The sequence below is a fragment of the Paenibacillus sp. FSL H7-0331 genome (assembly GCF_001956045.1).
In genome coordinates this window covers 57,672-105,784 of record NZ_MRTH01000027.1, presented here as the reverse complement: position 1 = coordinate 105,784, position 48,113 = coordinate 57,672, and the positions used below count along the sequence as shown (strand labels likewise).

The 48,113-nt window shown below is 46.2% G+C and carries 36 protein-coding genes and 2 pseudogenes (1 of these 38 only partly in view); 3 read left to right on the top strand and 35 right to left on the bottom strand.

The features are described from left to right. Positions 1 to 211: 211 nt before the first annotated feature. The 9 genes and pseudogenes from BK127_RS29475 to BK127_RS29435 form a co-directional block, all read right to left on the bottom strand. A pseudogene (locus tag BK127_RS29475) lies at positions 212 to 744 on the bottom strand (NAD(P)H-dependent oxidoreductase). A 267-nt stretch (positions 745 to 1,011) separates the two neighbouring features. Beyond that, positions 1,012 to 1,455, bottom strand: coding sequence for an SRPBCC family protein (locus BK127_RS29470; RefSeq protein WP_076235690.1), 444 nt, complete (start codon positions 1,453 to 1,455; stop codon positions 1,012 to 1,014). Continuing rightward, the gene (locus BK127_RS29465) at positions 1,448 to 1,768 is read right to left on the bottom strand and encodes an ArsR/SmtB family transcription factor (protein ID WP_076235689.1); all 321 of its coding nucleotides are present in this window, start codon (positions 1,766 to 1,768) and stop codon (positions 1,448 to 1,450) included. Before BK127_RS29465 ends, BK127_RS29470 begins: the two co-directional genes overlap by 8 nt. 537 nt (positions 1,769 to 2,305) lie before the next feature. Continuing rightward, the gene (locus BK127_RS29460; RefSeq protein WP_076235688.1) at positions 2,306 to 3,070 is read right to left on the bottom strand and encodes an SDR family oxidoreductase; all 765 of its coding nucleotides are present in this window, start codon (positions 3,068 to 3,070) and stop codon (positions 2,306 to 2,308) included. 122 nt (positions 3,071 to 3,192) lie between these two features. Next, complete coding sequence (locus BK127_RS29455) at positions 3,193 to 3,681, bottom strand: DinB family protein (RefSeq protein WP_076235687.1); 489 nt, start codon at positions 3,679 to 3,681, stop codon at positions 3,193 to 3,195. Positions 3,682 to 3,996: 315 nt separating this feature from the next. Beyond that, positions 3,997 to 4,719: a glycerophosphodiester phosphodiesterase gene (locus tag BK127_RS29450; protein WP_083689694.1), complete on the bottom strand. Its 723-nt coding sequence runs from the start codon at positions 4,717 to 4,719 to the stop codon at positions 3,997 to 3,999. Between the two features lie 23 nt (positions 4,720 to 4,742). Beyond that, complete coding sequence (locus tag BK127_RS29445; protein ID WP_076235686.1) at positions 4,743 to 6,008, bottom strand: ABC transporter substrate-binding protein; 1,266 nt, start codon at positions 6,006 to 6,008, stop codon at positions 4,743 to 4,745. 79 nt (positions 6,009 to 6,087) lie between these two features. After that, positions 6,088 to 6,987 (bottom strand): carbohydrate ABC transporter permease, encoded by a 900-nt coding sequence (locus tag BK127_RS29440; RefSeq protein ID WP_083689692.1) that lies wholly within the window; start codon positions 6,985 to 6,987, stop codon positions 6,088 to 6,090. A 19-nt stretch (positions 6,988 to 7,006) separates the two neighbouring features. Continuing rightward, positions 7,007 to 7,891, bottom strand: coding sequence for a carbohydrate ABC transporter permease (locus BK127_RS29435; RefSeq protein WP_076235685.1), 885 nt, complete (start codon positions 7,889 to 7,891; stop codon positions 7,007 to 7,009). A 255-nt stretch (positions 7,892 to 8,146) separates the two neighbouring features. Here BK127_RS29435 and BK127_RS29430 point away from each other — a divergent pair, with 255 nt between their 5' ends. Continuing rightward, on the top strand, positions 8,147 to 9,064 hold the full coding sequence (locus BK127_RS29430; protein ID WP_076235684.1) for a LysR family transcriptional regulator: 918 nt from the start codon (positions 8,147 to 8,149) through the stop codon (positions 9,062 to 9,064). A gap of 29 nt (positions 9,065 to 9,093) precedes the next feature. Here the strand turns inward: BK127_RS29430 and BK127_RS29425 are convergent, their stop codons facing one another. The 13 genes and pseudogenes from BK127_RS29425 to BK127_RS29370 form a co-directional block, all read right to left on the bottom strand. Continuing rightward, positions 9,094 to 10,806, bottom strand: coding sequence for a prenyltransferase/squalene oxidase repeat-containing protein (locus BK127_RS29425; protein ID WP_076235683.1), 1,713 nt, complete (start codon positions 10,804 to 10,806; stop codon positions 9,094 to 9,096). Between the two features lie 156 nt (positions 10,807 to 10,962). Further along, complete coding sequence (locus BK127_RS29420; protein WP_076235682.1) at positions 10,963 to 12,597, bottom strand: extracellular solute-binding protein; 1,635 nt, start codon at positions 12,595 to 12,597, stop codon at positions 10,963 to 10,965. A gap of 79 nt (positions 12,598 to 12,676) precedes the next feature. Further along, positions 12,677 to 13,600 (bottom strand): carbohydrate ABC transporter permease, encoded by a 924-nt coding sequence (locus tag BK127_RS29415; protein WP_076235681.1) that lies wholly within the window; start codon positions 13,598 to 13,600, stop codon positions 12,677 to 12,679. 27 nt (positions 13,601 to 13,627) lie between these two features. Then, on the bottom strand, positions 13,628 to 14,581 hold the full coding sequence (locus BK127_RS29410) for an ABC transporter permease (protein ID WP_076235680.1): 954 nt from the start codon (positions 14,579 to 14,581) through the stop codon (positions 13,628 to 13,630). Positions 14,582 to 14,836: 255 nt separating this feature from the next. Then, entirely contained in the window at positions 14,837 to 15,976 is a 1,140-nt protein-coding gene (locus BK127_RS29405; RefSeq protein ID WP_076235679.1) for a trans-sulfuration enzyme family protein, read from the bottom strand. Positions 15,977 to 16,067: 91 nt separating this feature from the next. Beyond that, positions 16,068 to 17,684 carry a response regulator gene (locus BK127_RS29400; RefSeq protein WP_076235678.1) on the bottom strand — a complete coding sequence of 539 codons (1,617 nt, stop codon included), beginning with the start codon at positions 17,682 to 17,684 and terminating at the stop codon, positions 16,068 to 16,070. After that, entirely contained in the window at positions 17,659 to 19,572 is a 1,914-nt protein-coding gene (locus BK127_RS29395; RefSeq protein WP_144026592.1) for a sensor histidine kinase, read from the bottom strand. Before BK127_RS29395 ends, BK127_RS29400 begins: the two co-directional genes overlap by 26 nt. Before the next feature lie 148 nt (positions 19,573 to 19,720). Continuing rightward, positions 19,721 to 20,068 (bottom strand): hypothetical protein, encoded by a 348-nt coding sequence (locus tag BK127_RS29390; RefSeq protein WP_076235676.1) that lies wholly within the window; start codon positions 20,066 to 20,068, stop codon positions 19,721 to 19,723. Between the two features lie 94 nt (positions 20,069 to 20,162). Beyond that, positions 20,163 to 20,315, bottom strand: a complete 153-nt coding sequence (locus tag BK127_RS43975) for a hypothetical protein (RefSeq protein ID WP_179097648.1) — start codon at positions 20,313 to 20,315, stop codon at positions 20,163 to 20,165. Between the two features lie 188 nt (positions 20,316 to 20,503). After that, positions 20,504 to 20,794 (bottom strand): hypothetical protein, encoded by a 291-nt coding sequence (locus BK127_RS29385; protein ID WP_076235675.1) that lies wholly within the window; start codon positions 20,792 to 20,794, stop codon positions 20,504 to 20,506. Between the two features lie 195 nt (positions 20,795 to 20,989). Continuing rightward, positions 20,990 to 21,801, bottom strand: a pseudogene (locus BK127_RS29380) (DNA alkylation repair protein). Positions 21,802 to 21,929: 128 nt separating this feature from the next. Beyond that, entirely contained in the window at positions 21,930 to 22,613 is a 684-nt protein-coding gene (locus BK127_RS29375) for a Crp/Fnr family transcriptional regulator (protein ID WP_076235674.1), read from the bottom strand. Between the two features lie 320 nt (positions 22,614 to 22,933). Beyond that, a complete protein-coding gene (locus BK127_RS29370; protein WP_076235673.1) occupies positions 22,934 to 23,356 on the bottom strand; it encodes a hypothetical protein in 423 nt (140 codons plus the stop codon). A gap of 175 nt (positions 23,357 to 23,531) precedes the next feature. Here BK127_RS29370 and BK127_RS29365 point away from each other — a divergent pair, with 175 nt between their 5' ends. Then, positions 23,532 to 23,780 (top strand): helix-turn-helix domain-containing protein, encoded by a 249-nt coding sequence (locus BK127_RS29365; protein ID WP_076235672.1) that lies wholly within the window; start codon positions 23,532 to 23,534, stop codon positions 23,778 to 23,780. Between the two features lie 439 nt (positions 23,781 to 24,219). Here BK127_RS29365 and BK127_RS29360 read toward each other — a convergent pair whose 3' ends face one another. The 10 genes from BK127_RS29360 to BK127_RS29315 form a co-directional block, all read right to left on the bottom strand. Next, complete coding sequence (locus BK127_RS29360) at positions 24,220 to 25,887, bottom strand: response regulator receiver domain (RefSeq protein ID WP_076235671.1); 1,668 nt, start codon at positions 25,885 to 25,887, stop codon at positions 24,220 to 24,222. After that, positions 25,884 to 28,982, bottom strand: a complete 3,099-nt coding sequence (locus tag BK127_RS29355; protein WP_076235670.1) for an ATP-binding protein — start codon at positions 28,980 to 28,982, stop codon at positions 25,884 to 25,886. The genes BK127_RS29360 and BK127_RS29355 overlap by 4 nt, the downstream gene beginning before the upstream one ends. Positions 28,983 to 28,986: 4 nt before the next feature. Further along, positions 28,987 to 30,102 carry a DNA cytosine methyltransferase gene (locus BK127_RS29350; RefSeq protein ID WP_076235669.1) on the bottom strand — a complete coding sequence of 372 codons (1,116 nt, stop codon included), beginning with the start codon at positions 30,100 to 30,102 and terminating at the stop codon, positions 28,987 to 28,989. A gap of 674 nt (positions 30,103 to 30,776) precedes the next feature. Then, positions 30,777 to 33,155: a glycosyl hydrolase family 95 catalytic domain-containing protein gene (locus BK127_RS29345; RefSeq protein ID WP_076235692.1), complete on the bottom strand. Its 2,379-nt coding sequence runs from the start codon at positions 33,153 to 33,155 to the stop codon at positions 30,777 to 30,779. Between the two features lie 65 nt (positions 33,156 to 33,220). After that, positions 33,221 to 34,360: an oligogalacturonate lyase family protein gene (locus BK127_RS29340; RefSeq protein WP_076235668.1), complete on the bottom strand. Its 1,140-nt coding sequence runs from the start codon at positions 34,358 to 34,360 to the stop codon at positions 33,221 to 33,223. Between the two features lie 47 nt (positions 34,361 to 34,407). After that, positions 34,408 to 36,459 (bottom strand): glycoside hydrolase family 65, encoded by a 2,052-nt coding sequence (locus BK127_RS29335; RefSeq protein WP_076235667.1) that lies wholly within the window; start codon positions 36,457 to 36,459, stop codon positions 34,408 to 34,410. A gap of 42 nt (positions 36,460 to 36,501) precedes the next feature. Then, positions 36,502 to 38,781 carry a helix-turn-helix domain-containing protein gene (locus BK127_RS29330; protein WP_076235666.1) on the bottom strand — a complete coding sequence of 760 codons (2,280 nt, stop codon included), beginning with the start codon at positions 38,779 to 38,781 and terminating at the stop codon, positions 36,502 to 36,504. Between the two features lie 120 nt (positions 38,782 to 38,901). Further along, positions 38,902 to 40,446, bottom strand: a complete 1,545-nt coding sequence (locus BK127_RS29325; RefSeq protein WP_076235665.1) for an extracellular solute-binding protein — start codon at positions 40,444 to 40,446, stop codon at positions 38,902 to 38,904. Positions 40,447 to 40,520: 74 nt separating this feature from the next. Beyond that, positions 40,521 to 41,390: a carbohydrate ABC transporter permease gene (locus BK127_RS29320; protein WP_076235664.1), complete on the bottom strand. Its 870-nt coding sequence runs from the start codon at positions 41,388 to 41,390 to the stop codon at positions 40,521 to 40,523. Beyond that, positions 41,391 to 42,254, bottom strand: a complete 864-nt coding sequence (locus BK127_RS29315) for an ABC transporter permease (RefSeq protein WP_144026593.1) — start codon at positions 42,252 to 42,254, stop codon at positions 41,391 to 41,393. Between the two features lie 512 nt (positions 42,255 to 42,766). Here BK127_RS29315 and BK127_RS29310 point away from each other — a divergent pair. Next, complete coding sequence (locus BK127_RS29310; RefSeq protein WP_076235662.1) at positions 42,767 to 43,465, top strand: DUF4386 domain-containing protein; 699 nt, start codon at positions 42,767 to 42,769, stop codon at positions 43,463 to 43,465. Positions 43,466 to 43,526: 61 nt separating this feature from the next. Here the strand turns inward: BK127_RS29310 and BK127_RS29305 are convergent, their stop codons facing one another. The 3 genes from BK127_RS29305 to BK127_RS29295 all read right to left on the bottom strand — a co-directional run. Beyond that, a complete protein-coding gene (locus BK127_RS29305; protein ID WP_076235661.1) occupies positions 43,527 to 45,005 on the bottom strand; it encodes an oligosaccharide flippase family protein in 1,479 nt (492 codons plus the stop codon). A 208-nt stretch (positions 45,006 to 45,213) separates the two neighbouring features. After that, the gene (locus BK127_RS29300; RefSeq protein ID WP_076235660.1) at positions 45,214 to 46,494 is read right to left on the bottom strand and encodes a DEAD/DEAH box helicase; all 1,281 of its coding nucleotides are present in this window, start codon (positions 46,492 to 46,494) and stop codon (positions 45,214 to 45,216) included. 201 nt (positions 46,495 to 46,695) lie between these two features. Then, positions 46,696 to 48,113: the 3' portion of a L,D-transpeptidase gene (locus BK127_RS29295; RefSeq protein WP_076235659.1), read on the bottom strand. The gene runs 79 nt beyond the window's last position; only the last 1,418 of its 1,497 coding nucleotides appear in the window; its start codon lies beyond the right edge, outside the window; the stop codon is at positions 46,696 to 46,698.

Here is a 48,113-nt window from a genome sequence, read left to right as displayed (position 1 = left end):
TCGTTCAATACGTTGATTTTGTCTGTCTGATTGCTTAAACTTCATAATAAGAGCGCCTCCTTGATGGTGTGGGTATTTACCCGTCAACAAACCCATCATACCGAGGCGCTCCTTTTTTGACAAAGCCCATTTCTTAGGCTATACAGGAATGTTTAGCGTAAAAGTTGCCCTTTAATTCTAAGTTCCGGCACAGTAATTTAATGTGAACTCATCATGCTCGATTAAACAAAGCAGCCGCAGTCTCAGCTTCTTGAAATGCATTTGCCAATACCTCATCTCTTTTCAAGATATAATTCCCTTGTGCACGGATGATTCGATAGTCAACTCCCATAAAGTTGAACATTGCTTTTAAGAATTTGTGGGAGTACTCGACTTCCGTGTACCAATCCTGATTCGTATAAATCCCGTCGCTCGCTTGAATGACGAGAACGTCCCTGTCATCGTTCAGAAGACCAACCGAGCCCTTGTCCGTATATGCGAAGGTTCATTGGCAATCAAAATATTATCCATATAGTCTTTTAGCTTTGACGGCTCTTCTACAGTTAAAGGCTCATCTCCCTGTATTTTTTCCTGTACACTTAGAAAGGAACGATCAATGCAAGGAATGTGTTTCCGATATAAATCGATTTGTTCAATGGGCCCTTCCGGATTAATTTATTTATAAGTCTCCAGAAAATGCCTAAGTACTTGTAGGCTTACGGACGAATCAGAATCCACTTTGGGATGTGCATTATTAACGAGCAGCTTCTTTTTTTGTTACGTATCTCAGACAATTAGCAGATATATTTTGTGACATGAATGGCGTAGGATTCCAAAAAGAACCAACCTCAAACTTCGGAGGCTACTGAAAAGTCCAATTTTCAAAAAAAATAAAATAGCAGAAAAAAAACGAACCTCTAAAATCGCTTCTAAGGTTCGCTCCGTATTAAATTCGCACACCTCACCTTGCCGAGTGATAACTGTCCTTCGTAGCCGGGAACTTCCAGAGGTTTAGCCTAAACCAAAGTGAAACTAAAAGGCTTGAAGGGTTTTTCCTGTTTCGAGGAGGCTTTTTAAATTACTGAGGATGGCAGGCCATCCATTGTTAAACCCTTCCATTTTACCTTCATCTTTGCGAATATCCTTTTCTAATAAATCCTCGTGTCGAAGCGTCAGTTTTATCGTAGAGGTCATGGGTGTTAATTCATATGTAACCTTAGAAACTCGCTCTCCTTCAACGTCTTTGACACTCCAGGTAACAGTGAGTAATCGATACGGCTCACATACAAGAACTTCACCATAATGTTCAACCTTATCTTTATTCATCAATTTAAAGCTGGAACCAACTTGCCAATCCGAAACGATTTCACGACCGAAAAAATACTGCTTGGTAAATTCACTGTTAGTTAGGGCTGCCCATAGCTTCTCGGGTGTGGTTGCGATGTAAGTCGCATAAACGAATGAAGCTTTATTCATGATTAGAATCCTCCTCTAAGGCTTGCTTTAGTGTGTTCAATGCCTCAATCCGGTGACGCTCAAACTTACCGATCCAACGTTGATAAATTTCCCCGATAGGTACCGGGTTAAGATAATGAAGCTTTTCGCGGCCTTGCCAAACGACAGTAACTAGATTTGCCTCTTCCAGCAGCAGAAGGTGCTTAGTAACAGCTTGACGACTCATTGTCATTTGTTTACAGAGTTCGCCCAAGGATTGCCCGTTATTGACGAACAAGAGGTCAAGTAATTCTCTACGTGTTCCATCGGCAAGTGCTTTAAAGAGTTTGTCCATATCTCCATTATATGCAACTTTTTAGTTGCATGTCAAATCATAAAAAAACCTGTAGCATATGCAACAGGAACTAGACCTTGGTGAACCTTATAGAGTAACGTTTTCAGCTCGAATATTCATCATCTTTCCATACGGTTATTATCCTGCCTTTTCGTTTAATGAGGTTGCCGATTTTTTAGCGGCTGCCCTCTTGTCATTACTATTCAGCTCTCGTTCTTCGTTAGTTTAAAGACTTAATCGACTAATATTCGATCGCCCTTAGTTATAGGTTGAGAAATGACTAAAAATTCAATATTTTATTTTTTTGAATTATTATATATAAAAAATGTTCAATAATCTATCCTGCCCTTTACTTGAGAAGTAACAAATGAATTTCCGTTGTGTTAGCGTGTCCAGATAGTTCAATGGAAAAACAGACCGCATCGGCGGTCTGCCCCCATGTACTTACCTTCCCATTCAACATTAAAAATCCAGCACCAAGAAGAGGCCAGATAACACTTTGAACTTCAAAAAGATCAATCCTATTTCCAGATGACTTTACAAATGAGAGCCCCCACTGGCATCGATCAATTGCCCGGTTACCCAGCGACTGTCGGGAGAAGCTAGAAAAGCAGCTATATCCGCGACATCTTCTGGTTGGCCCCATCTTCCAAAGATAGAAAAATCAGCACCAAATTTTTGTGAGGCAGGATCTTGCAGCATTGCAGCATTCATATCCGTGGCAACGAATCCAGGTTGGATGGCATTGATCGTAATTCCACGTGGGCCGAGTTGGTTCGATAAGGCGAGCGTGAGTGTGTTGATTGCCCCCTTGGTCATACTGTATGCGGGAATGGCAGGCAGGGAAATCCTTGTTACAGAGGATGACAAGTTAATAATTCGACCTTCGTCTCGTAAACGTGGCAAAGCTTGTTGAGTCAGGAAAAACGGCATCTTTACATTGATTTCCATGATTTTATCGAATGCGTCTTCTGTAGTATCCTCAATTGGGGCTACTAGGGCGATCCCTGCGTTGTTCACTAGTATATCGAAGTGAATGTCACCTGTACTTTCTTTCAACAATTCATCCAATGTCTTATAAAGTGTCTGTATGCTTTCTGAAGAACCAAGTTTCGTACCAATCGTGAATGCAGCCCCTCCATTCTGCTCGATATCATGTACTACTTCTTCTGCAGCTTCACGGTTCGTGCCATAATGAACAGCTACTAATGCACCTTCTTGCGCTAAACGTGTCGCAATGGCACGTCCAATCCCGCGGCTTGCACCCGTAACCAAAGCAACTTTACCCTTCAATCTAGTCATAATTTTAATCTCCTCTTGTGTCTAATACGTACACGATAGTTATAACACAAGGTAAATTTTGTAATGTTGCTTTCTTATTCGTAGAACCCAGATTTAATTTAGAGTCATTCACTGCATCACCGTTATTGTTCGTCCGCGCTGGGGCCGTACATCCCTGGAACCGGTATTCCGAGCAGTCGGAGATAGACCGTCAACTGACCCCGATGATGATAAACGTGATTGAACATCAGCGTTCGCACCATGTCGATCCGGGGCGCTTCCAACACGGTCTCCCCCTTGCTGACGAGCTTCCAGGTATTCCTTAGCCCGTCTTCTCCCCATTCCCGAAGCTTGCTCTCGGCGAGAGACACGCTCCATTCCAGCGCTTCGAGCAGTTCTTGCCGGGTGGTCGGCTCCGGCAGCGGAACGACCGGAACTTCGCTGACCGCCTCGTCCAGCAATAGAGCCAGCCCTCCGGGCACTCCCGCAGCGTGTAGGGCGAGCTGTCCTAAAGACATCGATCTTGGGTGCGGTCTCCAAGAGAATTTGTCTTCCGGGAGCCTTTCGAGAAGCGACCGCGTCGATTCGGCTTCTCTTTTCAATTCGCCACCCCAATCCTCAATAACGTTCATAATCATATCCTCCTCTGGCCAAGGCCGTTCTTCACCTCAATCCTATCACGCCATGCGCGCGAACGTTTCTTACGGATTGCGGAAATCGAGAAAGTCGGTGTTCAAGGAGTAAAGACATTCCGTCATCCTTGGGGGCTGGCAAGTGATCTTTTATATGGTTACACCCGACGGATAAGTTAAGATGGTCCACAGTACCTTTAGCGGAGAAAAAGGACTACCACATGGCTGCCCTTGGATATTGAACTATGAATTGAATAATTGCTTACAACGTGGCACATCTCAACTACCGTGAACCCTCTTCGTTACAGCAAACGATCATGAAGGGTACACATTGGATTGAAGAGCCTCGTTTAATTGATTAGGAAAATTAACCGTCATACCATCCACGCCACATTCGAGACAATGCTTCATTAATGCATCATCAGCTACTTTCCAGGCCCGAACTTCGAAACCCTGCTGCTTCAACAAACGGACTCCTTCCAGAGTCACAGTATCTGCTTGGGGGCACAGCTGGATAACTCCATATTCCTTCAATAGCGCCAAGTGATTCTCATCCCAATGACGAACCAGATGACCTAACCGAATGGAGCCATGCGCTTGCCGAACAGCTTGCAAATTCTCAAAGTCAAAAGAGGTAATGGTTACCTTTTCAATGAGATCGTGTCTTTTTAATCCATGTATAAGCTCTTCCTCAAGCCCGGATTCTTTCAGCTCCAACGCCAGATGGATGGGCTTATTACCAAAAGCATAAAGAAATGCGTCCATACTCACTAATCGTTCCCCCACATACTGATCAGAAAACCAGGAACCTGCATCCAACTGCTGCAGTTGTTGCCATGTATAATCGGAAAGACGCCCCGTGCCGTTGGTCGTGCGATTCAGCAATTCATCGTGATGCAAAACAATAACACCGTCTTTGGACATTCTAAGATCGGTTTCCAAGCCATTGGCTCCCATTTCCAATCCTTTGTAAAAGGCTGCCAATGTGTTTTCCGGCGCGTTATGTGACGCTCCCCTGTGAGCAATATTCATAATCATTGATTTATTCACACCTTTGACTTTTATTTATATGATTTCATATAATTGATAACTTCGGATTGCAGAGCGTCCATGACCTTTTGCGGATCAGCCTTGGCATCGTTGTGTACAGTCTCAATCGCATTGACAATACCGGACCAAATGAGTGCGTCAGCAGGATGAATGCCTTCTGCGCGTAAAAATTGGGTTTGATCAATGGTCACTTTAAAGTTCGGATCCTTCGTCAAGTGCTGCTTGAAATCAGGCAATTCGTAAGCTGCTTTGTTGACAGGAATATATCCGGTGCTCATGGAGTTTTGAGCTGTAATCTCTGGACTCGTCAGAAAGGACACTAATTTCCAGGCCGCTTCTTCATGAGCCTTATCCGATTTAAAAATACCCAGTCCGTTGCCTCCGATCGGTACCCAGCGTTGATTGACCTTTGGCAAAAACGCTACTCCGATTTCAAACTTATTGCCAATTTGCTTTTTCAAAGCAGCAAGCGATGCGCCTGAGCGGAATAACATAGCCAGCTTACCCGCTGCAAAATCCTCACCTGATGTTTTAATTTGATTTTGCGGCATGATCTTGGACGTATGTACAGCATCTTGAATTGATTTTAGCGTTTCTACGACCTCTTTGCTGTTCACATTAGGCGTACCGTCCGCTTTGATCAATTGCCCTCCACGATTCCATACCATTGGCTGGAAATACCACGGGCTGTCGCTGTTTAAGTTAAGCCCCCATTCGCCATTGCCGCTCACCTTTTTCCCCGCTTCGATCAGTTCATCCCACGTATCGGGCACCTTTAAGCCCTGTTTCTCCAACATTGTTTTGTTGTAATACATGACCGGAGTGCTGCTCTGAAACGGAATGACCCATTTCTTGTCCTTATACGTGTACCGTTGCCAAAATCCAGGTAAAATTTGTGCGATCTCTTCCTTGGACATAAAGCTTTCGATTGGCAATAGCTTCCCGCTGTCCGCGATTTGCGGAATCGCATGTCTTTGACCTAGTTGAACGACATTAGGCAGACTGTTAGATACGATACCCGCCTGAACCTTTTTGGCCATTTCATCATAATCACCCATGAATTCAACTTCGATCTTAATATTGGAGTTGGCCGCTTGGAATGCATCCATGTAGCCTTTCAATAAATCCTTTTCCGTAGACCACAGCTTAAGCGTAATCGGTCCGCTTGCAGCTGCCCCTTTTGCAGTCTCCTGGGTGTTGGTGCTCCCCTGCTGCTCTCCACAACCAGATAGAATAGCTAATAAAGCTGTCATTGTCACTAATACTTTCTTCTTCATCTTGTCCATCTCCTCATTCATTGTATGATTAAATTAGCTTCAATTAGGATTCAATAGAAACGACAGGCCACATGATGGGTTACTTCAATCCGCTGGTGACGATACCACGAACAAAATATTTTTGCAGAAACAAGAACAACACCAGAATCGGCAGGATGACAAAAGTAGAGGCAGCGAGCAGCTGCGACCATTGCGTTCCGAGCTCCTTATCGATCATATATCTAAGACCAATTTGCACCGTACGCATCTGCGTCGTATTCGTCACGAGCAGTGGCCACAAATAGCTGTTCCACGAATTAATAAAAGCAAACAGACTGACGGTAGCTAAAATGGTTTGCGATAAGGGCAGCACAATCCGGAATAAAGTTGTGAAATGGGAGCATCCATCGATTTTGGCCGCATCAAGCAAATCTTTAGGAATTGTAAGGAAAAATTGCCTTAGCAAAAAGATACCAAACACACTCGTCAAGCTCGGTATAATAAGCGCCAAATGCGTATTGATAAGCCCCAAGGACTTGACCACCAAATAGGATGGAATCATTGTCGATTCGAAGGGAATCATCGTTGTAGCAATGAATAGGAGAAACCAGCCTTGCTTACCTTTGAAATCAACACATGCAAATGCATAGGCGGCCATGCTGCACGTAATTACCTGACCCGCAACCGTACAGACGGATACCAACACGCTATTCATAAAAAAGCGATCGAAAGGCGCACTTTGCCAAGCTTGCAAATAATTACTCCAGCGTAAGGAGCTCGGTATGCTTAACAGCCCTCCGCCAAATATTTCATCCGGCATCTTCAGTGAGCTGATCACCATCCAGATGAATGGAAATGCCATCACAAGTGACGCACTGATCAGCAATAGATGCTTCAGAATGGATGCGGCTTGTTTAATCATCGTGGATGAATTTTGCAGACTTTTAATCCGATGACCTTGAGGAGAGACACGGCTTACTAACTTGGTTGAATGATCCAATTGTTTACGCCTCCGTCATTTATTGATAATGCACTTTACGGCCGACTAATCTCATTTGCACCCAAGTCAGCAAGAGAATAATGCCTAGTAATACCATGGCAATGGCTGAGGCATAACCCATCTGGAAGCGCTCAAACGCATAATTCCACAGGTGCATGACCACAAGCTCTGTGCTTCCGGCTGGACCTCCCTTCGTCATAACATCGATTTGCGTGAAGGTCTGCAGCTGCTCAATCGTCAAATAAATAAGTAGGAAAAAGATTGTTGGCGTCAGTAATGGAAGCTTAATGCTTAGCATGATTCGCAGTGGACCTGCACCGTCCATTTTGGCCGCTTCCTCCACATCTGTTGGAATCCCTTGTAGGCCAGCCAAGTAAATAACGACACAAAACCCGATGTGCTTCCAGATTGCCATTATGGCCAAAGAAATTAACGCCGTCTTGGTGTCGTTCAACCAGCGCAGGGGCTCCAGTCCCAGCCATTTCATAGCCGCATTGGCCATGCCGTAGTCAGGGTGATAAATAAACATCCATACAACAGAAATCGCTACTGTAGACGTGACTATAGGGGCAAAGAACAACGACCGGTATACCGATAGTGCCAAACGAAGTCCCTTGTCGAGCAATAATGCGAATCCAAGCGAAAGGATCATGGAAATTGGAACTGTCATGATCGTGTAAAGCAGCGTTCGAAATAACGAGTTGTAGAAGCTTTTGCTTTGAAATAAGCTCACATAATTATTTAATCCTATAAACTCGGGCATCGGCCTCATCATGTCCCACGAGAGTAAGCTTAAGCCTGCACTATAAAAAATGGGAATGATCACAAACACTAACAAAATGAGCAGGGAAGGAAGTAACAGTACATATCCCGCCGTATTCTCGCTTCGCTTCCTGACTGTCATAGCATCACCTCATATCGATTTAATGACTTTCCTTATATATTTTTATTATAAGTGATAATGAATACAGATCAAGTTAACGTTTTGTAAAACGGAAATTCAGTCTTTTTTGATCTATAATAATACTATATATGATATTAAGAGCAAATATTACCATATATTTACTTGAAAAATGATGTAAATATCGATTCTTGATCTCTATTAAATAATTTTATATAATAAACCTATAATTAAAAATTATAAGGATGGTGAGCCTTTTTGCAATTACGTGACATTCAGTATGCACTCACTGTAGCCAAAGAGCTGAGCTTCTCCAAAGCTGCTCAACAACTTTCGATCAGCCAACCGGCCTTGAGCCAATGTATCAAAAAGCTGGAGCAGGAGTTGGGAACCCCTCTATTTTTTCGGGAGAACAATACGGTCAAGCTGACAAAAGCCGGAGAGGTGTTTATTAAAGAGGGAAGCGAAATTATGAACAAAAGCGAGCGATTAACCCAGGAGATCTCAGCAATAGCCAACACGCGAGAGGAAAACCTACGCATTGGCATTTCTCCCTTCTACAGCTACCATTACCTCCCGAGGATCATACCTGCTTTCAGCAGACAGTATCCTTCTGTCAAATTAGACATTATGGAGAAGCATTCTGCTACACTGGAGCAGCTGATCATCAATGAGGAGGTGGATTTTTGCATGATCCCTCTTCCCTTTTCTTATAAGGAGATCGAGTATCAGCATATTTATCAGGAACAGATTTTATTTGCCATTCCGAAGAACAATGAGCTTAACGATTATTTGACCCCTGCCATGTCCGTTGGTTTACCTTTTATTGATTTGCAGTTGGCCAAACATCAGCCGTTTATCTTTCTCAAAACCGAACAAAAATTTACACCCATGGGACATCGCCTCTGTAATGAGGCTGGCTTTACACCACATATCGTATTTGAAACGATGAATTGGGACACGATCAATTCCTTGGTGGCCACCGGGATGGGGGTAGGGTTTGTGCCTGAGATTTTGATTGGATCATTGACTGTTGATGAGCAACCCACATATTGTCGTATATTGGCTGAGAATACGACCCGCAGCTATGTGGTAGCACATAAAAAAGGACGGAGTCTCTCGACTACCGCCAACAATTTTATACGTGTCGCCAAAAATTCGTTCCTCAGAGACTAATCGTCCAGAATAAATCATGGAGAGCATTCTTATTGGGTTGAGTTCGGTTCGGACTCAGAAAAAAACCGGAACCGTAATATGCGATCCGCTGGCGTGACCCAGTTCATAGTCAAATTAAGTGCTTCCTTATTGATAACATCATTGCGCATGAAAACTTCAAAGTGCTCCAAAGCACCCTCTTCAATGCGAATGTGGTCTTCACCGCAGCTGTATACGGCGGTACCCTCAGTCAAGCGCTGCATGGAAGGCGCCGTATGCTCAAGGCCTTCACCCTGCAGCTGTCCATGAGCATCAAACATGCAGACGGCCTGCAGGTAGATGTCGGCTCTCTCCTCCGAGATGATGCGCACATCAACGCCATCGTCAAGCAGCTTGACCTCGACACCGATGCGGAGATGGAGAATATCGGTGCGCTCGCGTAGATGATTCGGCAACTTCACATACATCCCTTTGGCATCTCTCGTATGCTCTTCAGCAAGCGGCTGGAAATAACAGCCCTCCAGCTCAACGTCCATTCTGTACGTATCCTCCGCAAGCTTGCGGATACCGGGGAACGCAGCCGCTCCGATACCGAACCAGCCGACACCCAATTTCAATGCCGGCATTCTAGCTTGGCCGTATTGGATATACATCATTTCCTGTTGGCCTGCCATCACTGTTACGCTCAGCTTGCCCCTGCGGTGGCGCAGTACTGATGCTCCATGCGGATGCTTCACAACGGGACCGAGATAGGGCACACGGTCCGGTACCCGTACCACATTGTTTTCCCCGAACAATACCGTATAACTGTCGGACAAAGGCGTATCGTCACCCGGCAGCTCCATCAGCTCCGGCTCCAGCATCCAGTGAATCAAACCAAGTGAACCCTTCGACGACGTCCGGTCGGCAGTGCGGGCCAACGCTGCCAGTATCGGGTCCTTGCTGCGTGCTGCCATCAAGTGGCAGGCTGCATAGAAACGGTCATCCAGCTTCGCCACCTGACCGAGATCCTGGCGCCCCGAATATTCGGTCGCAATCGTGTCGCCCGGATGAAGCAGATAGCTCATCATGACCAAGGTACTTTGAGCGGCTTCAAAGGCAGGCTCGTAATCGAACGTCCGTCCGACTGTATGCAAATAATAAGCGCAGATGGCGTTGTATATCGCATTGCTGCGCTCCGTCCATTCCCCATACTCAGTAATATCGAGACCTTCATTCAGAAACTGAAAAGCGCGGTCCCGGAATGCCGTGCCGCCGAATAGCTCATGCATTTTGGCAAGCGCAGATGCATGCACCCAGCGATGGTTCGGCGTGTGGATGCCTCCGTACAGCATGCTGTCCTGCGCCCTTTCCATGAATAACACAAGCGTCTCCGTGATTGCCGCCGTTTCCGCCCCGCCGAAGCGCCGTCCCAGCTCTGCCAGCAAAGCGACCAGATGGGCAGTAAACGCGGTATCCGGCGGTGAATCAATATTGCAGTTGTACAACGACACAGATCCGCTCGGCAGCTGGATTGCAAGAAATGCAGCCGCCAGCTCATGAAGTATCGCAAGCAGCTCGCTGTTGTGGTAATACCGCGAATCCGGCTGGCAGTACAGCGGAAGCATCAGCGCCAGTCTGCCCAGCTCAAGTCCCTGGGAGCTGAGCTTCCTCCCATGCACCTGCTCATCGCGAAATCTGGCCAATTCCTCATCCAATCTATCATCCTGCAGATCAATCAATTCCCTGATCTCGGCAGCACTGTTATACGGGATACCGTTCATTCCTATTCGCTCCTTCATCTCGTTATCGCACAGCCTGTAGTTCCTATAAATAGACAGAGGAGGAAAGGAGAACAAGCTCCTTCTTCCTCCTCCTCTGCACTACTTGGCAGATCTCTTCTCACTTTTTGTTGTATGCCTGTTTCCTGCTGCCTTTTACTATTTATTGGTCGTTTTCCAGTTGATGCTCTTCAGGTTCTCGGTAACTTCCTTGTCATACTCACGACCGCCATTTTTCTCCCAGCCGGCTACGAGAGCATCCCACTCCTGGTCAAAGTTCGGAACGATAATAACCTTGGACAATTTCTCGTACAAATATTTGGTGATGTTCACGCCGTTTTTCTCGGCAACCTTACGCTGTGTATCGAAAACCGGATAGCTTTTTCCATATTTTTCGAACATGCGATAGTAAGGATCCATCAGTTTGGCGATCTCTTCCTTCTTCGGATCAGCCGCATTGATTTGCAAAATCTGCTCCTTCGTAGGAGGTCCCATATAACCTTGAGTCAGCAGATTCAGGTCATTGAAATACCAATCGATCTCCTTGACGTTTTTGGCCGGATCGATCACGGTACGTACGCCGTTATCGACTTTATAGTGCGTGCCTTCCAGGCCGCTCTGCACGACCGCGACGTTTTTGGCGAGGAAGTTCAGGAACTTGACGGCCGCTTCCGGATTTTTCGTTGACTTTGGAATCAGATTAAGCAGCCCGAACTGCGATTCAAGCGAGGTAAGCTGGGTACCATTCGGTCTCTTGAACGGCTCCACCGTTACCCAGGTAGCAGTCGGTACCGTCTTTCTCGTCTCAACAGTCATTTCCCAAACCGGATTATTGGAATCAATAAAGCCCGCTGTGCCTGACGTATAATGCTGTTGATACTGCTGGGAGTTGACGTCGGTTACGAATTCCTTGGACAACAGGCCCTCCCGGTACAGCTTATTCATAAAGGCGAAGAACGCTTTGCCCTCGGGAAGATCAACCGCGGAATGGAACACACCATCGGTATAGTTGCCTGTCGGCATATACACCTCGGTCTTCGGACCGTCCATCGCAACGCCCGCGCCCCACATCGGACCGTAGAAGAAAGCTTTCATCCCTTGATTAATCGCCGGAATCGCCCATGGCACCACGTTGTCTTTTCCTACGCCGCCGGGGTCCTTTTCCTTAAACGCTTTCAATACCGTATACAGCTCATCGAGCGTCGTAGGTGCTTTCATATTCAGCTTGTCAAGCCAGTCCTGACGGATTTTCATGGATGGACCGACCGCCGTGCTCATCCGCATAGCCGGTATGGCGTAACGCTTGCCTTTGTACGTACCCGCGGAATCCAGTGCAGGCTTGATCAGCTTCTTGATGTCGGGTCCGTATTTATCGAGCAGGGTGTCCAATTCCCATAAGCCACCCTGCTCGGCCCATTTGAACATCGCATTCAAATCGTACGTGATCAGGATATCCGGCGATTCACCGGAAGCCATCCAGGTGCTGTTCTTCTCACTTTCCTGAGACCGTGGCAGTGTGACATACTCAACGTCCAGACCTTCCTTTTTGGCATTCTCCTTGATCCATTTGACCAGCAATGAATCGGTCAGCTTTTCGCCGCTTGGCGAGTTGGAGCGATCCCAGAGCGATACCCGGACTTTCTCTAATTTAACCGGATCGGCCGCTTTTTTGGCATCGCCGGTAGCTGCCGTGGAGCCGCTTGGATTGGCACCTCCCGTACAGCCGATCAGCAGGCTTGGAATCAGCATAGCTGCCATAGAAAGCTTAAGTCCCCTGTTCAATGTTGCTTTCAAAGTCGTTTCCTCCTTGTTGTCTGTCACAGATTTATATGAAGTCAGGCGCTGCAGGCAGCCTCCCGCATCGTATACAACTTTAGCCTTTTACTGATCCTAATAATGAGCCTTTGACAAAATACTTTTGCAGGAACGGGTACACAATCAGAATCGGAACCGTAGCGAAAATAATGACCGATGCCTTCAGCGACTCCTGAATGATGCTCAACTTGCTCTGCTGCAGCTGCATCGTTTCCAGTGACGTGTCCATCTGCGATAACAGCAAAATATTGCGCAGCTTAACCTGTAGCGTATGAAGATCGGGATTATCGATGTACAGAACAGCGTTGAAATATGCATTCCAGTTGCCTACCGCATAAAATAATCCGATGGTTGCGAGCGAGGCGCCAGACAAGGGAAGCACAATCCGGATCAGGTAGCGGATATTGCCACAGCCATCCATAATGGCGGCTTCTCTCAGCTCGTCGGGCAAGCTTTGAAAAAAACTCTTCATTATAATGACATTAAATGCACTGATCAATCCAGGTATCATCAGCGCCCACAGCGAGTTGAGCATACCCATGTTTTTCACAAGCAGGAAGGTTGGAATCATTCCCCCGCTGAACAGCATCGTGATGATCATAAAATTCATGAACACCGCCCGCCCCTTCAAATCACGCCGTGACAGCGGGTAAGCGGTAACGACCGTAAACAATAAATTCAGCGCCGTGCCCAGTACGGTAATATAAATCGTAATGAACAGTGAGCGGATAATCGTAACGTCCGTCATAATCGATTTCATCGCATCCAGCTGCCAGCCAATCGGCCACAGCACGACCTGACCCGTCTGAATCGCCTGATTGCTGCTGAAGGCGTTAGCCAGCGTATTCAAAAACGGGAAGAGACAAAGGAAAGTAAAAAAAGTAAGTGCACTGTAAAGGATCACGTTAAAGCAAATATCACCGATTGGATAAAGACGCTTTCTGGACCTTTGTCCGGCCGCTGTGCTTTGAGTATCAGCCATGCAGCTCCCTCCTTTCTTGTCTGCAATTTACCACAGGCCTTCGCCTCCCGCTCTTCTCGCCCAGTAATTGGCTGTAAGAATCAGTGTCAGGTTGATGACCGACTGTACCAGACCGACGGCTGTCGTCAGACCGAATTCGCCCTGCTTGATCCCTACGGCAAACACATACGTACTGATCACCTCGGATATTTCATTGACTACCGGGTTGCCCAGTGCAAGCGGCTGCTCGATACCGATGCTTACCATATGTCCGATCGCCAGGATGAACAAAATAATAATTGTCGGCATAATGCTCGGAATGGTGACACTGACGATCTTGCGCAGGCGTCCCGCTCCGTCGATAGAAGCGGCCTCATAAAGCGAAGGATCAATGGCGGTCATCGCCGCCAGATAAATGATCGTACCCCATCCGGCGCTCTGCCAGACGGCAGCCAGGGTGTATACCACGACCCACCATGCTTTATCAGCCATAAAATAAATCTCTCCGAAGCCGAGCCAGCGGATAATCGCATTGACGATTCCATATTTCGGAGAGAGCACAGCGTATATGATCCCTCCCAGTACGATCCATGACATAAAGTGCGGCAGATAGAGCAGCGCCTGGGAAATATTTTTGAAATATTTGGAGCGGATTTCATTCAGCATCAACGCGAGCAGGATAGGAGCCGGAAATCCGACCACAAGACCGAGCACGTTGAGCAGCAGGGTGTTACGAATCATTTGCCAGAACTCGGGAATCGAGAACATTTCCCTGAAATTTTCCAAGCCGGACCATTCACTGCCAAACACACCTTGAAAAATATTGTAATCTTTAAAAGCAATAATCAGCCCTACCATCGGAATGTAGGCAAAAATGATAAAAAAAGCTACAGCCGGCAGAAGAAGCAAATACAAATCATAGTTTTTCTTCCACTCCCGAACTCCAGGACTCGACTTTTTACCGACCTCCCTTTCACGGATGGCCGCAGTGTGAACCTCCATATCGTCTCTCCTTTCTGCACAACCCCAGCTTTGACACCTTATTCTGCTGATAGTGGTTACTACTTTCTGGTAACGCTTTCAGTGGGGGTTGATTCGCTTCGTTGTTAGTAATTGAAGTATAAAATAATATGTAAGCGGTTTAAATACGGCAATTTCTACTTTTTATTAGTTTTTTTAACTTCCTGGATAGGAAGCTGGAGCCCGTTTTATATAAAAAGACGTCCCGTGGGACGTCTCTATCCGTTGCTCATCTGCTCATAACGATCGCAGCGCCTGATCCAGATCCTCCATCAGCGACTCGGCATTCTCCAAGCCAATCGAAATTCGCAGCAGCCCCCGGGGATTACCGTGGCGCACGGACGTTTCCTCATCCAGCCAAAGACCGGGCGAGTTGATCAGGCTCTCAAAGCCTCCCCAGCTCGGTCCTTCCTCGAACAGGCGCAGCCCTTTGATCAGCCCAAGCACCCGGTCGCTGCCGCACCTGGGTACAAAGCTCATCAGTCCCGAGTACCCGGACATCTGGGATTGACCGAGCTCGTACTGCGGATCACTGCGCAGGCCGGGATACAGCACGCGCTCGACGCACGGGTGCGCCTCCAGAAAGGCCGCTATCCGCAGCGCGCTTTCCTCGTGCTGCCGCATGCGCACAGGCAGCGTCCGCAGCCCGCGGATCAGCAGCCATGCCTGATGTGGGTCCATCACCGCTCCGAACAAGCCGCGCTCCTCACGGCTGATACGAGCAAGCCGCTCTCGGCCACCGACAACCACACCGCCAAGGATATCGCTGTGCCCACCCAAATATTTGGAAGCGGAGTGAACCACAATATCCACTCCCAGCAGCAGCGGATTCTGGAGCAGCGGAGTCGCCCACGTATTGTCGATAACGGTCGTGATCCCTCTGGATTGCGCCAGCCCAGCAACGGCGCGCAGGTCCTGCAGCTCGAACGTATTGGACAAGGGACTCTCCAAATAAATCACCCGTGTGTTCGGTCTAATCGCCTGTTCGATTTCCTGCAGGTCGGAGCCCTGCACGGCTGTAGCCTCAACACCGAAGCGAGACATATAACCCGCGATGAACGTACGCGTTGGCCCGTACACGTTCAGTGGATAAATCACATGGCTGCCCTGCTCCAGCAGGCTGATCAGTACAGCGCTGATCGCTCCCATACCCGAGGAGAAGCACAGTCCCGCTTCGCCCGATTCCAATGCGGCGATCTTCTGCTCGGCGATTTCCGTGGTTGGATTCGCCACGCGCGTATACGTGTAGCCGTGATCCATGGTCTTGCGGGTGAACAGTGTATTCTGAAATATCGGCGGTACGATAGCGCCAAGATAACGATCGTAATCGTCACCCAAATGTGTGCAAATTTCCTCTTGATCTGATCTCCCGCTCATATCCTGTTCCACTCCTTCGTCTCTTGTTCCTACTGTAAATCGCGGTGTCGGCCTTTACCATATCAATATTTAAAGGTTTTATTAGTTTTCTTTACTTTTTATTTTTGAACTCCTTGGGCGAGCTTCCCTCGATCCGCTTGAATACCTGATAAAAATACGCGTATTCCTTGTAGCCGACCATTTCCCCTACCTCGTTGACTTTATATTTGGGGTCCTTGAGCAGCCGCTTGGCCGCTTTGATTCTCGCCTTAGATAAAATATCGACGAAATTTTCGCCGGTCTCCGTTCTCAGCAAACGGCTCAGATAACCCGAGCTGATGCCAAAATGAGTGCTGATCGAAGTCAGTGTAATAGACTCAGCAAAATGCTCGTGAATATACTCCATAATACTTTTGACTATGAGGCTGTATTCCTTCTCCCCACCTTCGAGCTTGACACGGATCCGGGTTACCAGCTCCGTCATATAATCCGACGCCTCCTTCAGGCTGCCCAGCCGGTATACCTCCTCCAGCAGTTGGTCGATGCTCTTGCCCAGGCCAAGCTCGTCACCTGTCGCATGAAAATAATAACGGGCTGCGGATAAACAAATCTCCGCCAGCAAACCTCTGGCTACCGTAATATTGCCTTCGGCATATATCCCGATTTGCCCAACGATCCGCTTCGTTTCCTCAACCAGCTGTTCCATCGGGATTTGCTCAATGGACTTCTCGAAGCGCTCAATATCCTGCATCACGGAGAATTTGACCTGGGTTCTGGCGGCCTGCTCGCTCTCCGCTGACAAAATCATTTCCTCGCTGCGGAAGAAACCCGAGTCGAGCAGTGCGCTGACCTCTCTGTATGCCTGCTCCAGCTCCTGGGGCAGCCGGTACACGGAGCCAAAGGATGCACGGAATTCGGCTCCTGCCGTTTTCTTCGCCACCCACAGCCATTCGACCGCAGCAGCATTCAATTTCCTTCTAACCTCACGGACAATCGGGACACGGTCGAACTGGCACATCACAATCAGATCGCCACCTTGGTACAGCGTGATCGTGCCCATACCCTCTTTGCGGCAGCATTCGGCGGCTAGCTCGGCCAACGCCTCCCGATTGGCTGGCTTTTCAAAGCGTGGTCCGTTACCAGCCAGAGGCCTGAAAGCCAGCAGGACAAAGCGGCTGTACTCGATACCAAGCTCACTCATCGCCTGCTGCGCATCACGAGCCTCCTCCGTCCCGTTAATTCGCCTCTCCAGCCATTGTCCTCGCAGGGCGGGAAGCGAATGTGAATGTCGCTTCACCAGTCTGGATACCTCGTCGTTCAGCAGCGCCGATTGCCGGAGAACTGATTGTTCCTCCTCGATTTTATCCGCTGCCGCTCGTACTATTCTTGACAGCTCCTGATTATGGATCGGCTTGACGATGAAATCGAACGCCCCGAGCTTAATCGCCTGTTTGGCGTATTCAAACTCCTGGTAGCCTGTGATCAGGATCGTCTTGGCATGCGGTACATGCTCCCGCATCCATTCCGCCAGCTCCAGTCCCGTATGACCCGGCATCTTGATATCGGTGATGACGATGTCCGGCCGCTTCTCTACCAGCAGAGCCAGTCCATCAATACCGTCCTCGGCCTGACCAACAACCTCACAGTCGAGCTCCTCCCATTTGATCGTCTGCACAATAGCTCTGCGAATAATCGGCTTATCGTCAATCACCACGACTGTTTTCTTCAATTGTCTCTACCTCCTTATCCTCCAGTACAGGCAGCCGAATCCGCACCTTGGTTCCCTCGCCAATCTGGCTGCTGATTTCAAGCCCGAACTGCTCTCCATATAACATACGGATCCGCTTATGCACACTGAGCAGTCCGACCCGCGTATGGTTAGGTTTGGCCGCTGCTCCGCCTGCATCCTCTTCCAGCAACGCCTCGACAGTGGCTGCATCCATACCCATTCCGTTGTCCGCCACCTCCAGAAGCAGCGAATCTTTTTCCCTATAGGCCATAATGCCAACAAAGCCTTGTCCCGGCTTCATTTCGATACCGTGCACAATCGAATTCTCCACAAGCGGCTGCAAAATAAATTTGGGTACCCAGCAGTCCATCACATCCGGAGCCATTTCGTAGCCGACCTCGATTTTATCTTCGTACATAATCCGATGTATCTCCAAATACTTCGCTACAAAGGCCACCTCGTCCTTGAGCCCTATCACATCACCCTTCCTGCTAATGCTCTCCCGCAGCAGCGAACCGAGCAGGTACACCATTTCCCCGATCTGCTCGTCGCCCTTCAGCTTGGCAAGACCGTGAATCGTTTCCAATGTATTGTACAGAAAATGCGGATTGAACTGTGCCTGAAGTGTCCTGTATTCCGATTGCAGGGTGCGGTACTCGGCCTGCTGTTTCATCATCTGCTCTTTATATACCGTATTAATAAGCTCATTGATGCGGGTCGTCATCAAGTTGAACCTGTCAGCCAGCAGACCGAATTCATCCCGGCTTTTGGGTACGATCCATCTGGGCGTGAAATCGACGGACAGCTGGCTCATGCTCTGCAGCAGCAAACCTACGTTCTCGGTGATGCGTCTGGATAGAAAGGCCGCCATCACAAAGGCTAGCAGCAGCGCCACAATAAGAATGGTAAACGTCCAAAAACGGATCACTACCGTACCACGGGTCAGCTCATCCACGGAAATAATCTGAATAATTTTCCATTTCTCATAAGGCATCTCCAGAATCGTATATATATAATCCCGGCCGTTCAACTCAAAGGTTGGTTGTTTATCTGCAGTCTGCTCAAACAGCCGCTGCTCGATAAAGTAACGGATCGTGGATTCCATCGGCTCATCCTGGACCAATCGTTCATTGTCCTCGTTAAGGACGAGCACGCTACCCTGCGTAAGCTCGTCCACCGTCGTATAGATACTGCGGATCTGCTCACTGTCGATGCCGACTATAACTGTCCCGGCGTAAGCGCTGCTTTCCCCGCTGTACAGCGACTTGGCCATAAAGACCAGATTCGATCCGCCGGGAAGCCATGAGGCTCGGCCTCGCTTCTCCCTGATAGCGTTTACATTGAAGCCCTTCGGCAGCTTGCTGAGCGTGTTCAGCCCGGCGGAGCGTTCTGCAACATACAGCCGATCCTGCTCATCATAAAACAGGACGGATTGATAATAATTTTGCGACAGCATCAAGCCAGCTATGAAATCGTTCGTGTTACGTCCACGGAACAACGCTTCAACTTCATACTCCTGGCTGCCCACCTCACCAGGGAGATTTAACCGGGACACTTTGAACTGCTGAAACACAAACGTCTCGAAATCGCGTGTCCGCTTATCCAGATTAATGCCCATTTGCTGGCTAAGAAATTGCGAGTAGACGGAGGTATTGCTTTTGATCGTCTTGATCGAGACTTGGTAAATGACGGCGACGACGAGCAGCACGGTGACCAGTATAACAGCAATAAAAGAAAGCAGAAATTTCGTGCGCAGCTTTAAATCGTGAAATCGGGATATCCATCCTATCAACGTGATCACCTGTCGGTTCAATATAGGTTCTTCCCCGAGCATAACACATTCCTTCTCGGCAAACGACAGATGAATGCGTTTTATTCTAAATCTCATTGGTTGCTGCAATTGAACATACACCAAAAAACCGTCCGCGATTGATCATCGGAACGGCCTTTTATATGCTGACTCCTCGGTTTGAACATTATTGAGGTTGCAGCCGTTGTTGAATTCGTGTGTTGTTGAAATAGCACTTACACGCGTCCTACTTTTTATCCACTTGAAGCAGTGAGATATTCTTAATCGAAAAAGTATCCTTAATCTTATCTTCTGTAATGACGTTCAATTTGAGCAGACTGGCGATCTTGGAGGAATCCGCTTTGGAGAGCAAACGCCATACCTCCGGATCAGGCAGCGCTTCGTACAGCTTGCTATCATCGTATTCCTTACGCTCCTGAAGAACAACCTTCACCAAGTAACTTCCAACCTCCAGCTTGGATACGCCGAGCTCCGTGCAATGATTCAAAATATCGCTGCGCAGCTCTGTCAGTTCTTGCTCTATCTCTTTATGCTTTTGCTTCAGTTGGTAATATTGCTTTATTTTCTTGTCCATCGTATTCACGCTCCTCTTTACTACATATTTATGCGGAGGAAATTGATTTAGGACAAGATCATACGGAGTGACTTATGCAGGTTCGTCTCGTGCTTCATTTCTTACCTTTCGTTTCATTGATTTTTTTGGCATGCTTTTTTATTATATCCATTTCTTTGTTCAATTTTTCCATATCTTTGAACATTTTTTGCATACCTTTATTCTCCTGCAGAAATTTGTAACCATACTCCAACAGCTTTAAATTCATGAAACCAACCATCCTCTCATTGATCTTTTTAATCAATATACGTGAGGACAATTCAACGTGCTTCCGCGTATGCAGGGAAACCACATGAAAACACAAAAAAGCCAAGCATAGCTTCAGCTTGACTTTTCAACGTGTCCATGCAGATAAAAGGTGGCTACTTACTCACTATCTGCTCTGCACATCACTACTCAGGATTCACTGGAATATTCGACATTCGCCGTGTCCAGCATGGATTTCCAACTAGCAAAATCCGTTTCCCTTACAACATGCCGATCAAAAAGCTCGTCATGAATGTTATTAATATCTTCTTGTGTCTTTACTTGAAAGTTGCCTTTCTCTAAAAACTCGTCAAAGCTCTTGAAGCTGGAATGCTTGCTCATGAACGATTCATTAAACAATTTGTCTAATGAAACATGGTTCGGGTCTTCCTGAATCGTTTTTTGGCCTTGTAAATCCTTCAGCAGATCCTCAAATGACATTGGCTTTTGCTTTCTCAGAATACCACCCCTAAATCAGTTTTATCGATCCCAGCTACCTTGTTGATAACGGAATCGTTTTTTCACATCGCAATACATAAGGATAACACAAATGCATGCAAAAGACGAAGCGGGATTTTAAAAAGATCGGAGAAATTGATTTAAAGTGTGCTTGAGGATTAATTGCGATAGACTACCCTATTCCCTTTGTACTAGGCTTCTTTGGGCTCTAGTCACAATTCGTTTCGTATCCTTTGTATTGGAGGTCTCCAACCACTTACCACAAATCTGCTGTACCCAATCAGGATTAGTTTTGCTAGCATCATTCAACCAATTGCCTACGGAGTCCTGAACGTATTTGACCGGATCGGATTTAACCGCTTCTAATAGCGAAACTGCCATAGCCGGATTCTCTTTTAACTCAGTAATATGCTTGGCCCACACGCCTTGTGGACGTATCAATTCGATGGCAAATCTCCTGATATTCGCATCTTTATCATATACCCAATCGTTCAAAATAATGAGTGATTTCATTAATTCCTTGGTAATTGATTCTCTTAGAGCCATCCATGCAATCTCGCGCACACCAAAATGGGGATCTGCAGCAAACGAACGAATACATGTCAATTTTTTTCTAAACTTAATCCTCGACTATGCCCAATGATATATGCAGCCCAGCAGCGTACACTGTCTGAAGGATGAGTGGCTAACGCATCGTAGATTCGGGAACGTTTCTCTTCAGATTGGTGATCCATGAGATGAAGCCACTCTTGTGCGATTGCAGGTATTATTTTCATAATCTTCTTTTCGTTCAAATGATTTAGTCTTTGTATGATTGACTCTGACTCTTGCTGCAAACCGAGCTCATCAAAAACGTTGTGCAGCAGTATTATATGATCCACAGCCAGCCATTCGGTTAAATTAACCGTCTGCAATTGCCCCTTCAGCAGTAATTTAACTACTTCATGCGGAATATCGATGATCTTTCTAGCACCTTTCCGCTGTAAAATTGCGTCGGAAAGCAGTACCGCCTTTTCATTTTCCATGGGCTTCCCTCACTTGTATGTTAATAGGGTCAACATATGTATGTATACGATACTTCTTTTTTTTGAAGAAATATGTAATGCAGCTTACAACTCTAAGTTATATTTCTTTCCAAAAGCTTTTCCCGATGGATGTAGATTGTTTTAAATCCTGTCTTAATGAATCCTTCTTTCACAAGCTCTTGTAACGTGACAGTTACCGCTTCTCTTGTTGCACCAACTAAATTAGCGATTTCTTGATGCGAAAGGGGGACATCGATTCGGTAGTACTCATCATTACTTATAAGTCCAAACTGATCCGACAGCTTCATAAGAGCATATAAAATTTTATCGTGTAAATTCCCAAGAGCCAGATTGTGCGTTAATTGACTCATACCGACAATTCGATCACTCAATACTTTTAATAACTGCATCATAAATCGAGGTCGTTGAATTAAAAAACTTTCAAATCTCTCCTTGTTCATCAGACAAATGTGGCTTTCCTCTATCGTTTCAATATAATTATCTCGTGTACCCAATGAAATGATATCCATTTCGCCAAACACATTTCCTTCGTTGAGTATGTCCGAAGTAAACTGCTTACCTTCCGCATTCAGCTTATACAGGCGTACTTTCCCTTTTTTCACAAAATAAAGCCCCTCGGCAAATGTTTCTGGTGTTTGAACAAACGTATTTTTCGGAATAATTGTTATTGAAGTTAATTGATCCATTTCTATTAAGTCTTCCATGGATAGCGAATGAAGCAGATTGAATTGTGATAAGTATTGAATTTTATCCATATTTCCTCCTTTTTATCCTGCCTACGCCGTACAACACTATGAAAATCAACAATAACTTGAAGCTTTAAGTCTCTTCATCGATGCAAGCGAAGCTTTCTCCTACCTGAGCTTAAATCACAAAAGCATCAAGTTGTCGAGCAACGATTCAAACAATCCCCATCAACCTTTGGTGAATCAGAATACGTTCAAAGAATACATTCGGATTTACAGGATGCTCAGACTTGATGCCGTCTCTACGTCACTCCAGCAGTTGTTCTTCGGTGTCGATCTTAAGCACAGCTAGCTCCTTCGTCGTTAGCATACACTTTCCATTTATTGAATCAAACCTCCACTCTATATATAAATTGATCTTGATAAATACTCTCAATTGATGAGATGAGAATATCAATTTTGGTCATTAAATTAAGCATATGTTGTTCTGAAGGTTGACTAGTGAAAATGCTATCGTAGTGAATAGAAAGATATTCAATAGAGTATATTAATAATTCTTGATCCATATCCAATAAGTGTTTCACACCTACGCAGTTCAATAACCCTTCAAAAGGAAAATCTATAGGCAGCAATACATTAGAGTCATTCATATGACAAGCTTTGAGCATCGATGCTATAGCTAAATATGCTGAAGATATACATAACATGTACTTACCTTGATGCAGAAAAAGTCGAGATAGTTCCATACGTTTATGAGACATTTCATGAGAGTAAAGACAATATGATATTAGCTCATAGGATCGTTTTTGCATATTCTTTCCTCCATTCGGTCCTTCATTGCGTAAAATCTCTATTACACTGCTTTTATCTTTGAATATACGAAGACTATAGTCACATATATTTTAACATACTCAATCTGATGTGACTATAGTCCGTAGACTGTTTGTCTCAAAAATAGAAATAATGGCCTCAAGGAGTTGATAACTAGTGAGTATTGAGGTCTTTTTTGGAAAGCACTTGAGAGAAATGAGAGAAGAAAAGAAATTAAGCCAAGAGGAGTTAGCTTTTCTCAGCAATCTTGATCGAACTTATATTAGTCTGTTGGAACGAGCGAAGCGTCGTCCTACTATTAATACGATTTTTGCTTTAGCAAAGCCATTGGATATTACTCCTTCTGAAATGGTTAAAATGATAGAATTAGACTTGGCTAGTGAAATAGGTAGAAGTGATTCTTAATGAAGCGGGCTCGGATAGGGGAAAAGCGAACCATGGAAAGTAAATCCACAGTCCGCGTGGCAATTTAATTTTAATCTTAATAATTTGCTTAAATTACGATAATGCAAAATAAAACTCATCCAATTCTAATATGAATAGGCAGCTTATCAAACCTTCGTTTCTCAAAATAATACTACATGTGTCAGGTTATGCTGCAAATATTTTTCGTATGTTCCAGGCGAAAGACCAAACCAATACATACTGTCTATTTCATAATATTGATTTAGACCTCTCTGAAGATAAATATTCGACGGAACCATTTGCGATGTATTTTTGTACTCTAAAAATACTAATTGTTGCATTCAGAGCCTCAGCCAATCCTCCCATTCTGCTCAACCCATTATGTGAAGTTCTTCTTCTTTTTCAAAGATTATACGCTCTATAGACAAAATACCATCCCCTATTCCTGAAACAATAAATCAACAAAATTATTACGGTAAGCTTCTTTGAAAAATAATTCGTTAACTCCGGCTCTTGCCTGGTAAGCGATATATCGATTAATGATATTCTGAACATAATCTTTTTTTAACACAATTAACTTTTGATACTTGTTTCTTAGCTCTTGCTCATCCATAGATGTAACATTAAAAAAATCCCACTTCACAAATTTTAATGATTTAGATTTATCATTAGGTACACCAATATAAGCGAATCCTGCTTCCTTATTTTCTAGAAGCTTATCTGATGGCTTAACTTCTTTTCCTACAATAAACTTATAGAGATGATCTACTTTCTCTGGCCGATATGTGTCGCAATAAGGCGTTATGCAAAGCATATAATTATTTCCCTCGCCATTTATTCTCCATATACTTCCAGTATCAATTTGATTAGTTGAAGTATGATAATACTTTAATAATTTTGTAAGATAATACGTTTGTTTATGAAAATTGGCAGAAAATTTTAAAGTATCTTTCCTATATTCATCTATTAACATCAATATCAACAGTAAGTCACGAAGTTGCTCCTCACTCAGTTGGTTATTTGTAATGTGTTGTAGTCCTGATTTGAAATTTTCAACAGAATCAAGAGAACCATTTGATAATAGAGCGATTAATCGATCTACAAATACATGATCCTTTAGCAAATTATTAATATTGGTTTTGCTCTTATCTTTGAATTTAATGACACCACTGATACCATTGACCTCATCTTCCGTAATTGGACGCAGTGTTATTGCTGACCTGATATTCTCAAGCTTTACTCCGAACAGAAAATTACTCGCATTCATTTGTGAATGTTGAGTCAATGCATCTGAAAGTAAGGTACTGTCCAAAAATGAAGGAATATCCTCATGTTTGATTTCAGATGAAAGAATTTGGGTAAATAAAACCTTATCAAATGGGGCATTAAATTTATGCATGACATTGCTAATACTCTGTTCCAATCTATGTGCACTATCCATGATATGCAAGGTAATGCTTTTATCCTTTAATAATATATCACCTATAGCGGACATGATTTGAGAAGCTTGTACTTTCTTATCTATGACAAAACCGAATAGAGAATTCCCATTCTCTCCCCCACGTTCTTGAAAAAAGAATGCTTCCTCATCAACAATATCAAAGTGTTTACCAATCTCATCAAGAACATCTTTACAATTTGTTTGAGTGTAAATTACTGCACACTTTAACCCTTTTCGATTAACCATATAATTATTTAGAATTTTAAGGGAGGCAGTACCAGGTATCAAATTAGATCCTGACTTCGCATCCTCTAGATTCCAATCCAACACTAATAATTTTGCTTGGGATAACACAGGAGACAAAAGATTCAACTGGATCTCATCTTTTGTATTTTGGTATTTATATGGGAAAGTAATAATCCCCTCTTTTGTCAACTCGTAAAAAAGTTCAATTGGTTGATTTTCAAAGGGGGTTAATTGAGTCGCTGGCGCAGCTTGTTCCCCAGTTTCAGTATCTATGACATCCAAATCATCAGGAATAAATGCCAGATCGGCGTCTTCAATCTCCGGTAATACTTTGTGTTCATAATCGAGTTGATCATCTATTATAACCGCGTTATCAAAATAATTTTTTACAATTCCAACAACTGTCTCCTGAATACTCATGTTTGTCCATCTCCCATTGATTCATTACTGAATTCGATACAAAAACACGCTCCACCCACAGGATAAATTTCATACCCAGGTTCAACCAAATATAACTTATGCCCTCTGGATGCTAATACATCTTTTGATAAATATAGACCTAATCCCCTTCCTTCCACTTTTTTGGTGAAATATGGGTCGAATATGCGCAATCTATCCTTATTTTCTATCCCAGGCCCTGAGTCATGAATGAATAAACATTTTCCATCAGATGAAGCATAAAAATGAAGCTGTTTTTTTTCACTGTCAAGCAACCAATATATTGCATTTGAAACAAGGTTTACAAGAGGAGTAAAAAGTACAGAATCGGTTTCCCGTATCGTCAAGTTTCCATCGATGTTACAAAATGTTTCAATACCAAATTTCTGAACATCAGAATCAAAATACTCCAGTACATTCTCAATAAATTTTCCTAATTGCAGGTTTTCTTTTCGTGCCCTGACTTGACGATACAAAGGGTTCATTCTCTGATGCATTCTTTCAAGTGAACGAAATGCAGCTCCAGCTTTATCGACAACAGGCAGTATAGCACTATTGGCAAGAGATTTTCGAAGCAATCCCAAATTATCTTGTATTGTCTTGTATAAAGCGTTGAATTCATGGCTTGTTAACTCTGCCGCGAGACCAACTGCCGATAAATCTCGATACATATGTACTTCTTGTTTCAACAGTCCGATGTAAGCATCATCCGAGACCATTATTTCACCATTAACAAATTTTGTCTTCGTTTCTGTCATTAAAGATATTAACTCTTTAATATTATTAAATTTCTCATTTTTATCGCTAGCAAATATAATTGACTGTTGAATCTCTTCTTTTAATACCTCAAACTCGTTCAATAGTTGATTAACTCTTGATTCAACCTCTTGTGCATCCATGATAAAATCAATAGAATTTACAGAATCAAGTGCTTCCTCCATTTCTTTTACTGAAAACTCTGTTTTGCCGAGAACAATTGCCATATTGTTATTGACCTGATTCTTTATTGTTTTTAGGCTGTAATTCAGAGTCTCCTTGCTCACTTTCTCTACCTGCTCTTTAATTTCGTCATAATGTGAATTAATGGTATTATCAATTAGTCGTGGTACCTGCAGCTTAATCCATTGAATGGCATACTCCAAGCGTTCTTGCAAAATCAAAGATGCATCCATTCTTGTTTCATCAAATTTAAAATTGCTTTCAATCGACTCGATTTCTCCTTCAATATTAGTCCTTAAATCTTTTTTTGTCTCAAATAACCGATAATGTAATGAATCGATTTGGTCCATCAACTCAACTGGATGGAAATATCTTAAATTACAGTTTACTTTTAAAACATCCAAACGATCTGTTAACTGAAATAACTCCAGTTTATTCTTGTAAAGTTCATCCTGATCATTACTATCATTGTATCTGGATAGCAGCTTTTCTTTTATCAAAGTTATTTTCCTCGAAATCTCTACTTTAAGATTACTCATTAATGTGTTCAAATCATTATCAAAGATTGAAATTTGATTATGGAGATTCTTAAAGTATTCGTTTTCTTGCTTTTTCTCATTACTTTGTTGCTCTTGAGCCTGACTTTCTTTTTCGCGTTCATTAGCCAGTCTATCAATGCGTATCCCTCTTTTACCCTTATCCTTTGAATTTGTTTCTAAAAAATCTATAGCCCACCATTTAAGCAAGTTTATCGCAACAGCACAAAAAAACTTAAAGGCACTATTTTCAACAAAACCCTCACGGCTAGATTTATCGACTAAGGATGGATTGTTTAATTTACTGATTTCCATATAACCATACATCCTTCGATGGCTAAACAAGTAGTAAGTTATACCTTTTGATCGACGTTCTTCCATCTTTAGGAAATCGTTTCCTGGTTCTCCATATGGCAAGATTCTTAAACCATCTCGAAAGACATAGAGCCCTCCAGAATCATCCAGCTTGTTTATCATCATTTTATGTTTATCCAAAGTAAGTGAAGTATTCCCCGAATTTCCCTCCACAAAAAACCACTTTATATTTACAGGACCAATATCCACATTACTGCTAGTATGTATACCTTTTGTTAAGCGTTCGTTTTTAATATCGTAAACTTGTGTATCCTTCAAATTTTTAATAAAAGCTTGGCCAGTAAAGTGGCCTTTATCGATTGTTCCCTTCAAAGCATAATCATACAGTTCAATGTCATCGGGATTAAACCACGACTTATTAGCTATATCCTCACCATTAATCTGAAGTATTGGTGCAAATTTATTGGTTTCATCTTCCAGTTCCTTGCTATCAAAGAGCTCGATTAGGTTCGTAAATGAGACCAATACGTTCTCAAGACGTAGCCTCCGTTCTTTTCTACTTTCATCCTCAACTTGCGTCGTTATATAATTTTGCCAATCCCAGTCGCTTTCGATATCATTTATGTAAAATAACGTTCCTTTTCCTCTTCTTTCATTCACTCTAAGTCTCTTAATAGCATCATCATTGACATGGAAATTAAGTATTTCTTTCTCGATTTCCTCCCTTTCCTCAGACTCCCACTTTTCAACATCGGAAAGATTTTTCAGTAATTCCTTCTTAATTTCGTCAAGATTATTTTTCAAAAAACCAGAAACTTCCTCGTATGAAGAAAAAGTCCTAGTCGGAAGTTCAATGTCTTCCATGTATAACTTTTCGTTTCTGAATAAATCCCAATGCAAATAGAGCAGAGACCATGTGCCCTGCCCCTTCTTCTTTGAAACAATCAATAACTGATCTCCTAATAAGGAGATTGCCAATCTTCCGATCCCTTTTTCACCAATTTTTATCCGTTTTTTTCCGGTAGGCCTAATATCTTTAATTTCCTTGACTTTCTTTGAATATGTTCCTATTGTGAGCCAATTATCGGTGAGGTCTTTTTCATCCATACCATCCCCATCATCCCATACAACAATTCGGCCTTTTCTTGTGTCGACATCTATTAGTCCTTCTGAAGCATCTGCGTCATAAGCGTTCCGCAATAATTCCGAGATCGCGGTTATTTCATCACGAATTTGTTGTTTTCCCAACAGATCCACAGCTCTGGCTTTAGTTCGAAACCTTGCCATCCATTTAGCCTCCCGAAGCAATTTCTTTAAAACTTATCTGATTCATCATTTCCTGTAATGCTATTTGTTTCATCATTTCCTGCTTTTGTTTATTTTTGATTGCCGAAATTATTGCCAAGCCAAGTGATTTACCAAGCATAGGAGGAACTGCATTACCGATTTGTTGTCTGACCTGTCCCTTATTACCAAAAAACTTATAATTCACCTTGAACCCTTGTAATATAGCTGCTTCCCTTGCAGTAATCGGTCTATTTCGGTAAGGATGTGCAAATCGACCACGAGTGAAATTATCAAAGCCACCTGTTATTGTAGGTGCAGGCTTGTCCGCAGACATTCTTCCGTAGACATCAGGCCACCCCGTCTTCTTTTTGTGGCAAGGTAACTGCAATCTTCTGGGCAAACATTTTCGCCCACTACCCTGAGGGACATAACTGATTCGTTCAATATTTACTTTTGTTATTTTTGGCACTGTGTGATTCGGATAATTGGGATCTGGATACTCCGATCCATCCTCACGTGGCTCTGGAACTCCCTTAAGTGCTTGACCAACTGTAACCCGTATTTTGTGAGTTGCTTTCGGAAATTCGAAACTGATGTTCAAATCCTTACGAACTCCAACCACAATCGTTCTTTTACGCAATTGAGGAACACCAAAATCAGCACAGTTAATCTCTTCAATTTTTATTTCATAATTACCTTCCAACCCTGATTTGAGTAACTCAAGATATGCCTTTCCTCTTTTTTTCTTGAACGTATCAACATTCTCCATCAAGAAAAACATCGGTTCTACCCCTTGAACAAGGCGTATATATTTAATAATTAGCCTATTTCTGCTATCCCCGTTTTCTCCACCCTTAGTTTGCCTGGAGAAGCCTTGGCAAGGTGGCCCTCCCGATAATAATACTAATTCTCCTTTTTTTACACCTGCCCTTTTCAACAGTGTCTCAGCTTTTAACTTTGTGGCATCCTCCACTGCAACCCTTTTTGAGACATTTTCTTTATAAGTATTTATTGCTTGAGCATCATTATCGAAAGCCCACCTCAGGTTAAAACCTGCCTCTTTTAACCCTATCCCTAATCCACCAGCACCACAAAATGTTTCGATACATGTATATTTCACAGCAAAACCTTCCAGTCAAATGTGTTGTTGTTATATATTACTAATCTAACATAATTCACCCCTTCTCGCTTAATCTTTTTAGTATCTTCTAAAATTGATGATCTCTTGAAGTTTACTTCGTGGAACATTAGCAACGAATAGGTCATATTTCACAACTTACCTAGACGTGTCCAATACATTCGATCCTTAACAGAATACTTTACACATGTACCATAGCGTTGTCCTCTAATTTTATAGAAGTTAAATCAGCATTTCATCTTTGTTTATTGCCATAAAGCACCTATATTGGGTTATCCAATAAATCCAATATAGCACATTAGACTTTTATCACATCGATTCTTTACTTATCGTTGTCACCATCTTCCCCTTCTCTCGTCTCTATATGGAAAAAGAGCTCTTACTTTGATAGTGTTGATGGTGCCGAAACACATCAAAACTTCAAAGAAGGCTCTTCTATGACCATTTTACAAGAGTATGGTAGCAATCGTTGAAAGAAGTTGGCACTGCTCATTCACGGCACTTTTATAAACTCACGCCGTCTTTATGTCAGTCCGATAACTCCAAAATCGTTGAAGCAGCAAGCATTCGCGTGCCCGAAAAGACCGTTGAACGAAATCATAAAATGACGTAGAAGATCGATGCGAGCTCTTTATAACTGCGAATATTTTCAACTCTTATAGGGGTACAGCCTCAATAATGACTGAAGGCGATCCGCTCTTCAGCCGCAACGTATAGTACGAAGGACCGAGCGGCGAGGGCTGCATCTCCTCTCCGCATATCGTGCATGAGCGCACCCAATCAGGCAGCTTGACAACCGTGTCCGTATCTCTGTCCGCAATCAGTTCAGCTTGAAACTTGCCCGCTTCCCTATCCCACTCTAAGGAGACCTTACCCGTGTGGAATCTCCAGTCGGCCAGTCGGCCTCGCTTCCATCGTCCAGGCAGCGCAGGCAACAGCTTGACGAGACTCGGCGACACTTGAAGCAGCATCTCTTGGACAGCGTTCACCCAACCCATATTGGCATCGAGCTGAACCGGGGCCGTTGGCATATTCATCGAAACGCCCATCCCCCGCCAGTCGTTGTGCAGCGTGAACAAATTGGGCAGCAGACTCGATCTTGACAAAATGTTAAGACAATCCAGGGAGCTATCACCGTCGTCCAGCCGGGCATAGATTGAAGCCATATGAGCTAGAGACCAGCCGCTTTGTGCCCCAATCTCGCGCCTTCGCACCGCCGATTCGAATGCGCCGAACAAGCCCCAATTGCTCTCTCGCGTCACTTCGTGCCCGGGAAAAACCGGATACAGATGCGACAGATGTCGGTGGGCGTAGCGGTCCTCAAAGGCCGGATGAATCCATTCGCAGACCGCACCGTCCTTATTCACCCGATACGTTGGCAGACGCTCCAGCATTCGGCTCCATTTCTGCGCATCCTCAGGATCGCCGCCGATCGCCCGGTTCGCTTCGATCAGATGCTGCAGCAGCTCCCTCAGGATGGCCACATCCATCGTTGCATTAATCGCTGTAGGCATCGGGTGCGCCAAAGGCTTGCCGTCCGTTGGCATGAAGTTCAGCGGTGTATTCTCGGGCGATACGGAAGGGTACATTTTGTACAATCCGTCCTCGTCCGTCACGAGGAAATCCTCATAAAACTGCAGAGCCTCTCGCATGAACGGGATCGTCATTTCCTGCAGAAACCGCAGGTCCCCGGTAAATCGAAAGTGCTCGTCATAATGACGCGCCAGCCAACCGGCCGCTCCTATCCAGTTCAAGATCACCGGCACAATCTGATTGGGCACGCCGATACCCGGCGTGGAGCCAGCCGGAATATAGATGCCCCGGCAGCCGTACAGCTTGCGCGCGTTATCACGAAAGTCATCCATCAGTCCCTCGTAATAGCGGAACAAGGATGGAACCAATTCGCCCAAACCGCCAACGTGCGCATGCCAGTACATCATCTGGATGTTCTCATTCGCCATGTTATGGCTCCATACCAGCCTGTAATCCCCTCCCCATAGTCCGTACAGGCCGAAGGGCTCAGCCTCCTCCGCAGCGGCGGTGCCGCTCAGGAACAAATATCGGCCATACGCCCACATCTTGCGTACCAGTGACAAAGGCGCCTCTCCCTCATATGCATCCAGCAGCAACCGTTCATTGGAACGCAGATCCTCCTGCTCGTCATCCAAAATCAGAGAAGCGGAACGGTAAAGCGGCCGATGTAACGCGGTATGCCGCTCCAGCAGCCGTTCGTAGGAGGTACAGGCAGCAAGTTCGGCCAGTTCAAGCTTCAGCCGAGCCCAATCCCGTGACCGTTCGCCGAGGACAAACACCTTCACTAGCACTTGTACACGTCTGGCCCCCTCGAACCGGATCATGCCTTCTGCCGCTTCGACGCGGCCTCCTTCTGGAATCACCCGCATTACCGCACCGAAATCATTCCCATCGTCGTTAGTTCCGGCGTACCAGGCATAAGCTTCGTCGGCGCCTGTTTCTACCGACCGCTCCAGTTCCTTGAATTCTGGAGTATCGGCCCAGCGGTCGCTTGGGTGAATAATCAAGCCGATCTCGCCCGTTACAACTGCTTCATCGCGGCCTTCAATCTCGTAGACAACCGCATCATCGGCACGCGAGACAAACAGCTTCCGCTGATACCAGTGAGCTCCGTCCAGCCAACCGACTGTTATTTCACCGCTGTCCATATCCAGCGTCCGGCTGTATTGGCGAAAGGCGCTGCCACAGGGCATGACCAGCTTGATTGCAGCCAAAGGAAACCGGGAGGCAAGCCGCGTCTCGTAGCCGCGTCCTTTTAATGCATCAGCCAACTGCCAGCTGGCCTCGGAATAACGCCCCTCGTCCATCAGCCGCCGGGTCCGCGCAAGCGTATTGCTCACATCCGGCAGTTCATCCTTTCGCCCCCAATGCCACAACCGAGCATGGTTGAGCAGCACTGTCTCCTCCTGTATGCCGCCGAATACGGACGCGCCCAGTATGCCGTTGCCCGAAGGCAGGGCTTCGCGCCACATATTCCGCCACCATGAAGCGGGATAATTCATCACGAGCTTATCTCTGTGCAGTCCGTCCAATTGTTCTGGCATCTCTTCGTGTCTCCTTCTCCTGTTCAAGGCATGAACAGCGGCAAAGCGGTGAAATCGTCCGGGATCTCAACCAAGTATAGGTTCCCATAGCCGTTCTTGTCGCTCGTGAACAGCAGTCGCTTTCCGTCCGCATCAAACCGCGGATGGGCATGCACCTTCTGTGAATGAAAGCTGCAGCGCAGCTCACACAGCATGCGGGGGCCATCATACACACCATCGATCATGCGCCACATACTAAGCGTCTTGACTGCACCTTTGCCATCTACAACCACCTGTCCCAAGCCATCCGCGTACCCATGCCAAGTATCGAAGGCGAATTCCGTCTCTTGCATGCCCGTATTGTCATAACGGATGCTGCCAAAGAAATTGGTACCGTTAGCACGGAAGCCGTGATAGCCGATTGTCACCCCATCCGGATAGAAAAATTCATGTCCGATCTTCTCACCAGGCTCCAGCCGCTCCCGTATTTTCCATACAGTCCCTGTTCGTAGGTTCAGAACCCATATGCGGTGGTCGACCAGCTGCCACGGACCTTCGTGGCAGAACGTCATGAGCCATGGCTTTGTCAGCGACGCATTGATATGAGTGATAAAACGGTTCTTCTCGTATACAATCTCCGAAGCGCCCCCGCGAGCATCAATACGTACGATCCTACTATGGGGAGCAGCCTCCATCAGCTCCCGGTGGCCGACATAACCGTTACCCAGATCAAGCTGAATGCGGTGCGACATATCCTCCTGCACGCAGGTTAAGACGGACAAGCTATCGGCCGTCGCACTGCAATTCCCAAGATGATAGCCCTCCGGCGCTTCATACCATAGCTCCTCCTCCAACGACTGCAGATCCAGCCGGATGAGGCGGCTCCCGATTTTGATGAATACAGCGCTCCCATCCGGCAGCAGGCAGGCATCCAGATAATCGTTGTCCGGGTAATCAGTTAACTGCGTCATTAGGCCGCTTTCCAGGTGCATGCTATACAGATTTGTGCTATTGCCCCTGTCCGAGATAAACAACAGACGCTGTCCGTCGTCATACCACCCGCTCTCTGTAAAATAAAGATGATAGCTATGCGCTTTGTAATCCGTCAGCTGTGTAACCTCAAGCCCTGTCAGCCGATCGATAATCCTCTTCCGTTCTGAGGGCCAGACTGTTCCTTTGGTCATGCTCTCGCCTCCTCTGGCATATTTTGCTTACATAACTTCCCCATTTTCTACAACCACGGCTTCAGGCCTTCCCACTTCACCGACCATCTCCCATTCTGGGGAAAACCAGGGTTATATCCTTGCTGACTGCCGTTCCAGCCGCAAGCCATCATCGCAACGGCAGTCAGCAGCCCGCCGTTGCCCGGCAAGTAAGCCGATAAGCCTGGACGTTGATAATTATGACCATTGGTCAAATAAGTGTTCTTCGTAGCATCCAACAGCAGGAAATCCACCGCAAGATCAGGTTCCCCAAGCCTTGCAGCCGTCATCGCGCACATCGGGAAGTCCCAACCCCAAGCTGAATCCCAATTCCATACGTCCTTGACCTTCAGCAGGGTGTTCAGCATGACCTTACGGTCGATCAGCGTACCCGGCAGGATACCGAGCGCGCCCAGCATAGACGGATGGTCGTGATTTTTGGCTGTGAAGGTGTCCTCACACCGTTCATGGGCAAGATAAACACCGTCCGCCTGCGGGGGCTCGGCCATCGCTTGGGCAACTTTAGCCCATAGCGGATTGGCCGCTACCTGCAGACGCTCTGCCCAGCGTACAGCGATTTCCAGGCCGTACTTCCAATATTCCAGCTCATACGGCGGATTTATACTGTCCTGCATAGAATGGCATTCCTGCGCCGGGATCAGCGGCGGCCCCAGATTATAGACGCACTTCTCTTTATCCGGATGCGCGTACGACACCATGAAATTAGCTGCTTCGAACACCAGGTCGCGGAACCGCTCCAGTGTCACGCGCGTCGGATCGGCTTGATAGCACAGCTCAGCAAGCGCCATCGGATGCGGCTGCTGCCAGATCAGGCCGGGAGCGACTGGTGACGGACAAGGCTGACCGTCAAAACCGACCATCTTGGGCCAGCGCGCTCCTTCATAGCCTTGGGATTGTGCCAGATCACGGGCGATCGGCAAAATCTCACAATACCAATTCATGCTTTTCAACAGGTAGCTCTCTCGGCCCCATAGTGGAAAATGTGCAGCATGCCACCAATGCATCTCCAGATGAGACTTACCGAACCAGCTGTTATACATGAGCCCCGTCTCCTGCGGTGGCAGTGAACCGCCACTATGTACAGCGCACAGATATTGCGACAGCACCACACGGCGCTCCAGCTCATACGCTCTGGGATCGGCGCTTCCGGCGAAATCGATCGCCGCGCCGCTCATCCAGAACCTCTCCCAATGGCTCCTGCTTGCAGCCACGATATTGTCAACAGGTTTCGTCTGCGGTGTCCGAGGGGCAAAGCCGACGGAAAATTCAAGGACCTCGCTCTGTGTGTCAGGCAGCAGCGTGAATTCATGTACACCGGTTCTCTCTATGCGGCCTGCGCTCCATTCCCAGCCTACTTCATAGCTATCCTCGTCCATGCTCCTCTCCAGCAAAGCCCGCTGATCACCCGCCTCGCGTAGCACCGTCCGATGCCTATCGTCATGGCCCCAATCCGGAAACACGGCCTTGGACCATTCGGTATGGGTCATATCGGGCGCAGGGAATTGGATGAACACCAGCAGCCGCCCCTGCCTGATCAACGGCGATTCCACACGTACACCTATGACGTCAGATACCGGATGGGATGCTGTCATCACGCGGATCGGCACATCCTGAACGCAGAATTCGCTGTTAAGAATTCCGGTCCATAAATTCATTTGCTGGCGGATATTCGTTACATCGCCCGCTTGTGCCTCTGCCCCTGATTCCAGCAATATCCGAAAGGAAATGCGGCCAAGCTGCAGGCGATGAGGGTTCTGCCGAAGCCAGTGATAAGCCTCGACCTTGTCCCCCGGTTTCATTGGATACCCAACCGGGCGGCCATTCGTATCCAACATCTGATAGGCGGCATCACTAGCAGTGAACCGTCCGTGCCCGCCCGTGTAATGCCAGCCCCAATTCGATTGTGTGCCGAGCGGTACCTCATACTGTTCCGGGAACGTCTGCAGGCCGGTAATGTCGGCGCTAAAAGCAAACTCCCCGTTACCAACAGAGAAAGGGGACCACGGGTCCCATTTATTCAGTTCCGGTTGATGTCGTTCCACGATCCGTCGTCTGTCCATGGCTCCTCCTTCGAGCTTGAATCGGAGGCTCCTCCTTGCCATTTACTCAAGCAAGGAGTCCATCCGGATTCTCATCATCTCCCGGTACTTGCCCGGGGTAATATCCTTGAATTTGCGGAAACTGCGGATAAAGCTGTTCTCATGCTGATAACCGACCATAACCGCAATTTCTGATATGCGCCATTCTGTCTTTAGCAGCAGCTCGGCCGCCCGTTCCATCCGCAGCTGAGTCAAATAGTTATAGATGGTCTCGCCCATTTCCTGCTTGAACACCTGACTTGCCAAACTACTGCTGATCCCGATCGATTCAACAATCTCGGGAATACCGATTGGCTCACTCAAATGCTGCTTCATATAGTCGATCATGCGCTGGCACACAATAAAATCCTTGCTCTCGATCAGCCTGCGGAACCGCTGCGCCAATGGTATGACCCTCGTATTCAGCTCATTTTGAATATCCTGTATATGAAGTGTATCAAAACGCTCGTACATCTGTTCGAAAACGCCTTCTTCGGCTGGCCGAACCTGCGCGATACGCTCCGCAGTCGCCTGAAGGAAGGAAATTGCCGCTGAAGGATACTCATACTGACTGCGTATATGTGTGATGATTAGATCGACGGCTTCCAAGGAGGCAATCTCATCGCCTGCCTCAATCGCGTGGGTCAATTCATTAAGCACAGACTCCATTGGCAGCGACTCCGTGACCTCGTGCCCCGACACCTCATGGAATAGGATCACCTGCCCATAGCCTTGGTATAATCGGTAAGTAAGTGCATTCTCCGCTTCGAGCATGGCCTGCTTCAATCGGGTGATATCCGTTTGCGCTGTGCTAACCCCTACAGACACGCTGAATTTCAGTAGGCGGGACACGACTTCGATCGCTTCGACCAGCTTCCCCTTCAGCTGTGAGCCAGCAACGTGCGGCTGCAGTAGAATCGCTGTCTTGTCTTTGCCAAAATCAGCACAGACGATCCGACACTGCGGCTCGAAAAGCTCGGCGACAATGTTCGCGACTGCAAATTTCAGGAGCGACCGGTCGCCATCAGAAAATGTCTGCGACCATGCTTCATAACGGTCGATTGACAGAATAGCGACAGTCACCGGTGTCATTGTCCATTTCCCAAAGTACCGGCTCCATTTCTCCTTGATATCCCGCTTCCCGGTCAGGTTGCCCGTATATATATCATGGAGCAGCTTGGAGGACGCTTCGGACATGGACTCCTGGACGAGTTGGGCCAGATGAGCGTGATTGCTTAGCAGCTCTCCGGCCAGCTTCTCCAAATCAATGCGCTCCGAGCTGCTGGACTTGCCGTCATAAGCCGAGAATAGCTGCCTCAGCCGGCGGACCGGACGGAATGCAGCGGCATTGATATAGAAGATCGTTACCCCACCCAGCCCGAGTGCGGCGATGGACACTAATAATACGGTATTTCGCACTTTCTTGGACTTTGCCAGCAGGCTGTCCTGCACGACGATGGACACATACTTCCAACCCGTCACCGGTGACTTGAGCTGATTGACCAGCAGCTCTCGGTTCTGATATGTAATGTCGCTGCTGCCATCCTCCTTCAATGCACTAAGCGCCTGCCGGATCCCCTCCTGATCGAAGGCATAATTCGAGACGGAGTACAGCACCTCGTCATGTTCATCAATGATATAGCGCATACGGTTCAAATTGTTCATGACCGGCGGATTCAGCTTCGCGAACAAATCCTCGTCCTTGAGATTAACAGCGATGATCCCCTTGAACTCACCCTGGATCACAATCTTGCGAAACAGCGTAATATCAGATCCCTTGCCGCCAGCCCCTTCGGGCACCTGACGTTTCTTGATCAGTGTCATCTTATCGCCGAATTCGCCTGCTACGCTGACCCACTCGGAATCCACGAACATCAGCTTGCTGGAGCTGTACCCTTGTGGAAGAGCGATGAAGCTGCTCCGCGCAATATCGTAGACATAGATGCTTTTGACATACTTGGAACTGCCGATTAGAGTCGACAGCAGTTGATACAGCTCCGAGATGTTTGCATAAGAGTTTTGGACCTCGTTCGTCAAAAATTTGTAAATGTTGCCGTTCACCGCGACTTTGATCGCAATCTGATCGCTCTCTTTGATGGAATCATCAATCACATTCATATTGAGCTGCAGCATCTGGTGCTGCGGCTCGCTTAGCTCTTCCTGCAGCACCGACTTCGACGTATAATAGGAAGTCAGGCTGACGGCCAGAATAATAAGGAAAACCGATACGGTTAGAATCAATATGAGCCGGATTTGTGTATTGGCCAAATTATATTTCAGCCATTTCTTGAGGGATTGTATCACGTTAGAGCCCCACCTTATGGAAGTATCTTCCCATTATATCTCGATCCGGCCCTCATGACACACTCCGCCCGGTCTCCTCATATCACCAGTCTTCCATTTTCTTCCTTAATGCCATTTCCTCTACTTCTTCACCTTGGAATACCATTCCTGAACACGCTTGGTGACTGTATCCCCCCCTGATTTTTTCCACCGGTCTACGAACTCATCGAACTTCTCAATTGGCCAGTCGCCAATAGCTATTTTGGTTAAATACTCCTGAAAGAGCTTATGGGATTGAATATCCGGAAAACCTTCATATACCGTATTCGGCAGTCCATCTCCGGCGATTCGACGCGCATCGACTGTACTGACAGCAAAAACGTCCTGGACCATCTTCTGCATATTCTCAGGGATTGTCTGCTTGATCCTGATGTCCATATCGGCCTTGGTCGTCAGATTGCGCATACCCAGTGCCAGCGGTCGGCTATCCTCCGGCGGTAACAACACCTTCTTACCATTCACAATTTTATGCTGAAGCCCCTCTATACCGAAACGAATGAATTCGTCATTGCTTTGATCGTAGAAGAAGTCCAACAACTTCAGCGAAGCCTCCGCTTTATTTTTGGCAGAGGCCGGGATAACCCATTCCGGTTCTCCCATGCTTTTTTGCGTGACAAAGCCTTGAAAGCCATTCACCTTGGGCATCGGCATTCCGACGATATAGGCGTTCGGCGCCCCCTTCAGCATCGCGTTGTAGCGATCGACAACGTTAGCAGGAAGATGGTACCAGCTGCCGACCAGATTGTTGTTGATTTTGGCCTGCCAGACATCCCCCTTGTTCAGGAAAGTCTCGTTATCCAGCAGCTTCTCCACATACAGCTCACGGATATTGCCAATGGCGGCCTTCATGTTCGGGGTAACTCCCGCGTATTGAATCTTTCCATCATACTCATCCCACTCCGGGCTGCCTTCCCACATGGCAATGCCGTACATGCCGAACAGATGATCCATCCACTTGCCGAATTCGCGTCCCGAGGTCGGCAGCTCGTCTTTGACGCCGTTGCCGTTCGGGTCCTTGTCGCGGAAGGCCCGCAGAACGTCCTTATATTCCTCCACTGTCTTCGGCATAGGCAGACCGACCTTATCAAGCCAATCCTTACGGATCATAGGCGCCCGTTCAGGGACGAGAAACACCTTCGGTATATAGTAGATGTGCCCATCCGGGGAAGCCGAGCGCACGATGTCCCAAGCTTCCTTCGGAATGTTCTTCCATACATTAGGTGCATACTTGGGCAGCAGGTCATCGAGCGGCAAAGCTCCGCCCTGCTTGATCAGCGTCTGTTCGATGCCCCCGATCGGGCGGAGAATATCCGGCATATCGTTAGAGGCGATCATCAGATTGAGGAATTCGGTCGGTTCCGAGCCCGGAGGCGTCGTAATCAGCTTATATTCCACGCCTGTCTTCTCTGCCACATATTTGACATGCGGGTTGCTGCTATCCGGAATAGAGCCGGCGCCCATATGACTTTTGAATACTTTAACGGTAACGGCTTTGCCATCCTTTCCACTAGTATCTGAGGATGACGAGCTGTCTCCCGTATTGGTGCAGCCAGTCAGCGTGGCGATCGCCAGCAGCGAAGCCAGAGCCGACATTCTTGTCGGACTCCGAAATAAACGTTTCTTCATCTGTTAATTCCTCCCTTTTTATAAAAAACTATCTATCCAACTTCATATCCGAAACCGCTCTTGCTTTAATACCGCTACTCTTTAACTGATCCGAGCATGGAGCCTTTGACAAAATATTTTTGTAAATAAGGATATACCAAAATTATCGGGACTGTTGCAAAAATAATGGTTGCCGCTTTCAACGTTGTCGTATTGAAATCGTAATCGCCCAAGGCCATGTTCACTGCAGCAAGCTCCTCCGGCGAAGTCAGATAAGCGCGAAGCTTCATTTGCAATGGCCATTTGTTCGGATCTCGAATGAACAGCACCGCCCGCTGGAACGTATTCCAGTAGCCTACAGCATAGAACAAGCTGACTGTCGCCAGCACTGGTTTGGAGAGGGGCAGGTAGATGCGGAACAAGATCCCAGCATCATTGCAGCCGTCCATACGAGCCGAATCGTAGAGCTCCGACGGAATACCCATCAAAAAAGTCCGGATAATAATCATATTGAATGTGCTGATAAGTCCGGGCAGAATCAGAGCCCATACTGAATTCATCATGCCCAGCTCGCGAACTGTCAGGAAGAACGGAATTAGCGGCGCATTGAAAATCATCGTAATAATGATTGCGAACATGATTGGCTTGCGCACGAGAAATTCTTTATGGGACAACGGATAAGCCGTCAACACCGAGAACAACATGCTCAGCAGAGTACCCATCACCGTAATATAAACAGTAATGCCAAACGAACCCCACAGCCCCTTGTTCTGAAGAATATGCTCCCATGATGCCACCGTAAACTCGATGGGAATCAGAAATACCTGCTTGGAATCCGCCGCAATGGGCGAGCTTAAGGATACGGCCAACAGGTGCACCAGCGGCATCAGCATGGTGACGGCCGCACCCGTCAAGCATACATAGTTCAATATGGAAAATATCTTGTCTCCATAGGTTTGCTTCATTTACCACAACCCCTGTTCTGTTTTTCGGGCCATTCGGTTGAAAATCCACAGCAAAGCGAATCCGATAATCGACTGAAATAAACCGATCGCGGTCGAAACACTGTACTGCCCCTGCAGCACCCCAGCCCGATATACATACGTCTCGATGATGTCGCCAACGGAATACGTCATCGGCGTCAACAGATTAAATATCTGATCAAAGCCGAGCTCCAGGAAATTGCCGATGTTAAGCAGGAACAGTACCAGGATCGTCGGGAACATGGTGGGTAATGTGATGTGAGTCGTCTGCTTCCACCGATTAGCTCCGTCCATGACAGCCGCTTCGTACAGATTCGGATTAATGCCTGCGATGGCAGCCAGGTATATGATCGTTCCCCATCCAACTTCTTTCCAGATCCCGGATAGCACGACGATCAACCGGAAAAACTTTTGCTCCTGCATGAACAGGATCGGGTCAAGTCCAAACCAACTCCGTACCATGTTGGCCACGCCCTGAGTCGATAGCAGCTCGAACACAATACCGCCAACGACGACCCACGATAAAAAGTGCGGGAGGTAGAACAAGCTCTGCACCACCCGTTTGGCCAACATCAGCCTCACTTCATTTAACAGGAGCGCCAGGATGATCGGCGCCGGGAAGCCGAATAACAGCTTATACAGAGCGATGATCGCCGTGTTTCTCAATACATAGTAAAAATCCTGGTATGTAAAGATAAACTTGAAGTTATCCAGACCGACCCAGGAGCTTCCCATCATGCCCTTGAAAATCTGATAATTCTGAAACGCGATTACGCTTCCCGCCAGCGGTACGTATTTAAAAACAAGAAAATAAAGCACGCCGGGCAGGATCATCACATACAACATCCAGTGTTTTTGGATATTGGCGAGATACGGGTTCTCGTTAGATCTTAGCTTTCCCGCCGATGCTTTGGTGGTTCTGGGTTCCAATTGAGTATGCTGTTTTGCCACCACCTCGAACCTCCTTTGCTTCAGTTAACGTCATGTTACCTGCTTCAAAACGCTAATTCAATTGTTCAATCCTCCACGGAATGCGCAATAACGCGATACCGCCTAGTTGGACGGTTCGCGTGTTCGATTAACAATAGGTTGATGGACACGCAGCTGTTCCAGTGCTACCCGGCAGTTCCTCGTGACAAGCCCAAAACAGCCAGAGCCTCAGAATGGCGGAATTGTTGATTCAGTGGAGCATCGGTTCATCAGAGAAAGAACACATCGTTAAAACAGATCCTGTTTTTGCTTAGTGAATGAATACTTAAGTAAGTTAGAGGCCTAAACATACATACTAAAGTATCTGTTTTATCTTACCTTTTCCTGTTATTTTATTATAAAGTGTAGGTATTATAAGGAGGTTAATCGTGTTGAGGAAGAGCACAAATTCAGGTAGAAGGTCTGCAGTAATTACTGGGGTGTTATTAATATCCGGGTTGGTTACAGGTATATTTAGTGTTGTTCCTGTTATAGATGGAGCAGACTACCTTGTCAAGGCTTACACAAATGGAAATCAGGTACTGATAGGAGCGTTTTTCCAGTTGTTAATGGTTGTTGCATATGTTGGTATTCCTATTTGGATGTATCCGATTTTAAGTAAGCATAATAATGGTTTAGCTCTTGGATCTGTTGCTTTCGGCATCATTGCGGGTGTGTTCATTATTATTGGTGTAATCATTCTTCTGTTGCTATTGACATTAAGCCACGAATTTGCAAAAGTTGGAACTCTGAATGTATCGTATTTTCAGACCCTGGGTGGATTGTTACGGGAAGGACGTGATTTGGTGAACCATGTGGCAACAACACTGGCATTTGTTTTGGCTATGTTCTTGTTTAACTGCATATTTTACCAAACAAAATTAGTTCCCCGTTGGTTGTCAGTTTCGGGTCTTATTGGGTCTACATTGTCCATATTGGCAAGCTTATTATTTATGATTCGCTTCATCGGTCTGGATGCAACCTACATGATGTTGAACATTCCAATAGCCTTTCAACAATTGGTTTTGGCTATATGGCTAATCGTTAAAGGATTCAACCGGACGGAACAGGATTCTATATCCAATTAGATTATTTTATGAAGCTATTTTGTTCTCTTAAAGGCGTACAGTGCAGGTTGCGGTTGCGACATCACATAACCTCATTCCTCATCGCTCCCAACCCTTTCCCCACTCTCAGTTCTACATACATAGTCAGCACAATCAAACAAATAATCCCAACAACAACAAAGCTCGTCATCCATCCCCCTGTAAACCGACCGACTTCCATAAAAAGGCCCATGAACAGGCTCGGAATCAAAGGCTCTCCGTAAGCCTTCCACCAATTGAGCGTGAAATTTTCCAAATAAAAGAACCAGATCATACAGATGGCAGAGATAGCCCAGCCGCCCGTATAGATCCATACCGCCAAGACAGGATGGCTCGCGGCAATAGTTGGAACCAGCGTGATCACAAAAATACCGGCCACGATCATCACCCAGAAATTTGCTTTGGTTTTGCCAATTCCCGCTAAGATATTGCCGCCTAATCGGCCAACAGACGAGAAGAACACCCCTAGCGCCAGCAGACGGATATATGTCGCCGAGTCCTCGCTCGTATAGCCCTCACCAAATAAATATTCATTAATCTGATCTGGATACAAACAAATCACAACCGTTAGAGGGTACAAGATCAGGTTGTTATATCGGATACATAAGGTCCCCCGCCTCTTGCTTTCCAGAGGGTCCTGATAGCTCGCCGCGACAAACGGAAAGGTCACAATCATGAACGCCCACGTCACAATTCCGATAAATCCCGTTATGCGAAAAGCGTTGCTGATATGTCCAACGGCAATGACCGAGCTGGAGCCAATAATCATTGTCACAAAAGGCTGTTGAAACGCCTTCGCGATATTTCCAGCCCACAGCGGAACGCCATACTGCATCATCTTCCAGATTTCAGAAATAGACACGCGGCCCAACCATTTCGGATGATGCACTTTTTCTACCTTCCAACAAATGAACAGCGCAGCCAGTACCGATCCCATACCCATCCCAATGGACACTCCCCACAGGAAGCCATCCTCACCTACAGGCCATAGCACGCCTAATACCGTACCCACAGTGGAAAGCGTCGTTGTAATGACCATAAATAACGCCTGCGTGCCAAAATTGCGATTACCAGAGAAGGAGGATACCCCGATATTAATGATCGAATTGAACACCAACATGATCGAGCTTATGAGGAGAGCACCTTGTAAAGAGGGCAGTGCATACGTCTGAGCGAGTAGCGGCGACAAGGCTGCAAGCAGGATGCAGACAACCACTCCAAAAAATACACTGCCCAGCATGGCCAACCGAAACTTATTTTCAATTGCGTCCTTCGAGTTCGTTGAAAACGTATAGACCAATGAAGAATTAAACCCCACATTGAGAAAAAGGTTCACCATCCCGAAAACCTGCAGTAATAAATTCACTTCACCAAATTTGCCAGGATCATTTAATACACGCGCTACCACGATGCTCCCAACCGTCTGCAGCAGTTGGTTGATAAAAAGACCCAGCACGATGATAGAGACACTTCGTATAAGAAACCGCTGATTGTCATTCAATTGCATTTTAGTATTTAGCATGTGACATCACCTTAGGCAAGCTGGATTATTTGAAAAAAACACGTCAATACAACAATTATTGTGATTATATGCGATATCGTCATGGACAACAAATACTATCTTGTTTTACAACAAATACTATCTTGCGAATTCATCATGAAGTGTACAAAAAAACAAAAAATACCCCCTGCATCGCTGTAACTCACGATTTGCTGGAGGTATGGGTTGTTTATCTATTCGGTTTACTTCCTTTTTTGAACCACTCGGACCTGGGCTTGAGCTTCGGATTGGCCTTAGGGCTAGTCTTGGGCTTAGCCGGTTTAGAGACTGCCGGTTTAGATGGCTGTGCAGCCTTGGAGGGAGGGGCTGTATTCAGCATCGGATACGGATGATCCTTCACTTCAGGAATGGTCTTGCCGATTAATTTCTCAATATCCTTGAGATATGGAATTTCTTCATGTTCGCAAAAAGAGATGGCGATCCCGCTCAGTCCCGCTCTACCGGTACGGCCAATTCGATGAACGTAGGTTTCCGGAATATTAGGCAGGTTGAAATTGATTACATGCGAAAGCTCATCGATATCTATGCCTCTTGCTGCAATATCTGTCGCTACCAGCACTCGCGTGACGCCACTTTTGAAATTGCTAAGTGCATTTTGACGGGCATTTTGAGACTTGTCCCCGTGAATGGCCTGAGCGGTAATATGCACCTTGGTCAGTGCTTTCACAACCCGATCTGCACCATGCTTTGTCCGGGTAAATACGAGTGCTGAAGCAATCGATTTATCCTGCAAAAGGTAGCTCAACAATGACTGTTTGTTTTCCTTATCTACCCAGTATACGGATTGCTGTATGCGGTCTGCCGTAGAAGAAACCGGCGTGATTTCGACTTTCACTGGATCTTTCAGCAGGTCTTTGACCATTTTGGATATTTCCGGAGGCATCGTGGCCGAGAAGAAAAGCGTTTGTCTTTTGGCTGGCATTTTGGAGATGATTTTCTTCACATCATGAATAAAACCCATATCCAGCATGCGATCGGCTTCATCCAATACTAAGATTTGGACATGCTGCAAATCGATATGCTTTTGATTGATGAGATCGAGGAGTCTGCCAGGAGTGGCGATCACGATATCCGCACCCAAATGCAGCGCCCGCTCCTGCGCCTTTTGTGAAACACCACCTACGATAGCCGTGCAGCGCAGCTGGGTGTATTGGCTGTAGGCCACAATGTTATCTGAAATCTGTAAAGCGAGCTCTCTTGTTGGTGTCAAAATAAGGGAGCGCACTCGACGCTGTGTATTGGGTCTGCCCTGCTGCTCACTTAACAGCTGGATAATCGGCACCGCAAACGCGGCCGTCTTCCCGGTTCCGGTTTGAGCGCAGCCCAGCAAATCTCTGCCAGCCAGTACAGCTGGAATCGCCTGCTCCTGTATGGGTGTAGGCTTCGTATAGTTCTCCTTGGCTAAAGCTTTTAAAATCGCGGGCGTAATATTCAAGTCATTAAATGTCATGTTGTCTCCTTAATTGTATACCCTGTATATTTGTATTCACGTATCTTTAACATATCTAGTACTGTCTCCACAAACCGTCCCTTTATGTCATAACACGTAAGGATAACACAAATATACGCACAAAAGAAGCGAGATTTTCAAACAAAATAACCCGATGCTACCAACTATCGGCAGAATCGGGCGGTTTTCCTCGTATTTCTTTTAGCCTAACCAATGGAATACCTTGTTTTTTGCAGATTCATTCGGAAGTCTGGTGCCCAAGGGAACGAGTACTTGCGGATTCCACTGAGCGGTAGCGGCTGTCAGACCTGTATGATTGTTATCACGGATGAACACAACGGTTCCCTTGGGAATAAACGGATATAGCTCCTCAATATCGGCATTCGTCATACGGATGCAGCCCAGTGAGAGATTGCTTCCGATGGAAGCAGGATCGTTCGTGCCATGCAAGGCGATCGCGCCCATTCCGAGGGCAGAGCTACCGTACACGTTGGGATGCTTGCCTTGTGGCTCCTTCACCCTGTCCAATACGGAAAAACTACCTACCGGTGTCGCATCATCTGCCCCCAGTCCTACCTTCTTCTCCATCAGCAGCGTTGAGCCAGCTAACAATTGCAGAGAATGGTCGCTTTTCCCCACCACTACCCGGTAACGCTCAAAATTTGCCCGATGTGAATTCGGTTTCTCCACAGTATTAGGATAAAACATATCGCTATACTGCTTGGCCAACGGATCAAACACCCATCCGCCATCACCGTCGTACTTCCCCACAATTTGATTAGAGCCCGACTGTATTTCCTGGGGGATGAAGCTTAAATAGTTTTGCGGGTAATCGGCTACCAGCTTGTCCAGCTTGTCTGGTGGAGTGCCGTTATCGGAAATATAAGCCTCCAGTGCAGTACGTACAAGATTAGCCCCTGCTTCCGCAAGCGTAAGCTTTCCAAAATCTGTATTGATAAAGCGAATTTTTACTGTTTGATCCTGGGCTGAATTGTATTGCGCCACCACGAATGCCTTAACCTTTTGAGTCTCATCCGTTAAAGGAACTAGTTTCTTATCGGGATTTTGACCATTGCTCGCGATTCCGTACAGCCAAATATTTTGTCCAGGATTGGTTTTGGCCAAGTCCAACGCCTTGTTGTACAAATCATTCTCGATTTCTTTGTGAGGCTTGTCCTTTGTTAAATAAATAATATAAGGCATGTCCACGACCTCATAAGTAATCTCTTTCCCTACACCCCACAGCTGAAAAGCGGATACCGTTCTGGTAATCGAATCTTTTCCCCATAGGAGTCCCCATAGAAACACACTCAGCAGCAAAATCATGAATAGTATGATTTTCCACAAACGTGGAGACGTAGAACTGCTCTTGTAGATGATAGGAAAATCAGAAACCGGAAGCGATTCAGCCCCCTTTCCGTTACCTTCCAAACCTCGTATGGCGCTGGCCGAAGCAAAGTAAAAGGGTGATGGATAGGTCTTCCTGCATTCCTTGTAATGAAAAATCGCCTTATCCATGATGCCTTTTGCTTCAAATTTTTGACCTAGCTTATAATGCGCTTCAGGTGAACGGGGGTCCAAATAACGAATAACCTTTTCATAATACATCGGGTCACTGC

Excerpts from the sequence above, each read along its gene's own strand:
- BK127_RS29470 (WP_076235690.1), bottom strand. The coding sequence starts at position 1,455 with ATGAATAAAGCTTCATTCGTTTATGCGACTTACATCGCAACCACACCC.
- BK127_RS29465 (WP_076235689.1), bottom strand. The coding sequence starts at position 1,768 with ATGGACAAACTCTTTAAAGCACTTGCCGATGGAACACGTAGAGAATTA.
- BK127_RS29460 (WP_076235688.1), bottom strand. The coding sequence starts at position 3,070 with ATGACTAGATTGAAGGGTAAAGTTGCTTTGGTTACGGGTGCAAGCCGC.
- BK127_RS29455 (WP_076235687.1), bottom strand. The coding sequence starts at position 3,681 with ATGAACGTTATTGAGGATTGGGGTGGCGAATTGAAAAGAGAAGCCGAA.
- BK127_RS29450 (WP_083689694.1), bottom strand. The coding sequence starts at position 4,719 with ATGATTATGAATATTGCTCACAGGGGAGCGTCACATAACGCGCCGGAA.
- BK127_RS29445 (WP_076235686.1), bottom strand. The coding sequence starts at position 6,008 with ATGAAGAAGAAAGTATTAGTGACAATGACAGCTTTATTAGCTATTCTA.
- BK127_RS29435 (WP_076235685.1), bottom strand. The coding sequence starts at position 7,891 with ATGACAGTCAGGAAGCGAAGCGAGAATACGGCGGGATATGTACTGTTA.
- BK127_RS29425 (WP_076235683.1), bottom strand. The coding sequence starts at position 10,806 with ATGAACGGTATCCCGTATAACAGTGCTGCCGAGATCAGGGAATTGATT.
- BK127_RS29415 (WP_076235681.1), bottom strand. The coding sequence starts at position 13,600 with ATGGCTGATACTCAAAGCACAGCGGCCGGACAAAGGTCCAGAAAGCGT.
- BK127_RS29410 (WP_076235680.1), bottom strand. The coding sequence starts at position 14,581 with ATGGAGGTTCACACTGCGGCCATCCGTGAAAGGGAGGTCGGTAAAAAG.
- BK127_RS29405 (WP_076235679.1), bottom strand. The coding sequence starts at position 15,976 with ATGAGCGGGAGATCAGATCAAGAGGAAATTTGCACACATTTGGGTGAC.
- BK127_RS29395 (WP_144026592.1), bottom strand. The coding sequence starts at position 19,572 with ATGAGATTTAGAATAAAACGCATTCATCTGTCGTTTGCCGAGAAGGAA.
- BK127_RS29390 (WP_076235676.1), bottom strand. The coding sequence starts at position 20,068 with ATGGACAAGAAAATAAAGCAATATTACCAACTGAAGCAAAAGCATAAA.
- BK127_RS43975 (WP_179097648.1), bottom strand. The coding sequence starts at position 20,315 with ATGAATTTAAAGCTGTTGGAGTATGGTTACAAATTTCTGCAGGAGAAT.
- BK127_RS29385 (WP_076235675.1), bottom strand. The coding sequence starts at position 20,794 with ATGTCATTTGAGGATCTGCTGAAGGATTTACAAGGCCAAAAAACGATT.
- BK127_RS29375 (WP_076235674.1), bottom strand. The coding sequence starts at position 22,613 with ATGGATAAAATTCAATACTTATCACAATTCAATCTGCTTCATTCGCTA.
- BK127_RS29370 (WP_076235673.1), bottom strand. The coding sequence starts at position 23,356 with ATGCAAAAACGATCCTATGAGCTAATATCATATTGTCTTTACTCTCAT.
- BK127_RS29360 (WP_076235671.1), bottom strand. The coding sequence starts at position 25,887 with ATGAGTATTCAGGAGACAGTTGTTGGAATTGTAAAAAATTATTTTGAT.
- BK127_RS29355 (WP_076235670.1), bottom strand. The coding sequence starts at position 28,982 with ATGGCAAGGTTTCGAACTAAAGCCAGAGCTGTGGATCTGTTGGGAAAA.
- BK127_RS29345 (WP_076235692.1), bottom strand. The coding sequence starts at position 33,155 with ATGAATTATCCCGCTTCATGGTGGCGGAATATGTGGCGCGAAGCCCTG.
- BK127_RS29340 (WP_076235668.1), bottom strand. The coding sequence starts at position 34,360 with ATGACCAAAGGAACAGTCTGGCCCTCAGAACGGAAGAGGATTATCGAT.
- BK127_RS29335 (WP_076235667.1), bottom strand. The coding sequence starts at position 36,459 with ATGGACAGACGACGGATCGTGGAACGACATCAACCGGAACTGAATAAA.
- BK127_RS29325 (WP_076235665.1), bottom strand. The coding sequence starts at position 40,446 with ATGAAGAAACGTTTATTTCGGAGTCCGACAAGAATGTCGGCTCTGGCT.
- BK127_RS29320 (WP_076235664.1), bottom strand. The coding sequence starts at position 41,390 with ATGAAGCAAACCTATGGAGACAAGATATTTTCCATATTGAACTATGTA.
- BK127_RS29315 (WP_144026593.1), bottom strand. The coding sequence starts at position 42,254 with ATGTTGTATGTGATGATCCTGCCCGGCGTGCTTTATTTTCTTGTTTTT.
- BK127_RS29305 (WP_076235661.1), bottom strand. The coding sequence starts at position 45,005 with ATGCTAAATACTAAAATGCAATTGAATGACAATCAGCGGTTTCTTATA.
- BK127_RS29300 (WP_076235660.1), bottom strand. The coding sequence starts at position 46,494 with ATGACATTTAATGACTTGAATATTACGCCCGCGATTTTAAAAGCTTTA.